The sequence below is a fragment of the Caulobacter sp. AVps18 genome, assembly GCF_058681425.1.
On sequence record NZ_CM178737.1, the window covers coordinates 4,483,901 to 4,539,091 of the forward strand.

54 protein-coding genes and 1 riboswitch (2 of these 55 only partly in view) are annotated in these 55,191 nt (G+C 68.6%); of the genes, 17 read left to right on the forward strand and 37 right to left on the reverse strand.

Going from position 1 to position 55,191, the window contains the following annotated elements; all coding sequences use genetic code 11:
- The 6 genes from ACW179_RS20430 to ACW179_RS20455 all read right to left on the reverse strand — a co-directional run.
- On the reverse strand, positions 1–2,261 hold the 5' portion of the coding sequence (locus ACW179_RS20430) for a hypothetical protein (RefSeq protein WP_492061569.1). It extends 592 nt beyond the left edge of the window; the window shows 2,261 of its 2,853 coding nt (coding positions 1–2,261); its start codon is at positions 2,259–2,261; its stop codon lies off the left edge, out of view.
- A gap of 95 nt (positions 2,262–2,356) precedes the next feature.
- Positions 2,357–3,283 (reverse strand): DnaJ C-terminal domain-containing protein, encoded by a 927-nt coding sequence (locus tag ACW179_RS20435; protein WP_492061570.1) that lies wholly within the window; start codon positions 3,281–3,283, stop codon positions 2,357–2,359.
- A 97-nt stretch (positions 3,284–3,380) separates the two neighbouring features.
- Positions 3,381–7,208 carry a baseplate multidomain protein megatron gene (locus tag ACW179_RS20440; RefSeq protein ID WP_492061572.1) on the reverse strand — a complete coding sequence of 1,276 codons (3,828 nt, stop codon included), beginning with the start codon at positions 7,206–7,208 and terminating at the stop codon, positions 3,381–3,383.
- Positions 7,196–7,636, reverse strand: a complete 441-nt coding sequence (locus ACW179_RS20445) for a C40 family peptidase (RefSeq protein ID WP_492061574.1) — start codon at positions 7,634–7,636, stop codon at positions 7,196–7,198. Before ACW179_RS20445 ends, ACW179_RS20440 begins: the two co-directional genes overlap by 13 nt.
- Positions 7,637–7,788: 152 nt before the next feature.
- A complete protein-coding gene (locus ACW179_RS20450; RefSeq protein ID WP_492061575.1) occupies positions 7,789–8,439 on the reverse strand; it encodes a phage/gene transfer agent baseplate hub protein in 651 nt (216 codons plus the stop codon).
- On the reverse strand, positions 8,439–9,071 hold the full coding sequence (locus tag ACW179_RS20455; RefSeq protein WP_492061577.1) for a phage distal tail protein, Rcc01695 family: 633 nt from the start codon (positions 9,069–9,071) through the stop codon (positions 8,439–8,441). The genes ACW179_RS20450 and ACW179_RS20455 overlap by 1 nt, the downstream gene beginning before the upstream one ends.
- 140 nt (positions 9,072–9,211) lie before the next feature.
- On the opposite strand from ACW179_RS20455, the gene ACW179_RS20460 reads away from it, so the two are divergent.
- Positions 9,212–9,670 (forward strand): DUF805 domain-containing protein, encoded by a 459-nt coding sequence (locus tag ACW179_RS20460; protein WP_492061579.1) that lies wholly within the window; start codon positions 9,212–9,214, stop codon positions 9,668–9,670.
- A 123-nt stretch (positions 9,671–9,793) separates the two neighbouring features.
- On the opposite strand, the gene ACW179_RS20465 is transcribed toward ACW179_RS20460, so the two are convergent.
- The 7 genes from ACW179_RS20465 to ACW179_RS20495 form a co-directional block, all read right to left on the reverse strand.
- On the reverse strand, positions 9,794–10,315 hold the full coding sequence (locus ACW179_RS20465) for a phage tail tape measure protein (protein WP_492061581.1): 522 nt from the start codon (positions 10,313–10,315) through the stop codon (positions 9,794–9,796).
- A complete protein-coding gene (locus ACW179_RS20470) occupies positions 10,312–10,494 on the reverse strand; it encodes a phage tail assembly chaperone (RefSeq protein ID WP_492061583.1) in 183 nt (60 codons plus the stop codon). Before ACW179_RS20470 ends, ACW179_RS20465 begins: the two co-directional genes overlap by 4 nt.
- Positions 10,491–10,775, reverse strand: coding sequence for a GTA-gp10 family protein (locus ACW179_RS20475; RefSeq protein ID WP_492061585.1), 285 nt, complete (start codon positions 10,773–10,775; stop codon positions 10,491–10,493). The genes ACW179_RS20470 and ACW179_RS20475 overlap by 4 nt, the downstream gene beginning before the upstream one ends.
- A gap of 139 nt (positions 10,776–10,914) precedes the next feature.
- Positions 10,915–11,331 (reverse strand): phage major tail protein, TP901-1 family, encoded by a 417-nt coding sequence (locus ACW179_RS20480; protein ID WP_492061587.1) that lies wholly within the window; start codon positions 11,329–11,331, stop codon positions 10,915–10,917.
- Between the two features lie 25 nt (positions 11,332–11,356).
- Positions 11,357–11,752, reverse strand: a complete 396-nt coding sequence (locus ACW179_RS20485) for a DUF3168 domain-containing protein (RefSeq protein WP_492061589.1) — start codon at positions 11,750–11,752, stop codon at positions 11,357–11,359.
- A complete protein-coding gene (locus tag ACW179_RS20490) occupies positions 11,749–12,018 on the reverse strand; it encodes a head-tail connector protein (RefSeq protein ID WP_492061591.1) in 270 nt (89 codons plus the stop codon). Before ACW179_RS20490 ends, ACW179_RS20485 begins: the two co-directional genes overlap by 4 nt.
- A gap of 145 nt (positions 12,019–12,163) precedes the next feature.
- The gene (locus tag ACW179_RS20495; RefSeq protein ID WP_492061593.1) at positions 12,164–13,387 is read right to left on the reverse strand and encodes a phage major capsid protein; all 1,224 of its coding nucleotides are present in this window, start codon (positions 13,385–13,387) and stop codon (positions 12,164–12,166) included.
- A 181-nt stretch (positions 13,388–13,568) separates the two neighbouring features.
- Between ACW179_RS20495 and ACW179_RS20500 the strand changes: the two genes are divergently transcribed.
- On the forward strand, positions 13,569–13,925 hold the full coding sequence (locus ACW179_RS20500) for a bleomycin resistance protein (RefSeq protein ID WP_492061595.1): 357 nt from the start codon (positions 13,569–13,571) through the stop codon (positions 13,923–13,925).
- 528 nt (positions 13,926–14,453) lie between these two features.
- Here ACW179_RS20500 and ACW179_RS20505 read toward each other — a convergent pair.
- From ACW179_RS20505 to ACW179_RS20515, 3 genes are all read right to left on the reverse strand, one after another.
- Complete coding sequence (locus ACW179_RS20505) at positions 14,454–14,864, reverse strand: HK97 family phage prohead protease (RefSeq protein WP_492061597.1); 411 nt, start codon at positions 14,862–14,864, stop codon at positions 14,454–14,456.
- A 143-nt stretch (positions 14,865–15,007) separates the two neighbouring features.
- Entirely contained in the window at positions 15,008–15,247 is a 240-nt protein-coding gene (locus ACW179_RS20510; RefSeq protein ID WP_492061599.1) for a hypothetical protein, read from the reverse strand.
- Positions 15,248–15,393: 146 nt separating this feature from the next.
- Positions 15,394–16,539, reverse strand: coding sequence for a phage portal protein (locus ACW179_RS20515; RefSeq protein WP_492061601.1), 1,146 nt, complete (start codon positions 16,537–16,539; stop codon positions 15,394–15,396).
- 172 nt (positions 16,540–16,711) lie between these two features.
- Here ACW179_RS20515 and ACW179_RS20520 point away from each other — a divergent pair, with 172 nt between their 5' ends.
- On the forward strand, positions 16,712–17,101 hold the full coding sequence (locus tag ACW179_RS20520; protein ID WP_492061603.1) for an endonuclease domain-containing protein: 390 nt from the start codon (positions 16,712–16,714) through the stop codon (positions 17,099–17,101).
- A gap of 80 nt (positions 17,102–17,181) precedes the next feature.
- Here the strand turns inward: ACW179_RS20520 and ACW179_RS20525 are convergent, their stop codons facing one another.
- The 3 genes from ACW179_RS20525 to ACW179_RS20535 form a co-directional block, all read right to left on the reverse strand.
- A complete protein-coding gene (locus ACW179_RS20525; protein ID WP_492061605.1) occupies positions 17,182–18,297 on the reverse strand; it encodes a DNA-packaging protein in 1,116 nt (371 codons plus the stop codon).
- The gene (locus ACW179_RS20530) at positions 18,227–18,718 is read right to left on the reverse strand and encodes a hypothetical protein (protein ID WP_492061606.1); all 492 of its coding nucleotides are present in this window, start codon (positions 18,716–18,718) and stop codon (positions 18,227–18,229) included. The genes ACW179_RS20525 and ACW179_RS20530 overlap by 71 nt, the downstream gene beginning before the upstream one ends.
- A 363-nt stretch (positions 18,719–19,081) precedes the next feature.
- Positions 19,082–19,567, reverse strand: a complete 486-nt coding sequence (locus ACW179_RS20535) for a YcgN family cysteine cluster protein (protein ID WP_492061608.1) — start codon at positions 19,565–19,567, stop codon at positions 19,082–19,084.
- A 55-nt stretch (positions 19,568–19,622) separates the two neighbouring features.
- Between ACW179_RS20535 and pbpC the strand changes: the two genes are divergently transcribed.
- Complete coding sequence (pbpC, locus tag ACW179_RS20540) at positions 19,623–21,749, forward strand: multimodular transpeptidase-transglycosylase PbpC (protein ID WP_492064363.1); 2,127 nt, start codon at positions 19,623–19,625, stop codon at positions 21,747–21,749.
- A 99-nt stretch (positions 21,750–21,848) separates the two neighbouring features.
- On the forward strand, positions 21,849–22,607 hold the full coding sequence (locus ACW179_RS20545; protein WP_492061610.1) for an SDR family NAD(P)-dependent oxidoreductase: 759 nt from the start codon (positions 21,849–21,851) through the stop codon (positions 22,605–22,607).
- A 1-nt stretch (position 22,608) separates the two neighbouring features.
- Here the strand turns inward: ACW179_RS20545 and ACW179_RS20550 are convergent, their stop codons facing one another.
- Positions 22,609–23,013 (reverse strand): globin domain-containing protein, encoded by a 405-nt coding sequence (locus ACW179_RS20550; protein WP_492061612.1) that lies wholly within the window; start codon positions 23,011–23,013, stop codon positions 22,609–22,611.
- A 143-nt stretch (positions 23,014–23,156) separates the two neighbouring features.
- Entirely contained in the window at positions 23,157–24,323 is a 1,167-nt protein-coding gene (carA, locus tag ACW179_RS20555) for a glutamine-hydrolyzing carbamoyl-phosphate synthase small subunit (protein WP_492061614.1), read from the reverse strand.
- A 261-nt stretch (positions 24,324–24,584) separates the two neighbouring features.
- On the opposite strand from carA, the gene ACW179_RS20560 reads away from it, so the two are divergent.
- From ACW179_RS20560 to ACW179_RS20570, 3 genes are all read left to right on the forward strand, one after another.
- Positions 24,585–24,872: a DUF1272 domain-containing protein gene (locus tag ACW179_RS20560; RefSeq protein WP_492061616.1), complete on the forward strand. Its 288-nt coding sequence runs from the start codon at positions 24,585–24,587 to the stop codon at positions 24,870–24,872.
- A gap of 132 nt (positions 24,873–25,004) precedes the next feature.
- Positions 25,005–25,148 (forward strand): hypothetical protein, encoded by a 144-nt coding sequence (locus ACW179_RS20565; RefSeq protein ID WP_492061617.1) that lies wholly within the window; start codon positions 25,005–25,007, stop codon positions 25,146–25,148.
- A 77-nt stretch (positions 25,149–25,225) separates the two neighbouring features.
- Positions 25,226–25,930 (forward strand): HAD family hydrolase, encoded by a 705-nt coding sequence (locus ACW179_RS20570; protein WP_492061619.1) that lies wholly within the window; start codon positions 25,226–25,228, stop codon positions 25,928–25,930.
- Between the two features lie 84 nt (positions 25,931–26,014).
- On the opposite strand, the gene ACW179_RS20575 is transcribed toward ACW179_RS20570, so the two are convergent.
- Positions 26,015–27,118: an acyltransferase family protein gene (locus ACW179_RS20575; protein ID WP_492061621.1), complete on the reverse strand. Its 1,104-nt coding sequence runs from the start codon at positions 27,116–27,118 to the stop codon at positions 26,015–26,017.
- Between the two features lie 315 nt (positions 27,119–27,433).
- On the opposite strand from ACW179_RS20575, the gene ACW179_RS20580 reads away from it, so the two are divergent.
- From ACW179_RS20580 to ACW179_RS20600, 5 genes are all read left to right on the forward strand, one after another.
- Positions 27,434–27,820: a group III truncated hemoglobin gene (locus ACW179_RS20580; RefSeq protein WP_492061623.1), complete on the forward strand. Its 387-nt coding sequence runs from the start codon at positions 27,434–27,436 to the stop codon at positions 27,818–27,820.
- The gene (locus ACW179_RS20585) at positions 27,817–28,560 is read left to right on the forward strand and encodes a 2OG-Fe dioxygenase family protein (RefSeq protein ID WP_492061625.1); all 744 of its coding nucleotides are present in this window, start codon (positions 27,817–27,819) and stop codon (positions 28,558–28,560) included. Before ACW179_RS20580 ends, ACW179_RS20585 begins: the two co-directional genes overlap by 4 nt.
- Positions 28,561–28,700: 140 nt before the next feature.
- A riboswitch (cobalamin riboswitch) is annotated at positions 28,701–28,933 on the forward strand.
- Positions 28,934–29,055: 122 nt separating this feature from the next.
- Positions 29,056–31,416 carry a 5-methyltetrahydropteroyltriglutamate--homocysteine S-methyltransferase gene (metE, locus tag ACW179_RS20590; protein WP_492061627.1) on the forward strand — a complete coding sequence of 787 codons (2,361 nt, stop codon included), beginning with the start codon at positions 29,056–29,058 and terminating at the stop codon, positions 31,414–31,416.
- A 182-nt stretch (positions 31,417–31,598) separates the two neighbouring features.
- Positions 31,599–33,506: a DNA primase gene (gene dnaG / locus ACW179_RS20595; RefSeq protein WP_492061629.1), complete on the forward strand. Its 1,908-nt coding sequence runs from the start codon at positions 31,599–31,601 to the stop codon at positions 33,504–33,506.
- A 3-nt stretch (positions 33,507–33,509) separates the two neighbouring features.
- A complete protein-coding gene (locus ACW179_RS20600) occupies positions 33,510–34,694 on the forward strand; it encodes an acetyl-CoA hydrolase/transferase family protein (protein ID WP_492061631.1) in 1,185 nt (394 codons plus the stop codon).
- A 164-nt stretch (positions 34,695–34,858) separates the two neighbouring features.
- Here ACW179_RS20600 and ACW179_RS20605 read toward each other — a convergent pair whose 3' ends face one another.
- The 6 genes from ACW179_RS20605 to hisC all read right to left on the reverse strand — a co-directional run bounded on the left by ACW179_RS20605 (position 34,859) and on the right by hisC (position 40,331).
- A complete protein-coding gene (locus ACW179_RS20605) occupies positions 34,859–35,236 on the reverse strand; it encodes a VOC family protein (protein ID WP_492061633.1) in 378 nt (125 codons plus the stop codon).
- A gap of 37 nt (positions 35,237–35,273) precedes the next feature.
- Positions 35,274–35,648, reverse strand: coding sequence for a Rieske (2Fe-2S) protein (locus ACW179_RS20610; protein ID WP_492061634.1), 375 nt, complete (start codon positions 35,646–35,648; stop codon positions 35,274–35,276).
- The gene (locus tag ACW179_RS20615; RefSeq protein ID WP_492061636.1) at positions 35,645–36,652 is read right to left on the reverse strand and encodes a fumarylacetoacetate hydrolase family protein; all 1,008 of its coding nucleotides are present in this window, start codon (positions 36,650–36,652) and stop codon (positions 35,645–35,647) included. Before ACW179_RS20615 ends, ACW179_RS20610 begins: the two co-directional genes overlap by 4 nt.
- A gap of 26 nt (positions 36,653–36,678) precedes the next feature.
- A complete protein-coding gene (gene hmgA / locus ACW179_RS20620) occupies positions 36,679–37,962 on the reverse strand; it encodes a homogentisate 1,2-dioxygenase (RefSeq protein ID WP_492061637.1) in 1,284 nt (427 codons plus the stop codon).
- 162 nt (positions 37,963–38,124) lie between these two features.
- A complete protein-coding gene (gene hppD / locus ACW179_RS20625; RefSeq protein WP_492061639.1) occupies positions 38,125–39,192 on the reverse strand; it encodes a 4-hydroxyphenylpyruvate dioxygenase in 1,068 nt (355 codons plus the stop codon).
- A gap of 17 nt (positions 39,193–39,209) precedes the next feature.
- Positions 39,210–40,331: a histidinol-phosphate transaminase gene (hisC, locus tag ACW179_RS20630; protein ID WP_492061642.1), complete on the reverse strand. Its 1,122-nt coding sequence runs from the start codon at positions 40,329–40,331 to the stop codon at positions 39,210–39,212.
- 803 nt (positions 40,332–41,134) lie between these two features.
- Between hisC and ACW179_RS20635 the strand changes: the two genes are divergently transcribed.
- Entirely contained in the window at positions 41,135–41,812 is a 678-nt protein-coding gene (locus ACW179_RS20635) for a hypothetical protein (protein WP_492061644.1), read from the forward strand.
- A gap of 173 nt (positions 41,813–41,985) precedes the next feature.
- On the opposite strand, the gene ACW179_RS20640 is transcribed toward ACW179_RS20635, so the two are convergent.
- The 8 genes from ACW179_RS20640 to murC form a co-directional block, all read right to left on the reverse strand.
- Positions 41,986–42,456 (reverse strand): Lrp/AsnC family transcriptional regulator, encoded by a 471-nt coding sequence (locus ACW179_RS20640; RefSeq protein ID WP_108556507.1) that lies wholly within the window; start codon positions 42,454–42,456, stop codon positions 41,986–41,988.
- A 233-nt stretch (positions 42,457–42,689) separates the two neighbouring features.
- Entirely contained in the window at positions 42,690–44,234 is a 1,545-nt protein-coding gene (gene ftsZ / locus ACW179_RS20645) for a cell division protein FtsZ (protein WP_492061648.1), read from the reverse strand.
- Positions 44,235–44,541: 307 nt separating this feature from the next.
- Positions 44,542–45,867, reverse strand: a complete 1,326-nt coding sequence (gene ftsA, locus ACW179_RS20650; protein WP_492061650.1) for a cell division protein FtsA — start codon at positions 45,865–45,867, stop codon at positions 44,542–44,544.
- A 29-nt stretch (positions 45,868–45,896) separates the two neighbouring features.
- Entirely contained in the window at positions 45,897–46,808 is a 912-nt protein-coding gene (ftsQ, locus tag ACW179_RS20655; RefSeq protein ID WP_492061653.1) for a cell division protein FtsQ, read from the reverse strand.
- Positions 46,777–47,733 carry a D-alanine--D-alanine ligase gene (locus tag ACW179_RS20660; protein WP_492061656.1) on the reverse strand — a complete coding sequence of 319 codons (957 nt, stop codon included), beginning with the start codon at positions 47,731–47,733 and terminating at the stop codon, positions 46,777–46,779. The genes ftsQ and ACW179_RS20660 overlap by 32 nt, the downstream gene beginning before the upstream one ends.
- A gap of 164 nt (positions 47,734–47,897) precedes the next feature.
- On the reverse strand, positions 47,898–49,313 hold the full coding sequence (locus ACW179_RS20665; RefSeq protein WP_492061658.1) for a M20/M25/M40 family metallo-hydrolase: 1,416 nt from the start codon (positions 49,311–49,313) through the stop codon (positions 47,898–47,900).
- Between the two features lie 209 nt (positions 49,314–49,522).
- Entirely contained in the window at positions 49,523–50,431 is a 909-nt protein-coding gene (murB, locus tag ACW179_RS20670; protein WP_492061660.1) for a UDP-N-acetylmuramate dehydrogenase, read from the reverse strand.
- 124 nt (positions 50,432–50,555) lie between these two features.
- Positions 50,556–51,974, reverse strand: a complete 1,419-nt coding sequence (gene murC, locus ACW179_RS20675) for a UDP-N-acetylmuramate--L-alanine ligase (protein WP_492061662.1) — start codon at positions 51,972–51,974, stop codon at positions 50,556–50,558.
- On the opposite strand from murC, the gene ACW179_RS20680 reads away from it, so the two are divergent.
- The 3 genes from ACW179_RS20680 to ACW179_RS20690 all read left to right on the forward strand — a co-directional run bounded on the left by ACW179_RS20680 (position 51,973) and on the right by ACW179_RS20690 (position 54,738).
- Positions 51,973–52,494, forward strand: coding sequence for a hypothetical protein (locus ACW179_RS20680; RefSeq protein WP_492061664.1), 522 nt, complete (start codon positions 51,973–51,975; stop codon positions 52,492–52,494). The two genes, murC and ACW179_RS20680, sit on opposite strands and share 2 nt — an antisense overlap.
- A 515-nt stretch (positions 52,495–53,009) precedes the next feature.
- The gene (locus ACW179_RS20685; protein WP_492061666.1) at positions 53,010–53,777 is read left to right on the forward strand and encodes a bacteriorhodopsin-like; all 768 of its coding nucleotides are present in this window, start codon (positions 53,010–53,012) and stop codon (positions 53,775–53,777) included.
- Between the two features lie 109 nt (positions 53,778–53,886).
- Positions 53,887–54,738: a Brp/Blh family beta-carotene 15,15'-dioxygenase gene (locus ACW179_RS20690; protein ID WP_492061669.1), complete on the forward strand. Its 852-nt coding sequence runs from the start codon at positions 53,887–53,889 to the stop codon at positions 54,736–54,738.
- 146 nt (positions 54,739–54,884) lie between these two features.
- On the opposite strand, the gene ACW179_RS20695 is transcribed toward ACW179_RS20690, so the two are convergent.
- Positions 54,885–55,191, reverse strand: partial view of a hypothetical protein gene (locus tag ACW179_RS20695; RefSeq protein ID WP_492061671.1) — the 3' portion only. The gene runs 35 nt beyond the window's last position; only the last 307 of its 342 coding nucleotides appear in the window; the start codon falls outside the window, past its right edge; its stop codon occupies positions 54,885–54,887.

A 55,191-nucleotide genomic window follows, 5' to 3' on the forward strand; every position in this document is an offset into this window, starting at 1 on the left:
TGCGATGGGTTGCTGAACGACGGCAGTCCGGGCGGAGGATTGCCCAGGCCGCCCAGCTCGAAGAGCGCGCCCTCGGGGGCCGGGACGCCAGCGTCGATCAGAAGGCGCAGGCTCCGCGCGTCGCCCCGCAGGGCGACCGCCGCCACGGGCGAGGGTCTGGGCACATCGGCGACCGCATAGTCATCGCCGGGGCGCCCGCCGGAAAGGTCTGGCTGATGCTTCCCCTGATAATAGTCGGACGCCTCACGACCGCCGATACCGTTATCCGGGTCCGCGCCACGAGAAAGCAAAGCCTCAAGCATCGCCGCGTCGCCATAACGGGCGGCCGCAGACACGAGGGTGGGCTTGGCCTGCTCCCGAACCTCCGCAATCCCCGCAACCCTCGCGGCGAAGCCTGCGGAGTCGCCGGCCCGCAGCGCGGCGGCAAGGCCGGCCCGGCTTTCCGCCGCGACCTCGATACAGGCCTTCAGGCCGGCCTCATCGCCTCTTTTGGCGGCTTCAAGGCAAGCGGGCAGCCTGGCGGGCGACAAGAAGTTCAGGTCCGCACCGTAGTCGATCAGCAGCGCCAGCGCCTCGTCCTTCCGCGCCTTGGCGGCGGCGCGCCAGAGATCCGCCTCGACCGACGATCGCGCCGCCCGGGAACCCCGCCCCTGCACATAGACACGCACCAGATCCTTGCGCCCCTGGCTGTAAAGCAGCTCGAGGATCTTCGCGGCCCCGTCCGGTGTCTTGCCGACATTCGGCAGCAAGCGCGCGATCATGCGACCATCGCGGGCCTTCAGCGCGCCGATCAATACGGCATTCAGCTCTCCCATCCCGTCAAGGCCGCCCGACAGCGTCCCTGTGCGAGGGTCGAGTTGCGGATCAAGCCTGCCCAGCGCCGCCTGCTCATCCAGCTGATCGAACTGCCCCTTGGCAGCGAGCAGACCAGCCCAGCTGCAACCGCGATTGGGCGCGGCCTCTCCGGGCCCATAGACATCCCAAAGCCCAAAGCGGCAAAGCCCCGTGCCGCCTCGCATGGTCGCGCCCTTGTCGAGCATGGCCCTGGCGAGCTTGAAGCGATCGGCGGCGAGGGCCAGGGCCAGGGGGCCGGGCTGGCCCGGGCTGTCGGCATGGAGATCGGGGTCAGCGCCTCGAGCCAGCAGGGCAAGCGCCATCGGCTCGTCGTCGCGCAGCATGGCCCATTCCAGAGCCGTCGCGCCGAAGAGATCCCGGGCGTTGACGTCTGCCGAAGGATCCAGCGCGGCCAGCACGGCGAGATCGCCCGACCGCGCCGCCTCGGCCGCCGTTTGCGGAGCTCGCCTGAACGCCTTGTCGCGACGGACACCCCGCTCCGAACAGATGTCGGGAAACGGAAAGGCCGGATCAGTGACGATGCGGCGGTTATAGGCGGCGATGAAGCCCAGGGCCGCCTGGGCATGTTCCGCGTCTCCGCCACGCACATAGTCCTGGCCGACATGCCAGCGGCTGATCATGGCCCGTGTCCAGCGTTGGCAGGTGACCCCCGGCAGACTCCAGCCCTGCGGAACAGGACCGATGAAATTGGAGCCGCCCAGCCTGAAGTCGCCGCTCGCGGCCGCAGCGGCCGCCTCAGCCACCGGATCGCGCCGGTTCAGGCGCTCGACCCGGGCACTCAGAACGCTGCAACGGCGGTCGTCAGCATCGCAAACCGGAAACGGCCAGGCCCGCCACGGCTGGGCCAGGCTCCAGGACCTGACGAGGAGCGCAAAAAATTCGGTGCCACACGCCGCGCCCGGCGCGCCATCCTCGGAAGCGCCGATCGCCGGTTCGGCCTCATCCAGAAAAGTCTCGTCGGCAGCTTCGAGTGCGGACGGCCCCCCTGCAACGGCGCTTTGTAGCGCCGAAATGCACTCATCGACCTGGCGGGCCAAGCTCGGCCCGAGGCTGGGTTGGGGAACATAGATCATCGACACGCGTCCCGGCGCGCCGTTGAGACCCGCAATATAGGTCGTGATCGGCATTGACGGGCGCGGGGTCATGGCCGCCGCCCGTGACAACCGCGCCGCTTCGGTATCCAGCCGAACCCCGCGAAGCCCGTATTGCTGAAGAATCGACAGAGCGAACTGGGCGTGAAAATCGCCCGAGACCGCCTTGGCCTCCAGTTCTGGAACCTTCGTCGACAGGGCCGTGAACAACGGCGTGACCGCCGGTGTGTAAGACTTTTTGCCTGCGGCCCAGGCCGAGCTGCCGCTGAAAGCCGCCACTGCGGCGATCGTCGCCAAAAGCTGCCCAGGTCTCATATGCCCGCCCCCGCCAGACCAAACGCGAATGGCGCGGCAAGTCTACAAGCTCTGATTGCGCCGCCAAGCAAAAGCAGGCCGGCACAGCCCGGAATCTACTTCCGCTTGGGCGTGTAAGGCTTCTGCTCGCGCCAGGCCTGGGCGAACTTTTCCAGGTCGGGGTCGATGGTGTCGGGCAGGGTCACCACCAGCCGGGCCAGCAGATCGCCGCGCTTGCCCTTGGCGTCGGCCAGGCCCCGGCCCTTCAGGCGCAGGGTGGCGCCGCTGTTGCTGCCCTTGGGCACGCCCAGCATCACCGGACCGTCGGGCGTGGGGGCCTCGATCTTGCCGCCCAGCACCGCGTCGGGCACCGAGACCGGCAGGTCCATGACCAGGGTCTCGCCCTCGCGGCGATAGATGGCGTGGGGCTTGATGGCCAGTTCGATCAGGGCGTCGCCGGCCCCGGCGCGCCCCGGACTGCCCTGCCCCTTCAGGCGCAGGGTCTGGCCTTCCTGGGCACCCGCCGGGATGGTCACGTCGATGGTGCGGCCGTCCGAGAAGGCGACGCGCTTCTTGCCGCCACGGATGGCCTCTTCCAGGTCGATGTCGAGCCTGGCCTTGATGTCGGCGCCGCGCGGCGAGAAGCCGCCGGCCCCGCCGCCGAACCCGCCCTGGCTGCGCGCCCCGCGCCCCAGGATGTCGCCGAACAGGTCATTCAGATCGATCTCGGGCCCATCGCCGCCGCGCGAGGAAAAGCCGCCCCGGCCGCCGCCGAACGGATTGCCGCCGCCCGCCCCGCCGAAGCCGCGCGAGGTCTCGCGCCCGTCAGCGTCAATCTCGCCGGCGTCGAACTTCTTCTTCTTCTCGACGTCGCCCAGGATGTCGAAGGCGGCGCTGACCTGCTTGAAGCGCTCCTCGGCCGGCTTGTCGCCGGGATTGGTGTCGGGGTGAAACTGCTTGGCCAGTTTGCGAAACGCCTTGCGGATCTCATCCGCGCTGGCGGACCGGGAAACACCAAGTTCCAGATAGGGATCGCGCGCCAAGGAACAGCCTCTGGAGAGTTAAGGTCTGGGTCTGAAGGATAGCCCGCCCTCACTTAGGCCGTTCGCAGCGCCGCGCAAGCCAATTGTTGCATTATTATCACAGCAACTGCGTTACGGAGACGCCCCAACCCGCCACATCAGAGCCCTGCGCCACCTCGACGCTCAGGATACCAGCGGTTCCGGCGGCCAGGTCGGCGGCGCGCAGGGCGGCGGTATAGACGAAGCCCGGCGTCGCAAGCTGCGTCTCGCGAACCACGACGGCGCCGTTCAGCACCCTCAGGCGCCAGACCTCGACCGTCTCGCCCAGCGCCACCTCGCCGTCCCAGGCATCACCGCCCAGCCGCGTGCGGCGGATCCAGCTGATCAACCGGTCGCCGCCCGAGACCTTCACCCGCAGATGGGCCGGGGCCAGGGGCCGCAGGGCGCGCCCCGTCCAGCTGACGGCGACCTGGCTCATCGCAGGGCCGGAGGGCGGTCCACCGGCCGGCGCGGCGCGGACGAGCAGGCTTGAGCCCCGCTCGAAGGCCGCGACCTCCAGCCGGGGCAAGGCCTCGTCCAGCAGCACCACCGCTGCGCCGGCCGGGATGGCGGCGGCGGCGGTCATGCCGTCGCGCTGACCGCGCAGCAGGCCGGAAAGCGTCCAGACATCCGGTCCGACCAGGGTGGCGGTCGTAAAACCGATAATCTCCCACTCGCCCGTCGCCGCCTGCACCGCCAGGGCGTTGGCACCCGCCAGGGTCGCGGCCAGGGATCGGGACGACAGGCTCTGGCCCTCAAGGCGCACGGTCAGGGTCCCCGCCCGGTCCAGCCGGTGCGACGAGGCCGGCGGCAGGTCGGCGAGGGTCTGGCCCAGGGTGGCGGGCGCAGCGACGGCGGCGCGCAGGGTCAGGCTGTCCAGATCCCCGCCGGCATGCAGGTCCAGAGGACGCCAGGGCTCGGCGGCGGCCGCGACCAGAGGCCGGGCGTCGTCCTCCGCGCCGGGGGCAGAGGGCAGGTCCAGCACATGCAGCACCGGCGGCCCGGCCGGCTCGCGCGGCGGGGCAGGCGTCCAGTCCACGGTCGGGGCGACGGCCACGGCGGTCAGGGCCGGGGCCAGCGCCGCGCGGGGCTGCTCGTCCAGATCGACGCGCAAAACCCGCCAGGTCCCGCCCTCGAAGGCCAGCCGCTCGCCGGTCTCCAGCCTAAGGGCGGCCAGGGGCGACAGATGCGCCGTCACCTCGCGCCGGGCGGCCGTATCCGCGTCCAGCAGGCGCTGGGCCACGGCAGAGGCCTCGGCCGCCGCCAGCACCAGCGGCGCTTCGGCATCGCCGCTCCCCTCGCCTGCGTCGCGCCGCACGCTGACCGATCCGACCTGATAGTCGCGGGCCGCATCAATGAACCGCAGGCGCAGGGTCTCAATCGGATCGGTCAGGGTGCGGCCGGCGGTGACCGGCGCGGGACGATCCTCGGGCCAGGCCAGATCGGCCTCGATCAGGGTGCCGGTCGCAGGGCCCGAACGCGACACCAGCCGCACCCCGTCGCCCCGTTCCACCGCATCCAGCCCGAAGGCCTCCAGCAGCGGCGAGAGGGCGTCGCGCAGGCGCATGGGCCGGTCGATCACATAGCCCACGGCCACGCCACCCGCCTCGCCCACGTCCAGCGACACCCCCGCCCGCGCCGCCAGGGCGGCGATCAGTTCGGGCAGGGGCGCGATACCCGCCCGGCCGTTCAGCCAGTGGCCCAGCAGCCAGTTTGGCCCATCGGCCCAGACCCCGCTGCGGGCTGGAAAGTCGGGAAACGGCCGCGCATCCCAGCACCAGGCGCTGGCCGCCTCGATCATCGGCCCGCCATAGACCGGCGAGACCGGATTGGCGGCCGGGTCGGCGATCCAGTCCAGCACCGCCTCCAGCAGCCGCCGCTGGGCAAGATCATCGCGCGCGCCGGTCGAATAGGGCGGCAGGCCGCTTTCCATGCTCTTGGCGTCGATAAACAGGTTGGGCGCATTGGCTCCCTTGTCGACGGCGGGACAGCCGAACTCGATCAGACGGATCGGCTTGCTGCGCGCAACCCAGGCCGTGGGCGTGGCAGACCGCACGCCGCCGGGCCGGTCATGGTGGGCGTTGCTCCACCAGCTCTTCAGGTCCTTGGGCCGGAACATCCAGGCCTCGCCATGGGTGCCGTCGGTGATGGCGGTGCGGCTCTGGGCGTCGCGGTCGGCGGAGCTGGCATAGAACCAGTCGAACCCCTCCCCGCCCGTCAGCCCGGCGCGCAGATAGGGAGCCTCGTGAGGGCCGGCAAAACCCGCCGCCGCGTCCAGATGCCCCGCCCCCTCGCGCCAGTCGGTGACGGGGGGATAGAAATCCACGCCCACGAAGTCGATGACCGGATCGCTCCACAGCGGATCGAGGTGGAACACCGCATGGCCGGGGCCGTCGGCGGGGTGGTGGCCGAAATACTCGCTCCAGTCGGCGGCGTAGCCGATCTTCGTCCCCGCCCCGACCATTGAGCGCACATCACCAGCAAGCGTTTTCAGCGCCGCGACAGCCGGATAGGTCCCGCCTGCGCCGCGCACCGTGGTCAGGCCCCGCAACTCCGAGCCGATCAGAAAACCGTCCACCCCGCCCGCCAGTTGGGCCAGCCGGGCATAGTGCAGCACCATCCGCCGAAAGCCCCAGTCGGCCCCGCCGGTAAAGCTGGGCAAGCCGTCGCTAACCCCGAACTGGGCGGGCGTAGCGCTGCCGAAGAAGGCCGAGACCTGGCTGGCCGCGTCGGCGCTGCCATCGGGCGAACCCGGCCGTCCTGGCGCCGGGTGGCAGGTGATCCGCCCCCGCCAGGGATAGGCGCCCTGCTCTACCCCGCCATAGGGATCAGCCAGGCCCGACCCCGCCGGCACGTCCATCAGCACGAACGGATAGAGCGTCACCTTCAAACCGCGCCGCCTGATCTCGGCAATGGCCTGCCGCACCGCCCGGTCGGCGGGCGTGCCGCCATAGGCCAGGGTGCCGTCATCGGTGGAGAGCAGGCGCGCGCCAGACCGGTCCACGCCCCCGGCCCGCCAGTCGAACGGCAGGGTGGCCTTGTCGGCCTGCTCGACGCCCGGCCGGATCTGGCAGGCGCCGCAGCGCAGGTCGGTGCCGAACCACGACACCACCAGGGTCACATGATCGACGGCCGGCAGCTGGGCCTGAAGCTGGTCCAGCGAGACCACCAGATCGGCCCGCCCCTCGCTGTTGTTGACGCTTTCCGCCCGCGTGCGGGTCAGGCCGTCGCGGCGCAGCACCGCGTCGGTGGCATAGACAAATTCTCCGGCACCCGGGATCAGGCACACCCCCGTCAGCCGCTCTTCCAGCCCCGGCGCGGCACCCGGCGCGCGGGGGCGGCGAAAGACCTCGAACGACAACTGCGGCGGCCGGTTGCCGAACGCCTCCAGCGGCAGATCCTCAAACACCACATAGGCCAGGTCGCGATAGGCCGGGGCCGCGCCGTCGATGGCCTGGATCAGCGGATCGGGGGCCTGATCGGCCTCGCCGCGATGCAGGCGCATCGTGACGCCGGTCATGTCCATCACCTTGCCGTCGGCCCAGACCCGGCCGATGCCGTCGATGGGTCCCTCGGCCACGGCGACGGCGAACGACAGGCTGTAAGCGTAGGACGCCGTGCGCGGCCCCTTGCCGCCGCCGACCCGCCCCTCGATCCGCCGCTCGCGAAACCGCGCCGCCCAGATCACCTGACCGCCCACCCGGGCGCGACCCAGCACGCAGGGGATCGCCGCCCCCTCGGCCGCGCCGGTGATGCGCAGTTGCGGGATGCGCGGCCCCACCTTCCGGGCCGGGGTCAGGCTGCTGATTGCGGCGCTGTCGATCACGCCGCCGATCACCGCGCCGATGGTGCCGCCCACAGCCCCGCCGAGCGCAGCGCCCACCGACGACAGGACTAGCTGGGCCATGTCTTGAACTCCTGAGGAAATTGAAAGGCCGCCACCAGGCGCTCGCGCCACCAGCGGCCCAGCCAGCTCTCGACGCAGGCCCGGCCCCAATAGGCGTGGATCATCCGGTCAGGGGCGCTCATCACCGCGCAGTGCTTGGCGGGAACGCCGGGGCTGATGCGGAACACCAGCACGTCGCCGGGCCTGGCGCGGGCGAGGTCCAGCGGCACCAGCCAGCGGCCAAACGCCTCCAGCAGACGCTCTCCGCCGCCCACCTCGGCCCAGTCGGGGCGGTAGGGCGGCAGGCTTTCCGGCTCGTCGCCATAAAGCCCCCGCCAGACCCCGCGCACCAGGCCCAGACAGTCGGCGCCGGCGCCCAGGGTGCTGGCCTGATGGCGGTAGGGCGTGCCCAGCCACTGGCGGGCGTGGGCCAGGGCGGCGGTGTGCACAGCAAGATCCTCCCCCTCTGGGGGAGGTGGCCCAGCGGGCCGGAGGGGGCAGCGCCGGCCTAGCGGAAGAAGCTGGCCGGCCTTCGCCGCGACGGCCCCCTCAGTCCCTCCGGGACAGCTCCCCCAGAGGGGGAGCATCTCTTTCTCCCCCCTCACCGCCGTCCCCCGTCATGGCGTTCGCCTTCGGACGGATACAGCGTCAGGAAGTCCTCGCCCGGCGTCGTGGGAAAGCCCCGGAAATTGACGCCATTGGCGAACACATCCACGCAGCTGCGCCAGCGCCGGTCACAGCGCGCGCCGGGATGGGCCGAAACATCCACGCCGCAGCGGCCATCGCCCAGCGCCGCGTCGCACAGGCGGCCGACCGTGCGGCCGGCCACGCGGTCCAGCGCCGCCAGCGGCCCCTCCAGATCGGCGGTGAAGCCTTCGCCCTCGCGGCGCAGGCGGGCAATGCGGGCGCTCCACAGCCGCACGCGCAGATCCGGCTGCGACCAGTCGACAAGCCAGCAGGCCACGCGGGCGCCGTCATAAAGCCCCGCCTCGATATCGGCGGCGGTGATGGCCTCATCGTCCAGCGCACCCAGGGCGGCGGCCAGGCCGGGCGAGAGACCGGCCGCCGTTTCATGCGCCCCGGCGGTCCAGCCGGTCGCGGCGCGGCAGGTGACGCCCTCGACCGCCAAGTCGGCGTCATGATCGGTAAAGCCCATCGCCGTCCCGTCGGCACGGGTCAGGACGAAGGCGTGGCACAGGCTGGCCGCGCCGCTCGCGATGCGCTCGGCCAGGGCGGTCGGAACGGCACGCATCAGGCCCGCACCTCGACCAGCGGACAGGCGGTGACCCGCGCCGCCGCAAAGCCGTCCATCTGGATGTCCAGCCGGTCCAGATCGAACCTCACGGGGGTGTCGAACTCGAACCCCGCCGTCACCGCTGCGCCGGTGACGGGGGCGACGACCAGGGTGACGAGGCCCGTAGCCGCATCGACGCTGAACGCCGCCGGGGCCTGGACGACGCCCGCCACCGCCAGCTTGACCGTGCCGGCCACCGGCTTGGCGATGGGGCGAACCACTGGCTCGAGGCCGGTTCCATAGGTCTTGACCAGGGCGAAGGTCTTGCGCGCCCCGTCTCCCGTGCCAATCAGCTGGTCGGTCGCAGCCGGCTGCAGGGACGGCGCGCACGACTTGAAGTCGGCCGGATCGCGGAACCGGAAGCCATACAGCCGCCCGCGCCGCGCCTCAAAAAAGGCGACCAGCTCTGCCGCCTCGTCCAGCGGCCGCGAGGCCGTGGCGATCAGATACCGCCGCCGCCCCTGCGCCCACGGGCTGGAGCGCCGCTCGTGCCCCGAGCCCAGGGTGACCACGGCCGTGCGCCGCTCGACACCGCCGGTGCAGCCGAACGCCAGCCGCGCCGGCAGGCGTGTTTCATGGAAGGCGCTCATGGGCGGCTCCTGATGTTTCTGGGGATGGGGGAATGGGCGGCGAAGGACGCCGACCGCCATTAAGTCTGCGTCATGACCCGCTTTTCACTTCGTTTGCGGGGCGCCGGCCACTAGGTTCCGGGTCGAGATTGGAGACCAAGATGGACTGGAAGAACCTGTTCTTTTCGCCCGAGGGCCGCATCGGCCGGCAGGCCTTCTGGATCGGTTGGCTGTGCCTGCTGGGCGCCAATGTGGTGGCCGGCTGGATACCGTTCTTCGGCTGGGCGCTTTCGCTTGTGACGATCTATTGCTCGGTCTGTATCCACAACAAGCGTCTGCACGACATGGGTCAGACCGGCTGGTGGCAGGTGCTGCCCTGGGTCTTCGGCCCGGTGCTGGTGTTCGGCTCCATCGCCTCGGTGGGCATTACCGCGATCATGGCGGGCGTCCGTGGCGGCGAGCCCGAACTGGCGGTGCTGAGCGCCGTGGGCGGCCTGTTCATCGCCTGCTTCATCGCCTTCGCCATCTGGCTGGCCTTCACCCTGTGGGTCGGCTGCAGCCTGGGCGAACCCCGCGAGAACAAGTACGGCCCCGCGCCGCAGACGGCGGTTGTGATCTGAGGTGAGAGGAGATGCTCCCCCTCTGGGGGAGCTGTCACGGAGTGACTGAGGGGGTTTCTTCGGCATAGGCCGAGCTGCCCCCTCCGGCCCTTCGGGCCACCTCCCCCAAAGGGGGAGGATCTTTTAAAGCCCCCGCGCCCCCAAACTCACCGCCCGCGCCAGGGCCTGGGCCAGCTGAGCATCCGACCGCGCCAGGCCTGCCGCGTCGCCACCCTGCACATTGACGACCACCGATACGCCCCCGCCGCCCAGCGGCTCGATACTGCCGGCCCCGCTGGGACGGAACAGCTCGGGGCCGCGCTCGCCGACCAGATAGGCGCCGCCGGGCAGCACCGGACCGCCGTCGGCGCGGGCTCCGGCAAAGGCGCTCGACAGCGCCTGGGCCAGCCCCCCGTCAGACCCGCCGCCCGACATCCCCGCACCGACCGCCGCCACCACCGCCCGGGCCAGTTCGGCCAGCGACACCTCGCCGTCGGCAGCGGCGCGGGCCAGCGACTTGACCAGGCTGGAACCCGCCCGGGCGAAGGCCTCGTCTATCGCCCCGGCGGCCTTTTCAGCTGGAGCTTTCAGGGACTCCAGCGCCGCCGCCGCCTCAGCGGCACGGGCAGGCAGGCTGGAAAGGCCGTCCTCTTCAAAACCGCTCATGCGGACATCTCCTCATCGGGAAAGCGGGCGATCAGGGCGTCGAGCCCGGCGCGGCCCAGCACGGGGGCCGGCGGGGTCGCGGTCAGGGCCCGCCATTCGGCGAGCGACAGCCGCCAAAAGGCCTCGGGGGTGATGCGCAGCGACGCGGCCAGCCGCAGGGCGGCGCTCCAGCCGCTCATGCCGAGGCGGCCAGGGCGGCGGCCACAGCGGCGACGGCCTCGGGCACGGTGACGCCGGCTCCAGCCTCGACAGGCTCGCCGCCGCCGTCCAGCAGGGCCGCCAGCACGGCCATCAGCTCGCGCGCGCTCAAGCGCTCCATCCGGGCCGGCAGCTCGCGCCAGTCGCCCAGGTCCAGCGCCGCCTCGATCCGGGCCAGGGCGCCCAGGGTCAGGCACAGCCGGCGCGGGGCTCCGGCCAGGGTCACGACCACCTCGCCGCGCGCAGGGTTTGGGGGAAGCATGGGGGGTCTCCTGCAAGAAGATGCTCCCCCTCTGGGGGAGCTGTCGCGGAGCGACTGAGGGGGCCTTCACGGTACTCGCCGCGCTGCCCCCTCCGGCCTTTCAGGCCACCTCCCCCAGAGGGGGAGGATCATCGGCCGTCTAAATCGCCGTGAACGTCACCGCCCCGGCTGAGGCCAGGCTGAGCGCAAAGGCCGCTTCGCCGTCGTGCTGGCCGGCATATTCCAGGGCCGCCACCAGGAACGGCCCTTCAAGCTGGCCAAAGTCGGGGATGGTCAGCCGCCAGGTGCGGGCCGACTGGTCAAAGAAGCTCTGGCGGACCTGGGCGTCGGAGGCGGCGTCGCGAAACACCCCTGCCCCCGACACAGCGGCCGATCTCACCCCCGCCCCGGCCAGCAGCTCGCGCCAGCGGCCGGTGCTGTCGCTGTCGGTGGCGTCGATGGTGCGGGCATTGAGGCTGATGGTCCGGGCCCGCAGGCCCGCCACCGTGACGAAGGTCGGGGTGGGCGCCCCGTCACTGATCTTCAGAAGCATGTCCTTGCCGGCTTGTGCGGCCATGATGGGATCTCCGGTTGTCGAGGGTTCAGCCCGCCTCGCTGACCGCCCGCACACGCACGATCCCGAGGGACTGTTCACGGTCGGCGGCGCGGAAGACGTCGGCATAGGTGACGCGCAGGGTCACCAGGCGGCGACCCGTGAGCGTGGGGCGGGCCTCGTGCAGGGCGGCGCGGACGGCGGCGACCACCGCCCTGGCCTCTTCGGGGCCGCCAAAGCGCGAGACGGCGGTCAGGGTCAGCACATGCTCCAGGCCGTCGCCCTCGCCATAGGGGCGGCTCTCGATGCGGGTGAGCGCCAGGCACGGCAGGGTCGGCACGCGCGGCGCTACGGGATGGATGCGCTGGCCGACGATGGCGGTGACTGCGGGGGCGGCCTTGAGCAGGTCGACCAGGGCCTGGGCCAGCAGGGTGTCGGGGTTCACAGGCGCGCCTTTCGGTAAGGGGCCAGCCACGGCTCGACCAGGGCGAACGGCGGCTCGGCGCCGTCCCTGTGCTCGTAGGCGTGGGCGACCAGGGTCAGGACGGCCAGCCGCAGCGGGGCCGGGCTGGTGGGGGTCAGGGTCAGGCCCGTGGCGCCGCCGACGCGGGCCTCGGCGGCGTCGATCAGCAGGCTGACGGTGGCGTCTTCCGAAGCGTCGGCCACGCGCAGAAAGGCGCGCGCCTCGCTCAGGGTGAGGGCGTTGGGCATGGGATGGGGGGCTTTGTTCTGAAAGGAAGGGGAAAGCCCCCTCCGGCCCTCCGGGCCACCTCCCCCAGAGGGGGAGGATCTAAAAAAGCAGATGCTCCCCCTCTGGGGGAGCTGTCCCGGAGGGACTGAGGGGGTCAGCGCGGCGCTAGCTGACCGCGAACTTCAGCAGCTTCACGGCGTCGAAGTTCTGCACGCCGCCGCCGACGCGCTTGGTGGTGTAGAACAGCACGTGGGGCTTGGCCGAATAGGGGTCGCGCAGCACCCGCACGCCGGCGCGGTCGACGATCAGATAGCCCTTCTCGAAGTCGCCGAAGGCGACAGCGAGGGCGTTGGCAGCCACGTCGGGCATGGCCTCGATCTCGGTGACCGGGAAGCCCAGCAACGACGCCGACTGGCCCGGCTGCAGGGCCGCATTCCAGATGTAGTTGCCTTGCGCGTCCTTGAACTTGCGCACCAGGCTGACCGTGCGGCGGTTGAGCACGAACCGGCCGTTCTGGCGGTACTGGCTTTTGGTCGCATAGATCAGGTCGATCAGCTTGTCGGTCGGGTTGGCGGCCGCAAAGCCGCCCGCCACGCCGGTGGCCACATAGCCGACCTGGCCCCAGGTATACGAAGCGTCGGGCGCAGCGGTGTAGGCCAGCAGGCCCTTGGGCTTGTTGACCCCGTCGCCGCTGACGAAGGCGCTGGTCTCCTGGGCGGAAAAGGCGTCCTGCACCTCCTCGGCCAGCCACTCGTCGATGCTGACATAGGCGTCGTCGAGCAGGGCCTGGGTGGCGGCGGGGCTGGCATAGAGCTCACCGGCCGGGAAGTCGATCACGTCCAGGGTCGGGGCCGTGGTCTCGGGCCGCACGGCGGTCTCGGCCACCCAGGCGGCGGCCAGGCCCGTGGGCGAGACCGGCTTGCGGAAGGTGCCGGCGCTGATGGTGCGCACCTGGCAGATCTCGCGCATCGGGCTGGTGGCCGCCAGGCGACGCAGAATGGCCCGCTCCAGCTCGGGCGGCGCCACATAGCCGCCGGCCGTGGCCACGCCTTCCGACAGACCCTTGGCCTCCAGCAGCAGGGCGGGGGCCTCGCCGGTCTTGATATAGCGGTCGAAGGCGGCCTTGCGCTCGTCCACCCGCGCCAGCGGCGCTTCGCCGTTCAGGGACGGCCGGCGGGTGTCGCTCAGGGCGCGGTCCAGGCGCTGCTGGGCGCGGGCGACGGCCTCGTCGATGCGCTCGACCTTCTCCTCCAGCAGCACATCGGCCCGCTTGGTCTCGATGGCCGACAGGCGCTGATCGTTGGCGGCCTTGAAGCTCTCGAACGCCGCCAGCACCTCATGCAGCATGGCGCGCGCCTCGGGCGAGGCCGCGTGTTTGGTCTCTTTCATGGAGTTCTCCGGTTTGTGGAAAGTCCTCCCCCTGAAGGGGGAGGTGTCGCCCCACCGGGGCGACGGAGGGGGAAGTCGGCCGACGGGAGATCCCTTCCCCCTCCGGCCCTTCGGGCCACCTCCCCCTCTGGGGGGAGGATCTCTGTTGCGCGGCCCCGCCTCATCGGGCGAAGCTGCACGAATGACCGACCACGCCACGCCCAACCTGCCGTCGCGCGACTTCGAGAGCACCGCGCGCTTCTATGCGGCGCTGGGGTTTGAGGCCTCGTGGCGCGACGCCGGCTGGATGATCCTGGAGCGCGGGTCGCTGACGCTGGAATTCTTCCCCTATCCAGACCTCGACCCGGCCATCAGCTCGTTCAGCTGCTGCCTGCGGCTGGACGACCTCGACGGCTTCTATGCGGTCTGCAAGGCGACCGGCCTGCCCGAGACCACGCTCGGCTGGCCCCGCCTGCACCCGCCCCGCGACATGGGCCCGATCATCATGGCGGCCCTGATCGACCCGGACGGGACGCTGGTGCGGCTGATCGGGAACTGAGGGGGTGACATTGATGCCTAATGAACCGCATCAATTTTCAAATAATTATAATAACACAACACCCTTGACCTATAGAAACTCTACCCTATCTCGAATGCTCTGAGGAGAATATTCAATGAGCTGGCCACGAGACAAATACACAGGTCCAGATGGGGGCCTGTATAAGGGCCCAGGCGGAGGCTTATACACAGGCCCAGGCGGGGGCGCGTCGACTGGCCCAGGTGGCGGCCTCTACACTGGTCCGGGAGGAGGCCTCTACACAGGTCCCGATGGAGGACTCTACACCGGTCCGGGTGGCGGAATGTATACCGGGCCTGACGGAGGACTTTATACCGGCCCCGGTGGTGGCCTGTATACCGGCCCCGGTGGCGGCTTATACTCGGGTCCCGGCGGCGGACTTTACTCTGGACCGGGTGGTTATCGGCGTAATATCCCGCCAATTGACCGCTTCGTCTTGGAGTTGGAAAAACGCGGTTTTCACCAGCAAGCAGCGTTATTGCGACGACACTGGAAGCTCGCTGCACCGGACTAGGAAACCCGCAACCGCGCGCCCGGCAGCATCGGGAACGTCACCACCGACACCTCCCAAAGCTCCACCCGTTTCAGCACCCGCAAGGCACCGTCCTGGCGGGCCTTGACCTGGCGAAAGCCGATGGAGAGGCCGTCCAGGGCCCCGGCCTCGACCAGGGCCGCGACCAGCCTGCCGCGCGGTGTCGCGCGCAATATCCGTCCCCGGACGAACAGCCCCTTGGCGTCCTCGACGATCTCGTCCCAGACGCCGATGGGTTCGGCGTTGTCGTGCTGGTGCAGCATCTTCACCCCCGCCGCGCCGGTCTCGGCGAGACTGGCGCCGAAGGCCCCGGCGGCGGTGACGTCGTCATTGAGGTCGCGGGTCCAGAACAGCGAGGCGTGGCCTTCGATGGTCAGGGCGTCGGTCATGGGTGGGGTCCTTTGTTGGAGGGCGGCGACGGCCCCCTCAGTCGCTCCGCGACAGCTCCCCCAGAGGGGGAGCATCTGCGCGGCGTAGATCCTCCCCCTCTGGGGGAGGTGGCCCGGAGGGCCGGAGGGGGCCAGCACAGCGCTCAATCCAGCTTGGCCTCAATCCGGGCCAGCGAAGCCCGCGTCGCGACGGCTTGCTCTTCCAGCCGGGCCAGGCGTTCGGCGACGGGGGCCTGGGCGTCGAGGCGGGTGCGCATCTCGTCGATCCGGGCCGAGGCGCGGCCCGCCCACATCAGGACGGCGGCGGCCTGGAGGATCAGGGTCAAGATCAGGGCGACCGAGACCTGACGGTCCAGTCGCCAGCGGGCGGGTGTGGTGGGCATGGGGTGGGGTCCTTTCTCGAGGGCGGTGATGGCCCCCTCAGTCGCTCCGCGACAGCTCCCCCAGAGGGGGAGCATCTGCGCGGCGCTCGTAGATCCTCCCCCTCTGGGGGAGGTGGCCCGGAGGGCCGGAGGGGGCTAGCTCGGCGCTAACCGTCCAACCCCGCCAGCCGTCGCCGCTCTTCCGGCGTCAGGAAGCTGGCGCCGTCGAGCCGCGCCCACAGGGCGTCGCGCTCGACAGACAGGGCCGGCACGGCGTCGAGGTCGGGGGCGATGCGGGCGCCGGGGAATTTCACCGCCAGCCAGCCGGTCAGGGCGCGGGCGGCGCGCTCGGCCAGGGGCACCACGGTGTGGCGCCAGAAGGCGGCATTGGCTTCGCGATAGTTGGCATAGGTGGCGTCTCCCGGAATGCCCAGCAGTTGCGGCGGCACCCCGAAGGCCAGGGCGATCTCGCGGGCGGCGGCGTGCTTGCCGCCGGTGAAGTCCATCTCGGCCGGGGAGAGCGACATCGGCCGCCAGTCGAGGCCGCCTTCCAAGAGCAGTGGTCGCCCGGCATTGGCGGCCCCCGACTGGGCACCCGCCAGCTCGGCCTTCAGCCGGTCGAACTGCTCGTCGGAAAGCCGGTCGCCGGCGTCGCGGTTGGCATAGACCAGGGCGCCGGAGGGCCTCGCCGAATTGTCCAGCAGGGCCTTGTTCCAGGCGCTGGAGGCATTGTGCACGTCGATGGCAAAGGCCGCGACCTCCAGCGGCGAGAGGCCGTAATGGTCGTTGGTGGGATTGAAGAGCTTTAAGTGCAGCACCGGCAGCCAGCCGTCGGCGTCGCGCCCGATCCGCACCATCCGCCCGCCGGCCTGATAGTCATAGGCGGCCGGCCAGCCGCGCGGACCGGGCACCAGGGTCATGCGGTCGGGCCGCAGGGCGTAAAGCTCGCCCGGCTGGTCGCCCTCCCCCGCCGCTTCCAGATAGGCGTTGCCGGCGGTCTGCAGGTTACCGAAAAACGCCTCCATCAGATCCGGCCCGCCCTGCTCGGGATTGGGCGCGTGCAGCAGGCGTTGCAGCGGATGATCGGGCGCACGCTGGCCCTCATGGAACACCACCAGCGGCGTGGCGGCGGCGGCCTCGGCGATCATCCGCACGCAGCGATAGGCCACGGGGTTCTTGGCAAACCCCTCAGACGCCAGGGCGGCATAGTCGCGCGGCGTCCACTGCGGACGGCCGCCGGTGGTCAGGGCGATCAGCCGGGCGGCGCGGGAGTCTTTTTGCTCAGGTGGACGGGGTTTTCGGAACAGGGGCATAGGGGGCTCCGGTTGAGAACGTATGGTGAACATGTTAGTTTAGGTCGGCGATGGCCCCCTCAGTCGCTTCGCGACAGCTCCCCCAAAGGGGGAGCATCTGTCGCGGCGTAGATCCTCCCCCTCTGGGGGAGGTGGCCCGGAGGGCCGGAGGGGGCCAGCGCAGGAGGCTGACGTGGAAGCTCCCCTACGAACCCGGCTGAACGCCCAGCGGATGCGCGGCGAACTCACATTGCCCGAGGTCTTGCTGTGGCTCTGTCTGAAAGGCAGCCGGCTGAACGGCCTGCACTTTCGCAAACAGCATCCGATGGGGCCGTATGTTCTGGATTTCTACTGCGCCGAGCATCGCTTGGCGGTCGAAGTGGATGGCGAACACCACGCTCTGGATGATCACCCCGAGCTTGATGCGATCCGGGACGCCTGGTTTGCGGCGCGCGGTGTTCGTACTCTTCGGATCACCGCCCGCGACGTCTTGGCGTCCCCTGATGCTGCGGCCGCCGGGATCCTTGAATATCTAGGCAAACTAGATGCTCCCCCTCCGGGGGAGCTGTCGCGGAGCGACTGAGGGGGCCTTCGCGACCAATGCCGAGCTGACCCCCTCCGGCCCTCTGGGCCACCTCCCCCAGAGGGGGAGGATCTCCATTCTCAAAGCGTTCGAAGGCGCGGTGCCCCGCGCCCGCCCAGCATCAGGTCGCTGACGGCCCAGACCAGGGCGTCGGCGCGGTCGGGGCTGTGCCCGAGATCCCCCGTGCCCAGGGCCATCAGTTCCTCCTCCAGCGCGGCGAAGTTGCCGCAGTGAATGACCCTCCCCTGCTCGTACAGGGCCGCCACCGGTTCGGCCCTCGCCCGCTTGCCCAGCGAGGCCCGCACCAGCTTGATCGCGCAGGGCGGGTCGGCCTGGGCCAGCACGGCGCGGACCATGTCGCCGCCCTGGTTGGCTTCGGCGACCAGGGCGTGGGCGGCAAACTCGCGCGCTGCCGCCACCGCCGTCTGGGCCCAGCCGTGGGGCGAGAGGCCCCTGGCCGAGCGGTCGGCCAGGATGAAGGCGCGGCCGCCCAGACAGCCGGCCACCACGATGCCGCAGGCGTCGCCGGTGGCGGTGGCCGGCGGGTCGACCGCCACCACCACCCGCTCGAAACGCGGCGGAACCGCGCCCCGGCAGCGGGCCAGGTCCTCGGCGCGGAACAGGCCGCCCTCGTCCTCGACGATGACGCCCTCCAGTTCCTGGGCCGCCAGGCGGGTGCCGCCATAGAGGCTGTGCAAGGTCGAGAGAAAGGCCGGGGCCAGGTTGTCGGCATTGGCCGCCGTCCCGGCCCTTGTCAGCGCCACGCCGGGCTCGGCGATCAGAGTCTTCAGGGCCCGGATCGGCCGGGGCGTGGTGGTGATCACCAGCCGGGGATCCTCGCCCAGCCGCAGCCCAAACCGCAGCATGGCCAGGGTTTCGGCCGGCTTGGGCCAGGCGCAGAACTCGTCGGCCCAGGCGGCGTGGAACTGCGGGCCGCGCAAGCTGTCGGGGTCTTCGGCCGAGAAGGCATAGGCGACGGCGCCGTTTGGCCAGACCAGACGCTTGCGCGAGGTCTGCCACTGGGGCTGGAAGGCTGGGCCGCTCATGGCCCGCAGGCCGGAGGGACCGTCGATCATCACTTCGCGCACATCGTGGAGCGTGGCACCCACCAGGGCCAGATTGGGGTTAGACAGGGCGCTCCAGACCATCCAGCGCGCTCCGGCGAAGGTCTTGCCCGCGCCCCTTCCGCCCAACATCAGCCAGGTGGACCAGTCCAGGTGTTCGGGCTGGTGCTGGTGGGGCAGCGGCTCCGTCAAACAGACGCTGAGCAGGGCTTGTTGCTCCTCGAGACTCAGGGGCGCCAGCGCCTCGATGATGATCGCCTCCCTCTCGGCGCTTGAGTTCGATGAGGTCAGCAACGCGGCCGATCTTGGCGACAAGAGCGGCCTGAAGCTCGGCGGGGTCGTCAGGGATGTTGTCATGCATGGGGGTCTCTTCCACGGGTGCCGCCTTTGCAGGTTTTCGGGCGACGGGCTGTTCCTTGGCGACCATGACCATGATCGCCCGCGTGGTGCGGGCGTGCACGCCATAGGTCTCCGCCTTGCGTTTGGAGAGGACCACGGCGGCGACCTCGGTCGCGGCCTTGGTGGTCTCCCACTCGGCGTCCATTTCCTTCATGAGCCGGTCCTGGTGCGTCTCGCCCCACTCCCGAACTCTCTCGCTTCTCTGGGCCATGGCATAAAGATACGGGACCAGCGGGCGCGTCTGATCCAGACCCGTGAGAAAGTTTCAAGTGATTGAATTTATGCAGGTCTGTCAGCTATCCGCCGGGGATGGAGGGCGCTGTATCCCCGTAGTCGGGGCATTGGGGGGCGCGCATACGGCCGTCTTCCCGGACAAGCCCGGTATGGCCGGGCGCCGATCCGGAATGACAGCAGCTTTGTGAGCGGGTCAGCGGACTGCGGTAAAGCCTCTGAAGGCGTGAGGGGCTGTGGATAACTCCACCCTCTTCCCTCTCCTCTTGCGGGAGAAGGGAAACGCTCAGTCCTCCGGATCGTAAGGCTCATCCCCACGGTCGGCCATCAGGTCGGTGGCCACGAAGTCCATGGCGTCCTCGGCGTCGGTGAAGCTGAGCTCGCTGACGGTCTGGTCCCGCACCGAGATGCCCTGCTTGTGGGTGCTGTCGGGATCGCCGGTGACCAGGGGGTGCCAGTCGGGCAGGGTCTTGCCCTCGTGCAGGCGGCGATAGGCGCAGGAGGGCGGCATCCAGGCCAGGTCTTCGATATTGTGCGGGGTCAGCTTGATGCAGTCGGGCACGGTCTTGCGGCGGTTCGCATAGTCCTTGCAGGTGCAGCGGTGCTCGTCGAACAGCTGGCAATGCACGCGGGTCGGGATCACCTCGCCGGTATCTTCGTCTTCGAAGCGAACAAGGCAGCAAAGCCCGCAGCCATCGCATAGGCTCTCCCATTCGGGGACCGTCATCTGATGGAGGGATTTGGTTTCCCAGAAAGGTTTGCGCGAGGCCATCCGCGCGTCCTAAACCGAATTGCCGCCGCGACCAAACAGGGCTTTGCCGAACACCGTGAACGACTGGACGCTCCCGCCCTACCGTTTCGACGACGACGAGCCCAAGCCCGCGCCCCGTCCGCCGGAGCCCGAAGACCGCTGGGAGCCGGAAAAGCCGCAGGAGCCGGAAGAGCCGTTTCGCGCCGATCTCAACCACCAGAAGGCCAAAAAGAAGGCCCGGCGCCATGGCTGGATCTGGATCACGGTGCTGGTCGGGGTGCTGTTGGGCGTGATCGCGGCGGGCTCGGCGGCCGGCTATGTGTGGTGGAAATATCTGCGCGACACGCCCCAGCTGCCCTCTCGCGAGGCCCTGTTCGCGGTCAATCGCGCGCCGGGCATCCGCTTTGAGGACAAGAACGGCCAGGTGATCGCCAGCCGGGGGCCGCGCTATGGCCAGCGCATCACCCTGGGCCAGGTGCCCAACTATGTGCCGCTGGCCTTCATGGCCGCCGAGGACCGGCGGTTCTACAAGCATGGCCCCATCGACCTCTATGCCATCGGCCGCGCCGCCGTGGTCAACTGGAAGGCCGGCCGCACCGTGCAGGGGGCCTCGACCCTGACCCAGCAGCTGGCCAAGGGCCTGTTTTTGACCCCCGACCGCACGGTCAAGCGCAAGCTGCAGGAAATGGTCATGGCCCGGCGCCTGGAGCAGGTGCTGAGCAAGGACGAGATCCTGGAGCTTTATCTGAACCGGGTGTTCTTCGGAGCCAACACCTTCGGCGTCGACGGGGCCAGCCGCACCTATTTCGGCAAGCCCGCCAGCCAGCTGACCCTGTCGGAATCGGCCCTGCTGGCCTCGCTGCTCAAGGCGCCCTCGCGCCTGGCCCTGAACCGCGACATGGAGGGGGCCCTGGCCCGTTCGCGGCTGGTCCTGGCCAATATGCGCAAGGAGGGCTGGATCACCGCCGAGCAGGAAAGCCGCGCCCTGGACGACACCCCTCGCCTGTCGCCGATGGCCGTCCAGAACGAGGGCGATTACGGCTGGGTGCTGGACTACGCCACCAACGAGGCCGTGCGGATCGCCGGCCAGAACGCGCCCGATCTGGTCGTGCGCCTGACCATCGACCCGGCCCTGCAAAGGCTGGGCGTTGAGACCGTGCGCCAGGCCATCGCCTTTGACGGCGAGGGCGCAGGCGCCAGCCAGGCGGCCCTGCTGTCGCTGTCAGCCGACGGCGCGATCAGGGCCATGGTCGGCGGGACCGACTATATCGAAAGCCCCTTCAACCGGGCCGTCCAGGCGCGTCGCCAGCCGGGTTCGACCTTCAAGCCGTTCGTCTATGCCGCCGCCCTCAACAAGGGCGTCCTGCCCAGCGACATCCGCGTGGATGGCCCGGTGAAGTTCGGCGACTGGGCACCGGAGAACTATAGCGGCGGCTATCGCGGCCCGATGAGCGTGGAACAGGCCCTGGTCAATTCCACCAACACCATCGCCGTGAAACTGGGCCAGGAAGCGGGCGGTCCTGCCATCGGCGAGCTGGTCCGGCGCTTTGGCATCACGACCCTGCCGCCCAACCCCGACCTGTCGGTGGCGCTGGGCTCCTACGAGGTGAACCTGCTGCAGCTGACCTCGGGATTCCAGGTGTTCCAGCTGGGCGGCAACCGCATCGAGCCCTATGTGATCGAGAGCATCTTCACCCAGGGCGGCCAGCCGATCTTCGCCCGCCAGACGCCCGCGCCGCTGAACGTCTATGACGTCGGCCGGGCCTCGATGATGGTCAAGATGATGAAAAAGGTGGTCACCGAGGGCACCGCCAAGCGCGCCGCCTTCGGCCGTCCCACCGCCGGCAAGACCGGGACCAGCCAGAACTGGCGCGACGCCTGGTTCGTGGGCTTCACCCCCGACTATGTGACCGGCGTCTGGGTCGGCAACGACAATGACAGGCCGATGAACAAGGTGGTCGGCGGCGACATCCCGGCCAGCATCTGGCGGCGGTTCATGATCGGGGCCCACGAGACCCTGGCGGTGCGCGACTTCGACTGGCTGCTGGCCGATCCTGCTCCCCTGACCGAGCCCGACCCCCGCAACGGCTACTACGAAACCCTGGCGGCCGAGTTCGCCCGCACGGCGGCCGACCTGGAGGCGGAAATCCAGGCGCCCGTCGCGGAGCCTGCGCAGCCGACCGAGCAGGACCTGCCGTACTGATCAATCTCCCCTTGCGGGAGAAGGGCGACGCAACGGCGCCCTCGACATCCCCATCCTGCCCCGCCACCTTCCCGGCCAACAAAAATGGGGAGCCCAGCCATGTCCGATCAAACCCTCGCCGGCCGCGTCGTGCTGGTCACCGGAGCCTCGTCAGGGATCGGGGCGCAGCTGGCCCGCGCCGCTGCGGCGGCGGGCGCGAAGGTGGCCCTGGCGGCCCGGCGCACCGACCGGCTGGAAGCGCTGGTGACGCAGATCGGCCCGGCCGCCGCCGCCTTCGCCCTGGATGTCGAGGACGAGGCCAGCGTGATCGCCGCCTATGACGCTATTGAGGCTTCGCTGGGGCCCGTTGACAGCGTGATCGCCAATGCCGGGATCAGCATCATGGGCTCGGCGCTCGAGATCGCCATCGAGGACTTCGACAAGATCCTGGCCGTCAACACCCGGGGCATGTTCCTGACCGCCCGAGAAGGTGCCCGGCGGATGATCGCCGCCGGCTCACCCGCCAGCGGCCGGGGCCGGGTGCTGCTGGTGGCCTCGATCGGAGCCCACACGGTGTTGCCGGGCGTCACCGCCTACTGCACCTCGAAAGCCGGCACGGCGATGATGGGCAAGAGCCTGGCCCGCGAATGGGCCCGCAAGGGCATCAACGTCAACGTCCTGTGCCCGGGCTATATCCGCACCGAGCTCAACAGCGACTGGTTCGACCAGGAGGGCGGGCAAAAGCTGGTGGCCGGCTTCCCTCGCAAGCGCCTGATGGCCGAAAGCGACCTGGAAGCCATGGCCCTGCTGCTGTGCTCGGACGCCGGAGCGGCCATCACCGGCGGGGTGTTCACCGTCGATGACGGCCAGTCGCTTTAGGTCAGGCCGCGACCTCTTCGCCCTCGTCTTCGTCTTCGTCGTCCTCGTCCTCCGGGCCCATGGCCAGGGCGGTGTCGCGCAGGGCTTCGGCCTGGTCGGCGATGTCGGCGATCGCCTCGTCGTCCACGCCCAAAGACGCCAGCGCGGCGGCCAGATGGCCGATGACGAGGTCCAGTTCCTCGTCGCCCAACCCCACCTCGGCCAGCCAGGCCAGGGCGGGCTCAAGATCGGGATGGTCGCCGGCGACGCCGGCCTCCAGAGACGCCGTGACAAAGGCGCGGCCGCCGGCGGTGATGACCGGGCCGTAGATGTCGGCCAGCCGGTCGTCAGCCTGGGCGCGCTGGAAGAAGTCGTCGATCGCCGCATGGGCGATGGGCTCGCCGCCGATGTTTTCGTAGGGGGTCATGATGTCCTCGCCAAAGCCCGTATGACCGCGAATGCGGAGCTGGAACCGAACAGGCAAAGGCTATCACGCGCCCCGGCCGGGCGCGTGATGCGGGCGTGACAATTGGGCGTTGTTTTGGTGAACCTCGCCCGGGCTTTTGGGTCTTACTTCGCCGCGTCCATCAGGCCCGCGAAGCGCTCGAACAGGTACAGGCTGTCGGTCGGGCCGGGCGAGGCTTCGGGGTGGTGCTGGACGCTGAACACCGGCTTGCCGGTCAGCTGGATGCCGGCGTTTGTGCCGTCAAACAGCGACACGTGGGTCTCGGTGACCGGACCGGGCAGGCTGGCGCTGTCGACCGTGAAGCCGTGGTTCATCGAGACGATCTCGACCTTGCCGGTGGTCAGGTCCTTGACCGGATGGTTGGCACCATGGTGGCCCTGTTCCATCTTCACCGTCTTGGCGCCCAGGGCCAAAGCCAGCATCTGGTGACCCAGGCAGATGCCGAACACCGGCTTGCCGCTGGCGACCAGCTTCTGGATCTCGGGAACCGCATATTGGCCCGTCGCGGCCGGGTCGCCCGGGCCGTTGGACAGCAGCACGCCGTCAGGATTGCGGGCCAGGATGTCCTGCGCCGAGGTATTGGCCGGCACCACCGTGGCGCGGGCCCCGACATGGGCGAGAGCCCGCAGGATGTTGCGCTTGACGCCGTAGTCGAGGACCACGACCTCGTACTTGGGCGTCTCCAGCTTGGCGTAGCCTTCCGGCCACGACCACAGGCCTTCGTCCCAGGTAAAGGTCTGGGTGGTCGAGGCGTCCTTGGCCAGGTCCAGCCCTTCCAGACCCGACCAGGCCTTGGCCTTGGCGACCAGGGCGTCGAGGTCAAACACGCCGTCGGGGCTGTGGGCGATGACGCCGTGCGGCATGCCCGTTTCGCGGATCTTGCGGGTCAGGGCGCGGGTGTCGACCCCGGCCAGGCCGACCATGCCGCGACGCTTCATCCAGCCGTCGAAATCGCTGTCGGCGCGCCAGTTGGCCTGGACGGTCGGAACCTCGCGGAAGATCGCGCCCCGGGCGGCGGTTTCCGACGCGCCCGACATCTGCTCGAGGTCATCGACATTGGTGCCGACATTGCCCACATGCGGGAAGGTGAAGGCCACGATCTGGGCCATGTAGGAGGGGTCGGTCAGGATTTCCTGATAACCGGTCATGGCGGTGTTGAAGCACACCTCGCCGACCGCATCGCCCACCGCGCCGCAGCCCACGCCTTGCAGGATGGTGCCGTCGGCCAGGGCCAGAACGCCGGTTACGCCGGGGAGAAGGTCTTGGGACATTCTTTAGAGCGCTCCTGGACGCGGTCTGGCCCGAAACGGGCGTTCCGTTTTCGCGAGAAAGCGGGCCGGAGCTGAACCCCGACCGCCGCGCAAACGGCGGCGTGTCTAGGGGGTGTGGGGTGGGGGGTCAACCCCTCCGATCACGAGAGTCCGGGCCGCGTGCCACATTCCCGTGATCGGCGAAAAGGCCCCTCGCCTGCGACAGCCTCAATCCCCTAGGTTTGAAGCCATTCCAGACACAAGAACAAGGGAGGACGGCCCATGCTCGAACTGCGCCCCAATTGCGAGTGCTGCGACCGCGACCTGCCGCCGTCCAGCGATCAGGCCCGCATCTGCACCTTCGAGTGCACCTTCTGCACCGACTGCGCCGAGCACCGATTCTTTGGCAGCTGCCCCAATTGCGGCGGCGATCTGGTGGCGCGCCCGATCCGGCCGGAGAACAAGCTGCACCGCTTCCCGGCCTCGCTGCGACGCGTCGTCAAGGCCCACACCGCCTGCGCCGGCGCCAGGCCGCCGCCAGAACCGGGACCGTCCTGGGCGATGACGTAACCCCCCGTTCGGGGGGCAGACGCGCCGGGTGACCTGCGCGATTGAAACAAAATGTCACGCCCCCGCATCCGAGTCCTTAATCGCTGCGTTAACACCTTGAGGCTCATGGTGGAGCTTCAACGGAGCAAAGCCATGAACAGCCTGGGCATCACCCGCACCACCGTCCTGCCGACCACCAAGGTCAGCTGGTTTGGCCTGGGCGAGATGGCCTTGCGCGGGCTTCTGGTGGCCTGCCTGCCGATTACCGCCGCGATCTTCGCCATCCTCAGCTTCTGAAGCCGCAAGGTCTGGCGCAGCGCCGGCCGGGGCCTTATCCGTAGGCGTCACATCGCGCCGTACGAGACCCTGATCGCATGACCGTCACCACCGTCGGCGTCGACGCCGACGACACCCTCTGGCACTGCGAAAGCCTGTTTCGCCTGACCCACCAGCGGTTTGTCGACCTGCTGGCCGAACATGGCGACGAGGCCCGCATCGAGGCTCAGCTGGCCGCCACCGAGAAGCGTAATCTGCGAATCTATGGCTACGGGGCCAAGGGCTTCACCCTGTCGATGATCGAGACCGCGCTGGAGTTGACCGACGGGGCGGTTTCCACCCGGGTGATCCGCGAGATCCTGGCCGCCGGCCGCGAGATGCTGACCGAGCCGGTCGAGCCCCTGCCCGGCGTCGAGCTGGCCCTGGCGACCCTGTCGGAGCGCTACCGGCTGGTGCTGATCACCAAGGGTGATTTGCTGCACCAGGAACAGAAACTGGCCGCCTCGGGCCTGGGCGACCTGTTCGCCGCCGTCGAGATCGTCTCGGAGAAGGACGCCGACACCTATCGCCGGGTGTTCGAGCGGCATGGCACCGGGGCTGGTCAGGCGGTTATGGCCGGCAACTCCATGCGGTCAGACATCCTGCCCGCCCTGGAGGCCGGGGCCTGGAGCGCGCTGATCCCCTACCCCCTGGTCTGGGCCCACGAAGCGGCGCTCGCGCCGGTAGGGCATGAGCGCTATGTCGAGCTGGCGTCGATCCGTGAGCTGCCGGCCTGGGTGGATAGAATTTCCCTTCTCCCATAGGGAGAAGGAGGGGCCCGCGCCGAAAGGCGTGGGAGGATGAGGGGTTAGGGACGGCTGAGGGTTTAACCCCTCACCCTCCCACCGCTACGCGGCGGGCCCCGCCCTCTCCCTTTGGGAGAGGGAAAGCTTGGCGATCCAATCCCGCGCAGGGCGCTCGAACAGGATCAGCGACAGATAGGCCAGCGGGAACAGGGCCACGACCCAGAACAGCACCCACAGCCGCATCAGATCACCGTTCAGGTTCCACATCCCCAGCCCCACCCAGGCCAGGCCCATCTTCAGGGCGATCGGGTGCAGCATGTAGAGGGTGAAGCTGAGCTGGGCCCAGGGGGCCAGTCGGCGGGTCACGGGTCCCACCGGCCCGGCCGCATCGGCGGCGATGCCGGCCAGACCCACGGCATAGATCACCAGCAGCAGCACATCGCGCGGCACCTTCAGCGGTGAGGCGATCAGGAAGACGGCCAGCAGGCCCCACATGACCCACCGCGCATAGGGCAGCCTGGCCAGCAGCGGCCGGATCTGGAAGCCCAGCATGCCGATCAGGAAGCCCGGCACGGCCCGCAGCACCCCGAAGTCCCAGGTCCACTGATGGAACGGTCGGTCGCCATGCGGGGTCTGCAACAGGATCACCAGGCTGAGGATCGCCAGCCCGCCCGTGACCCAGCGCCCCTTGCCGGTGATCCAGAACAGCAGCGGCAGGGCGATATACATCCCCATCTCGGCGCTGATCGCCCAGCTGACGAAGTTCCAGGTCTGGCTCTTGCACACCCCCCAGGCGTGGATGAAGACGATGTTGGGCACGATGCAGGCGGCGTCATAGCGGCGGGGATCGCGGTCCTGGATCCAGCCGGCCATGCCTGCGACCGCTACGGCGATGAACACCAGCATGGTGGCCCAGTGCAGCGGCCCCAGCCGCGCCACCCGCTTCTTCAGAAAGTCGCCGTACTTGGCCGGAGTGGTCAGGCGGCCGGTATAGATGGCCGCCATCACATAGCCGCTGATCACGAAGAACAGGTCGACGATCAGGCTGAAGGTCTTGATGGTGTCGTCGGCCAGCTGCCAGCGGCCGTCCAGATTGATGAAGCGGTTGAAGTGAAAGACCACGATCATCACCGCCCCGACGATGCGCAGGGCGTCCAGATGCAGCATCTGGTCGGAATCGGGCTTCAGCGGCGGGAACTTGATCATGCCGCAGGAGTGGGCCGGGTCGCGGAAACGGTCAAGTTGGAGACGATCCGTCCAACGGTGAGAGGGCTGTTGCCCACGCTCAAACACGGCTGTCATCCCGGACGAGCGCCCAGCGCGAAGATCCGGGACCGACGCCTGAACTCGGCGCTTCCGGCGGTCCCGGATCGGCGCCCGGCTCACGCCGGACTTGTCCGGGATGACACCTTTTGCGGGGAACATGCCTGGGCGCCGGCCCCACGCTCCGCGCCCGCCCTCACCCCGCTCTTGATACAGATCAGGGTTGGGCCGGCCGCCGCGCCGCACTATGTGACGACCATGTCCGCTGCGCCCCCCTTCACCGACGCCGAGATCGACGCCCTGGTCGAGACCTTCTACGCCAAGGTCCAGCGGCACCACCGCCTGGGACCGATCTTTCAGAAGGCCGTGGGCGATGACGGCTGGCCCGAGCATCTGGCGACGCTGAAGCGGTTCTGGGCGGGCGTGCTGCGCGGCGACGGCGGCTACAAGGGCTCGCCCATGGCCGTGCACCAGCGTGTTGAGGGCCTCACCGAGGGCCTGTTCACCCCCTGGCTGGGCCTGTTCCACCTGACCTGCGCCGAGCTGTTCGATGCGCCCCGCGCGGCCCTGGTCGGTGCCAAGGCCGAGCGGATCGCCCAGACCCTCAAGCGCGGGCTGTCGTTCCAGCCGGGGGCGGCAGCGTGAGCGCCCCAAATCTGCAGCAGACCCTGCGGCAAGCCCTGACGGATCAGGGCTATGCGCGCTCGCCCGCCGACGAGACCCGCGCCCTGCTGGGGCCGGCAGCCGTCGCAGACTGGGCGGGCTTTGCCGACAGCTGGAACGATCTGGGTCTGGACGGCTTCATGGCCGACGGCGGTCGCTATCGAAAGCGCCGGTTTGCCGCCTTTTCCGCCGCGCCCGGCCAGATCGTCCGCAAGCCGCACCAGCCGCACTATCAGAGCCGCGATTACAACGCCCTGAACGGCGGGGTGCAGCGCTGGTTCGAGCCGGTCACGGACGCCATCGCCATCCATCCGATCACCCGGGCGGTCATCGAACAGGGACTTGCGATCTTCCATCCGATCACGCCGCAGCCGCCCGCGTCCTGGCATGTGGAACTGCATCAGTTTCGCGTCGAGGCCCTGGCCGGCCAAGCGGGCCTGCCCACGCCCGAAGGCGCGCACCGCGACGGGGTGGACTGGGTGATCGTCATGCTGGTCGACCGGGTCAATGTGCGCAGCGGCGTCACTGACATCTATGCCCCCGGCGGTCGCAGTCTCGGCAGCTTCACCCTGACGGCGCCGGGCGACATGGTGATGCTGGACGACCTGCGGGTGCTGCACGGCGTCACGCCGATCCGGCCCGACAATCCCGCCGCCCCGGCCCTGCGCGACGTGCTGGTGGTGACGTTCCGGCAGGAGATCGCGACGCTAGCCGGGATCTAAGAAGGGGTGACGTTTCGGCTTCAGGCGGTTGAGCCGATGCAGGCGTGGGACGGCGAACGGCGGCGCGGAAGTCCTGGCGCGCCTCGAAAATCGCATAAGGATATCCTTATATCCCTGTTGACTTGGTGGCCAACCTTGCCCTAACAGCACGCTGTCGTGGTTCTGCGGGCACCTTCTGGGGCCCGGAGCTAAGAGGGAAGTCGGTGCGGGCGTGAAAACCCAAGGCCGGCGCTGCCCCCGCAACTGTGAGCGGCGAGCCGCTGTCCAATACGTGTCACTGACGCGCCGAAGCTGGATCGGTGGCGTGTCGGGAAGGCCAGGACAGGGGTGTTGACCCGTGAGCCAGGAGACCTGCCCCGACAGATAACGTCCTCCGGCGGGGTGCCCGGTCTGGTCGCATGCCAAGGCGTGTCCGGTCCGTGACAGACCGTGCGCGCCCCCTTGCGCGCGTCCCGATCAAGCCTCCGCCCTCACACCGGCAGAGGTTTTTCAAAGATGACCGTCACCGTCGCCACCCTTGGCTTTCCCCGCATCGGCCCCCGGCGCGAACTGAAGTTCGCCCTGGAATCCCATTGGTCCGGCAAGACCGACGCCCAGACCCTGCTGGCCACGGCCGCCGACCTTCGCGCCCAGGCCTGGACCCGCCAGTCCGCCCTGGGCGTGGACCACGTGCCCAGCAACGACTTTTCGCTCTATGACCACGTGCTGGACACCAGCGTGATGGTCGGCGCCATTCCGGCCGACTATGGCTGGACCGGCGGACCGGTCGACACCGCCGCCTATTTCGCCATGGCCCGGGGCGCGCAAGGCGCGGCGGCGCACGAGGCCTGCGCCCAGGGTCACGCTCATCACGACGGTCATGGCGTGCCGGCCATGGAGATGACCAAGTGGTTCGACACCAACTATCACTACCTGGCACCCGAGGTGTCGCGTGGCCAGACCTTCACCCTGACCTCGACCAAGCCCATCGATGAGTTCCTGGAGGCCAAGGCCCAGGGCGTCCACACCCGGCCGGTGCTGCTGGGTCCCGTGACCTTCCTGAAACTGGCCAAGACCAAGGACGAGGGCTTCTCGCCGCTGTCGCTGCTGTACGCCCTGCTGCCGGTCTATGCCGAGGTCCTGGTCCGGCTTGAGCGCGCCGGCGCCGACTGGGTGCAGATCGACGAGCCCTGCCTGGCCCTGGACCTGACCGCGTTCGAGCGGGGCGAACTGCGCCGGGCCTACGGTGCCTTGAGCCACGCCGTGCCAGGCCTGCGCCTGCTGCTGACGAGCTATTTCGGCGGCTATGGCGACAACCTCACCACCGCCGTGAACCTGCCGATCAACGGCCTGCACATCGACCTGGCGCGCGCGCCCCAGGCGCTGGACGAGGTTCTGGCCGCCAGCCGCGAGAGCCTGGTGCTGTCACTGGGCGTCATTGACGGCCGCAATGTCTGGCGGTCGGACCTGCCCGCCCTTCTGGATCGCCTGGAGCCCGTCATCGCCGCGCGCGGCGGCGACCGGATCATCCTGGCCCCCTCCTGCTCGCTGCTGCACACGCCGATCGACCTGGAGCTGGAGGTCGCCCTCGATCCGGAGGTCCGCCCGTGGCTGGCCTTCGCCGTCCAGAAGATCGAGGAACTGGTGATCCTGGCCAGGGCGCTGAACGAAGGCCGGGCCAGCGTGGCCCCGCAGTTGGCCGCCAGCCAGGCCGCGGCCGAGGCCCGCCACACCTCGTCCAGGGTTCACGACGCGGCGGTCGCCGCGCGGCTTGCGGCGACCACCCCGGCCATGGCCGAGCGCCAGTCGCCATTCGCGGCCCGGCAGCTCGCCCAGAAGCCGCGCCTGAACCTGCCGGCCTTTCCGACCACCACCATCGGCTCGTTCCCGCAAACCGAGGATGTCCGCAAGGCGCGCTCGGCCCATGGCAAGGGCGAACTGAGCGACGCCGACTATCTGGCGTTCCTGCGCCAGGAGACCGCCCGCACGGTCGCCTGGCAGGAGGAGGTGGGCCTGGACGTGCTGGTCCACGGCGAGTTCGAACGCAACGACATGGTGCAGTATTTTGGCGAGCAGCTGTCGGGCTTCGTCTTCACCCAGGCCGGCTGGGTGCAGTCCTATGGCTCGCGCTGCGTGCGCCCGCCGATCCTGTTTGGCGATGTCTCACGCCCCCAGGCCATGACGGTCGAGTGGTGGCGCTATGCCCAGAGCCTGACCGACAGGCCGATGAAGGGCATGCTGACCGGCCCGGTGACCATCCTCAACTGGTCGTTCGTACGCGATGACGCGCCGCGCGCGCTGGTTTGCCGGCAGATCGCCCTGGCCATCCGCGACGAGGTCGTCGACCTGGAGGCGGCCGGCGCCAAGGTGATCCAGATCGACGAGGCGGCCCTGCGCGAGGGCCTGCCGCTGCGCCGCAGCGACTGGGCGGCCTATCTGGACTGGGCGGTCTCGAGCTTCCGCCTGGCGGCCTCAGGTGTGGCCGACCACACCCAGATCCACACCCACATGTGCTATTCGGAGTTCAACGACATCATCGCCGCGATCGGGGCGATGGATGCCGACGTCATCTCGATCGAGACCGCCCGCTCGAAGATGGAGCTGCTGGACGCCTTCGAGGCCTATGCCTATCCGGCGCAGATCGGGCCGGGCATCTATGACATCCATTCGCCGCGCGTGCCCGCCGTCGAGGAGATGACCGAGCTCCTGAAGGCCGCCCGGGCCAGGCTGTCGCTGGGCCAGCTGTGGGTCAATCCCGACTGCGGCCTGAAGACCCGCAAGTGGCCCGAGACCCGCGCCGCCCTGGTCAACATGGTCGAAGCCGCCAAGCGCCTTCGCCGGACGACGGCGGAGGCGGAGGCGGAGGCGGCGGCATGAGCCACAGGGGCGCGATGATGCTCGCCGCGCTCACTCCGGTGGGGCTGTAACCGCACACCCGCCCTCCGCCTCCGGTGGCGGGCCAGGCCCTCTCTGTCCCGGAGAGGGCTTCGGCCCGCCCCGCTCTCACGATCCGTTGCTGCAACGCCCCGCGCCATGGCCTATGCTAGACGACACCCGCCATGCGCTTCGACGACCGCTTTCTTGAAGAACTGAAGTCCCGCCTTCGCCCTTCCGACGTGATCGGAAAGTCGGTGAAGCTGCGGCGGCAGGGGCGCGAGTATGCGGGGCTGTCGCCGTTCACCAAGGAGAAGAGCCCCTCGTTTTTCGTCAATGACGACAAGGGCTTCTATCACTGCTTCTCCAGCGGCAAGCATGGCGACATCATCAGTTATCTGCAGGAAACCGAACGCCTGACCTTCAGCGAGGCGGTCGAGCGGCTGGCCTCCGAGGCCGGCATGGTCCTGCCCGAGCCCGATGTCCGCGCCGCCCAGGAAGACCGCAAGCGCCAGGGCCTGGGCGACTGGATGGAGCTGGCCGCCGCCTGGTTCGAGGCCGAGCTGCGCCGCCCGGTGGGCCAGGCCGCGCGGGCCTATCTGGAGCGCCGGGGCCTGCCCGAGAGCGAGTGGAGCCGCTTCCACCTCGGCTTTGCCCCCAATAACCGTACAGGGTTGAAGGACTATCTGATCGCCAAGGGCGCCCAGCCGGGCGATCTGGTCGAGGCCGGGGTGCTGATCGCGCCCGAGGACGGCGGCGCGCCCTATGACCGGTTCCGTGACCGGATCATCTTTCCGATCACCGACACGCGCGGCAAGGTCGTGTCGTTCGGCGGCCGGGCCATGGATCCGCAGGCGCGGGCCAAATATCTGAACGGTCCCGAGACCAGCCTCTTCCACAAGGGCCGGCTGCTGTATGGCCTGTACGAGGCCCGCAAGATCCTGCACGCCGCCCAGGCCGCTGCCCCCAAGGACAACACCCCCCTGGTGGTGGTCGAGGGCTATATGGACGTCATCGCCTGCCATCGCGCCGGGATCTCGGCCGTGGCCGCCATGGGCACGGCCATGACCGAGGAGCAGATGGAGGTGCTGTGGCGCCTGCATCCCGAGCCCACCCTGTGCTTTGACGGCGACAAGGCCGGCCAGCGGGCCGCCAGCCGGGCCATGGACCGCGCCCTGCCCCTGCTGAAGCCCGGCCGGTCGTTCAAGTTCTCGATGGTCACCGGCGGCAAGGACCCCGACGATGTGCTGCGCGAGCAGGGTCCGGCGGCCCTGAAGGCCCAGGTCTCGCAGACCACGCCCTTCGTCGAGCAGCTGTTCACCCGCGAGCGCGACCTGGAGCCGCTGGACACGCCCGAGCGCAAGGCGGGCCTCAAACAGCGCCTGCGCGCCGCCGCCGCAACGATCGCCGACAAGGACCTGGCCCAGGCCTACAAGGACGACCTGCTGGGCAAGCTGGACGCCCTGTTCCCGCGCGCGGCCTTCACGCCGGGCGACGGCGCCGGCTATGGCGGCGGCCGGGGCGACCGGCCCTTTGTTCCGCGCGGCGAGTGGAAGAACGGCAAGCGCCTGCCGCCCGATCCGGGCATCCGGGGCCTGGCTCGCGCCCAGATCGGCGAGCGCATCAACCCCTTCCACGCCGCCATCGCGGTGGCTGCCATCGACCATCCTGGCTGGGCGCGGCCCTATGACGAGGCCATCGAGCGGGTGGGGTTTGGCGATCCGCGCCTGCGGCCCCTGGCGCTGGAGCTGTTCGAGGCCCTGATCGACGACATCCACGACGACGCCCCGTTCCGCGAGATCCTGACCCGCAAGGGCTTTGCCCCGCAGCTGGCCGAGCTGGAACGCGTGGCCAAGGCCCTGGACGGCGCGCCGTTCCTGGATCCGAACATGGAGCAGTATCGCGCCCGGGCCCTGTGGTCGGCCTGCTACGAGGCGGTGATCGAGATCGCCGATTCCGAGCGGGCGCTCGAGGCCCTGCGCCGCGAGGCCGTCACCGCCAGCAGCCTGACGGCCACCCGCGACCTGCGCGCCCGCATCGCCATCCTGCAGCGCCAGATCAGCAATCTGGAATTCTGGCAGGGAGCCAGCTAGCGGGTGAGCGACCGGCCTCGCGTCTTTGTCAGCGCCTCGGCCGCCGAGCCCTTCGCGGCCGCGCTGCTGTCGCGCCAGCTTCAGCCGCTGTTGTCGGCGGCGTTCGAGGGCGGCTTCATTCCGGGGGTCAATGTCTTTGACTGGAGCAGCCTGGGGCCTGACGCCCGCATGGCCGGGCCGTTCATGTCGCCCGCCTGGCGGCCCATTGCGCAGGCTGGCTGCTATCAGCGCCTGCCCCTGACCTATCACGGCTTTGCCCGGCGGGTGGCGGCGGCGTCCTATGCGGCGGGGCTGTTCATGGTCACGCCGCCCGACGCGCAAGGGCGCTGCTCTTTTGGTCCGACCGTGGATTTCGCCCCGACTGCGTTCGAGCGCTGCGCGATCCGCATCGGCGTCATCAATCCCGCCCTGCCCCGCCTGCCTGGCGCGCCGAGCGTGGCGATCGAGGCCTTTGACGAGGTGATCGAGCATGAAAGCCCTCTGGTCGAATATGCTGTGCGGCCGCCGGGTGCGGTGGAGGCGGCGATCGTGCAGCACATCGCCGCCCTGATCCCCGACGGTGCCACGGTGCAGGCCGGTATCGGCCGGCTGGGCGACGCGGTCTGGGCGGCCCTGGCCGGCAAGTCGGACCTGTCGCTGCACAGCGGCATGATCTGCGATCCCGTGGCCGAGCTGATCCGCGCCGGGCTGTTCAAGGCCGTGACGGTGGGCAGCTTGCTGGGTTCGCGCGCCTTTTACAGCGAGGCGGCCGACCTGCCCGGTGTGTCCCTGGCCCCGGCCCTGCACACCCACGACATCGCCGTGATGGCCGCCATCCCCCGCTTTGCCGCCGTCAATTCGGTACTGGAAGTGGACCTGCTGGGCCAGGTCAATGCCGAGTGGCTGGACGGCCAGGCCATTTCCGGCCCCGGCGGCCTGCCCGACTTCATCCGGGGTGCGCACCTGTCGCAAGGCGGCTTGCCGATCATTGCCCTGGGATCTTCAGCCAAGGGCGGATCGATCAGCCGCATCGTTCCGCGCCTGACCGTGCCGCCGACCCTGACCGCCATCGACGCCGGGCTGGTGGTCACCGAGCACGGGGCCGTCGACCTGCGGCCGCTGGATCAGGAGCGCCGCGCCATGGCCCTGATCAGCCTGGCCGCGCCCCAGCACCGGGCCGACCTGCTGAAGGCCTGGCGACGATCCTAGGCCTGCGACAGCCCTTTCACGACCTGGCGAATTAATTTCGATGACAACGTTGTCAAACGCTTTGGGCCGGGCTATATCGGTCTTGTCCTTTTAGGGCGTTTTCCTCCCGAACACTCGCCCGCCTTCTTCTCCTGGAAGGCGGGTGTTCTTTTGTCTGGGGGGCGCTACCGCCCGATCAGGCGCGAGGGCCAGCCGACGCGGACCAGCAGATTGTCCGGCCCGGCGATCCCGACTTCGTACATCCCCCACTCACGATGGCGCAGCACGCCGCCGGGGCGAATGATCAGATCCTCGACCCTCGCAGCAATTGCATCGACCTCGGGCGTTCGAAGAAAGACGCCGAAGGGATTGTGCTCCGGCACCTGCCACGCGCCGGTTCCGGCCTGGGTCAGGTGCAGCTCGCAACCCCAGCCGGTCATGATGACATAGTCGGCGTCGCCGCCCGTTCGCGCCAGGCCAAGCCGCTCCCAGAACGGGATCGCTGCGGACAGGTCGTTGCTGGGGACGATGGCGAAGGCACCGGTGCTGGGCATCTCGGTCATGGACGGCTCCCTGGATGTGATCTCCAGGCTAGACCATTCACGCCGTGAACACCCGCCCGTCGCGCGCGATCACCGGCCAGGGCGACAGGCGCGCGCCCACGCAGGGGCCGCCCACGCAAGCGCCGTCCTCCACCGCGAACACCGCCCCATGCCAGGAGCAGGCGATCAGGGTGCCGTCGGGGGTCAGATACTGGTCCAGGGTCTGGGCCAGGGGCAGGCCGGCATGCGGACAGCGGTCGACATAGCCGAACACCGCCTCGCCCCGCCGCACCACAAAGCCGTGGAAGCGGTCAGCGCCTATCTGCAGCACATAGTTTCGCGCCGCCCCGTCGGCGATCAGGTCCAGCGGACCCAGGCCCACCCCTGCCGGCGTTACAAAGACGCGGCCGGCAGGGACAGTCTGGTCGCTCAAATCCGCTCGACCGTCTGCTCGATGGCCCCGAAGATCGAGTGGCCCTTGGCATCCTTCATCTCGATGCGCACCGTGTCGCCCGGCAGCAGGAACGGGGTTTTCGCCGCGCCATGCACGATCGTCTCGACGGTGCGCAGCTCGGCCAGGCACGAATAGCCCAGACCGCCCTCTTCGACCGGCTTGCCGGGCCCGCCATCGGCGCCGCGATTGGACACCGTGCCCGAGCCGATGATCGTTCCGGCCGACAGGGCGCGGGTCTTGGCGGCGTGGGCCACCAGCGTCCCGAAATCGAAGGTCATGTCGACCCCGGCATCAGCCCGGCCAAAATCCTTGCCGTCCAGCTCCACCAGCAGAGCGCCGTGCAGCTTGCCGTCCTTCCAGGCGTCGCCCAGCAAGGCCGGCGTCACGGCCACGGGCGAGAAGGCGCTGGCGGGCTTGGACTGCACAAAGCCGAAGCCCTTGGCCAGTTCGGCCGGGATCAGGTTGCGCAGGGAGACGTCGTTGCACAGCATCACCAGACGGATGGCCGCCAGGGCCTCCTCGCGGCCGGCGCCCAGGGGCACGTCACCGACGATCACGGCGATCTCGCCTTCCAGGTCGCAGCCCCAGGTCTTGTCGGCCAGGGGGATATCCTCGCGCGGCCCCAGGAAGCCGTCAGAAGCGCCCTGGTACATCAGCGGGTCAGTCCAGAAGGTTTCGGGCATCTCTGCCCCCCGCGCCTGACGCACCAGCTGCACGTGGTTCACGTAAGCCGAGCCGTCCAGCCACTGATAGGCGCGCGGCAGGGGGCTGGCGGCGTCGTGCTCGTGGAAGCGCTCCTTGGGCACCGCGCCGTGTTCAAGGCTCTCGGCCAGGCCCCGCAGCAAGGCCTCGCAGCGTCCCCAGTCGTCCAGCGCCGCCTGCAGGGTCGGGGCGATGGTCGCCGCATCCGTGAACCAGGCCAGGTCGTTGGAGACCACTACCAGCCGGCCGTCACGGCCGCCTTTGAGAGACGCGAGCTTCATGGGCGCTTCCTCTTGTGTCGTTGTTATTAGGGTTGCGGCAGGACGGCCTTGGGAAAACCGGCCCAGCAGGCGTCATAGTCGGCCTGAAGCGCGCAACTCTCCAGCGCAAATCGCGTGGGGCGCAACACCCATCGGCTTTCGAACATGAAGGCCATCGTGTTCTCGATCCTGTGGGGCTTCAGATCGGCCGCCACGGCCCCCTGCCAACTGGCCAGATCGGGGCCGTGATCGCTCATGGCGTTGTGCAAGCTGGCCCCGCCGGGCGAGAAGCCGCCGACCTTGGCGTCATAGGCGCCGTGCACCAGCCCCATGAACTCGCTCATCACGTTGCGGTGGAACCAGGGCGGGCGGAAGGTGTGCTCGGCCACCATCCAGCGCGGCGGGAAGATCACGAAGTCGCAATTGGCCGTGCCGGGCAGTTCGCTGGGCGAGGTCAGAACGGTGAAGATCGACGGGTCGGGATGGTCGAAACTGACCGTATTGATGGTGTTGAACCGGCTCAGATCATAGCGATAGGGCGCGAAATTGCCGTGCCAGGCCACCACGTCCAGCGGGCTGTGATCCCAGGTGGCCGACCAGAGGCCGCCCTGGAACTTCTGGATCACCTGCGTCGGCGCATCCACATCCTCGAAGGCCGCGACGGGGGTCTCGAAGTCACGCGGATTGGCCAGGCCGTTGGCGCCGATGGGTCCAAGGTCGGGCAACTTGAACATCGCGCCATAGTTCTCGCAGACATAGCCGCGCGAGGGCCCATCGACCTCGACCCGGAAGCGCACGCCGCGCGGGATCACCGCGATCTGGCCCGGCGCGACGGTCAGCACGCCCAGCTCGGTGACCAGGGTCAGGACGCCCTGCTGGGGCACGATCAAGAGCTCGCCGTCGGCGTCCTGGAACACCCGGCTTCGCATCGAGACATTGGCCAGATACAGGTGAACGCCGATACCGGCCTGGGTCGCCACTTCGCCATTGCCGGCCAGGGTGGTGAGGCCATCGACGAAGTCGGTCGGCGCGGCGGGGATTTCCAGCGGGTCCCAGCGCAGGCGGTTGGGGGTCACCGGGCCGTCGGCGGGCGCCGCGATCAGCGGCTGGGCATAGGGCTCATAGCGGCCATGCCCGGCGCTGGGCCTCAGGCGATACAGCCAGCTGCGGCGGTTCTCATGGCGCGGCGCGGTGAAGGCGCTGCCCGACAGCTGCTCGGCATAGAGCCCGAACGGCACATGCTGCGGCGAGTTCTGGCCCACCGGCAGGGCCCCGGCCACGGCTTCCGTGGCGAAGTGGTTGCCGAAGCCGGATTGGTAGTGGAGGTCCATGGTTGGTCCCGAGGCCTTTCAACTAACCTTGTCATCCCGGAAACGGCGCAGCCGTTATCCGGGACCCAGGGGCGGTTGCACCGCCTTCGCCCAGCCCCCCTGGGTCCCGGCTCTACGCTACGCTTGGGCCGGGATGACAAGGAAGGGGAATTCGGAAGCGGCCTACGCCCCCACCGTGATCACGCCCCGGCGGATCTGGTCCAGCTCGATGCTCTCGAACAGGGCCTGGAAGTTGCCGTTGCCAAAGCCCTCATTGCCCTTGCGCTGGATGATCTCGAAGAAGATCGGGCCAAACAGGTTTTCGGTGAAGATCTGCAGCAGCAGGCCCTCCTCGCCGACATTGCCGTCCAGCAGGATGCGGTTCTTGCGCAGGCGCTCAAGATCCTCGCCATGGCCGGGCACGCGCTTGTCGACCAGCTCGTAATAGGTCTCGATGGTGTCCTGCAGCTTGACGCCCCGGGCGCGCAGCTTCTCGACGGTGTCGTAGATGTCGGGCGTGGTCAGGGCCAGGTGCTGGATGCCCTCGCCGTTGTACTGGCGGATGAATTCCTCGATCTGGCTCTGGTCGTCCTGGCTCTCGTTCAGCGGGATGCGGATGGCCTTGTCGGGCGCGATCATCGCCTGGCTGAACAGGCCGGTGGCCTGGCCCTTGATGTCGAAATACTTCTGCTCCTCAAAGCCGAAGACATCGCGATAGAAGGTCGACCAGGTGCGCATCTGGCCGCGCTTGACGTTGTGGGTCAGGTGGTCGAGCAGATCCAGGCCGACATTATTCGCGGCTTCCGCCTCGGCGGCGCCGGGGACCTGGGTCCACCCGTCATAGATCGTGCCGTTGCCGCCCGCCTGGACCAGATAGAGCATCGAGCCGCCGATGCCTTCCAGCACCCGCGCACCCTCGCCCAGCACGGTCTTGGACGCGTCTGCCGCGACGGCCCCGCGCTTCAGGGCTTCCGCATAGGCCGCCTCGACGTCCTCGACGCGGAAGGCCATGCCGTTGGCCGAGGGGCCGTGGGCGGCGCGGAATTCGGCGACCTGACCGGTGGTCTCTTCATTGACCAGCAGGTTGATGCGGCCCTGCTTGTAGCGGGTCACGGCCTTGGTCGGATGGGTGCTGGCGGGCACGAAGCCCAGGGCCTCGAACAGCGCCTTCATGGCGGCGGGATCGGGGCTGGTGAACTCGACAAACTCGAAGCCGTCGAGACCCAGCGGGTTTTGGGCGGTCATGGGCATGGTGAAGCTCCCGAAGCTCAGCGGGCCAGAGCCGCCGGCAGGGCGGCGATCAGGCGGTCATTGTCGGCCGGACGGCCAATGGTGATGCGAACCCAGCCGCCGGCCACCGGGGTGGGGCGGATGATCAGGCCGTCCTGCAGCAAGCGCGCGGTCGTGGCCTCCGGCCCGGCCGGCGTCTTCAGGAACACGAAATTGGCCCGGCTGTCGGTGCGCTCGACACCCAGGGCGTCCAGCGCCGCCTCGACCCGGCCGCGCTCGGCCACGGTCAGGGCCACAGTCGCTTGCAGGTGCTCCACATCGGCCAGGGCGGCCAGGGCGGCGGCCTGCGACACGGCGGTGACGTTGAAGGGCGGACGCAGGCGATCCAGATAGCCGACCAGCTCCGCCGACGAGGCTACGCCATAGCCCACCCGCATCCCGGCCAAGCCATAGGCCTTGGAGAAGGTGCGCGCCGAAACCCACGGGCCGCCCCAGGCCTCCAGCAGGGCAAAGGTGTCGAACACCTCGTGATATTCGCGATAGGCCTCGTCGACGAACACCATGGTCGAACGCGGGGTAACGGCCAGGATCTGGCTGATATCGGCGCTGGTCAGGGCGTTGCCGGTGGGGTTGTTGGGGGTGCACAGCACCAGCAGCTTGGGGCCCTTGGCCGCCTCGACCTTGAAGGCCTCGACGTCGAGATCGAAATCGGCCAGGCGCGGCACGTCGATGATCGTGGCCTCGGCGCAGCGGGCGAAAATCTCATAGGCCGGGAAGGTCGGGGTCGACATCAGGATCGTCTCGCCCGGCGCGATCACCGCGCGGAACAGATAGTCGATCAGGGCCTCAGACCCCGGCGACACTACGATGCGGGCCGGATCGACGGCCAGACGGGTGCCAAGGGCGTCGCGCAGGGTCTCGCAATAGGGGTCGGGATAGATTTCCGGATGGGCCATGGCGGCCATCACGGCCCCGGCCACCTGCGGGCTGGCGCCCAGCAGGTTCTCGTTGCTGGCCAGCTTGGAGAAATCGCTGCGCCCGGCCCGGCGTCCGGCTTCGGCCAGCGTCATGCCCGAGCGATAGGCCTGCACAGTCTCCAGCGCGGCTCGCATCGGCGACGGCACGGCATTGGCCAGCGGCTTTTGATCGACAACCAGCATGAGGTCCGTTCCTCCCGAGAGCGGTGGTCAGGATAGGGCCGAGTGCGGGGTGGTGTGTGGCGATTTGGGGCGCTTGTCGGGCCCTATCGGTCACCTAAGGCAGCATTTAGGCATAGTTTCGGCATATTATAGCGCGAAAATTTCAGCAGTCCTTTCGCCTGTGCGCTGGCCCCAAAACGCTGTCTTCCCGGACAAGCCCGGCGAACGCCGGGCGCCGATCCGGGACCGCCGGAAACGCCGCGCTCACGCGACGGTCCCGGATCTTCGCGCTGCGCGCTCGTCCGGGATGACAGGGCTTGAGATGGCGCTGCGGGTTGAAGGGCCAAGAGGTCGCCTCACCAACAGCCGATGAACCCCAAATCCCCGTCTTCCCGGGCCTTATGCCCGGGATCCATAGCGTCCGGCACAGCTGAGATAGCGTTGGGAACGAGCCCTTCGGCCGCGACGCCCCTCAGGCTCAGAGCCTGCCGCCGGCCATGGATCCTGGGCACAAGGCCCAGGAAGACAGGGGGTGTTGGCCTCGCCAGCCCCTCACCCCGCCCTCCACGGCGAGGCCGCGCCTTGAAACCTTGCAGGCGAGCTTGCTCTGGCGTCTGGCCGTGTCAAGGACTGGCCTGCGGCCAGCCGCGCCGCGGCGGCGCCCCGCGCCGTCCTTGACACGGCCAGACGCCAGAGCTCCGATCCTCCAAGGATTTAAGGCGGGAGCCGCATCCGGGGCGGATGCGGGCGAGGCGACGAGCGGACCTTGGGAACGTCCGAGAAGGGTGGATATCGGGCCGTCGCCGTTCGGGTTAAGAGAGATTATGGCCGACCTCAAAGATACTTCTTTGGACTTGCAGTCATGCGAAGGCGTCGCAGATAGGCCCCCGCAGCCGGGGGCTTCAGGGATGCGCGGCAAGCGCATTGCCGCCGCTTTCCGCCGATCGAGCCGGACGATGTTCGCCGTCGCCACACTCGGGGGGGTGTTGGGCGGTTGCAGCTCCCATGACTTCGGCCAAGAGGAGCGCGCTTACAGCGTCTCGACCGACAGTGTCGCCGAAAATTGCGAAACCTTCGAAGCAGTAGTCGCACTCGATAACGTCGCCACAAGAGAGACGTTGGCTATCTCGGGGTGGAAAGTCGACACCTTCGAGCTTTTCGAGGAAATCCTGCCCGGTGGTCCAATTTACGCAGAGAGTGTAAAGGGCGTAGGCGAACACGATGACGTCACCCGAGAACTCGCGCACGCACCAATGCGCCACTACTATATTTCGAGGATCAAACGGTCACAGGGCAACGGCATAGGCGAAAGTTCCGAACTACTTAGGTCGTCGCTCAACCAGACTTCCTATAAAGAATTGAGACAGAGCGGAACGTTCTCGCTGGGTGCTAGCCCGATATCCGGAGGCTACTTGCCAGCCGTTTGCCGAATGCAGGTCCTTTGCCAGACCAAGAAGGCTGATCGGCATGTGTTGACGCCCCTCTGCAAGGCGGATTGGTGACCAATGCCTGAAACGATGGGGAGTCTGGTGGCCCGACAGCCCGCGAGAGATTCCCATCTGACAGCTCTTGGGGCCCATTAACTCTCGCGAGGCCAATGGGCGAACGTCCAACTAGGGCCGGAACGGACATTGACGCCCGCGCTTGACGCCGACCCTGAGCGTCACAGCCCCCCCTACTCCACATAGTCCAGCGGCAGCGCCGTATCGTCCTTGATCGTCTCCAGCACGAAGCTGGAGCGGATGTCCTTGACCGCCGGCATCTTCAGCAGGCGCTTCATGGTGAACTCGGCATAGGCGTCGAGATTGGGGGCCACCACCCGCAGCAGGTAGTCGTAGCCGCCGGTCATGGCGTGGCAGCCCACCACCATCGGCTCGCGGCGCACGGCTTCGGCGAAGGCGTCGGCGGCGGTTTCGCTGTGGCGGTCGACCTGGACCTCGACATAGGCCAGCAGGTCCAGCCGCGCCTTGCGGCGATCCAGCAGGGCCACATAGCCGGCGATCAGGCCGCTGGCCTCCAGCTGCTTGACCCGGCGCAGGCACGGACTGGGCGACAGGCCCACCCGCTCGGCCAGCTCGACATTGGTGACCGAGCTGTCCTGCTGGAGGATCTCGAGAATCTTGCGATCGGCGCGGGTGAGCTTCATCGTGACCGGGTCTGGCGGTGAGGTTGGCAGATTGTGCCAAGCTTTAGCAGATGCTCCCCCTCTGGGGGAGCTGTCCCGGAGGGACTGAGGGGGCTATCTGGGCGGATGCCGCGCTGCCCCCTCCGGCCCTTTGGGCCACCTCCCCCAGAGGGGGAGGATCTTCGGCCCCACAAACAAAAACGCCCGGGGCTTTCACCCCGGGCGCTTGTTCAGGACTTGTCAGACCGAGCTGTTCAGTTGGCCAGGCGGCGCAGGAACGACGGGATCTCCAGATCCTCGCCTTCGTCCGCGTGGGGCGCGTCCAGGGGCTGGACGGCCGGGCGGGCGCTGGTGGTCGAGCGGGCCTGGGGCGCCGGAGCCGGTTGCTGGTCGTAGCGCTGACGGCCACCGCCGAACAGGCTCATCCAGCCGCCCGACTTCTGCGGCCGACGGTCGTCATACTGCTGCCCGGTATAGAGCGGCGGCTCTTCCATCTCCTCGACCATCGGGTCGACGATCCGGGTCACCGGACGCGGCGCGGGGGCCGTGATGCGGGGCTCGATCTGAGCTTCGGCGGCCTGCTCTTCGTAATAGAGGTCGGCCTGAGGCTCGGGCGCCGTCATCTCGGGCTCGGGGGCCTGATAGGCGGTCTCTTGCGCATAGGAAGCCGGCTGCGCAGCCGGACGCTCAAAAGGGCGGGCCTCGTAGCGCGACGGTGTGCGAGCAACCTCGGCTTGGGGCTGCGGCGCGGGAGCCGGACGGGCCGTCTCGACGATCAGCGGCGCGGCCGAGGTGTTGCGAGCGACGGGCTTGGGCTCGATCTGGGCGATGGAGGCGCCGTCCATGCCGGTGGCGACCACCGACACGCGGATGACGCCGTCCAGCGACGGATCGAAGGCCGCGCCGAAGATGATGTTGGCTTCCGGATCGACCTGATCCGAGATCGCGTTGGCCGCTTCGTCGACTTCCAGCAGCGTCATGTCCATGCCGCCGGTCACGTTGACCAGAACGGCCTTGGCACCCTTCAGCGAGACTTCGTCCAGCAGCGGATTGGCGATGGCGTTCTGGGCGGCCATCAGGGCGCGGTCTTCGCCCGTGCCCTCGCCGGTGCCCATCATCGCCTTGCCCATTTCGGTCATGACCGTGCGGACGTCGGCGAAGTCGAGGTTGATCAGGCCCGGCAGGACCATCAGGTCGGTGATCGAACGAACGCCCGAGTGCAGCACCTGGTCGGCCATGCCGAAGGCTTCGGCGAAGGTCGTGCGCTCGTTGGCGACGCGGAACAGGTTCTGGTTGGGAATGACGATCAGGGTGTCGACATAGCGTTGCAGCTCGCCGATGCCGGCATCGGCCAGACGCATGCGGTGACGGCCTTCGAAGTGGAAGGGCTTGGTCACGACGCCGACGGTCAGGATGCCGCGCTCGCGAGCGCACTTGGCGATGATCGGGGCTGCGCCGGTGCCGGTGCCGCCGCCCATGCCGGCGGTGATGAACACCATGTGCGCGCCGTCCAGGTGCTCGCCGATCTCGGGGAAGCTTTCCTCGGCCGCGCTCATGCCCACCTCGGGATGCGCGCCGGCGCCCAGGCCCTGCGTGACCTGCACGCCCAGCTGGATGCGACGGTCGGTCTTGGCGAACTGGAGCTGCTGCGCGTCGGTATTGGCGACGACGAACTCAACACCTTCGAGGCCCGCCTCGATCATGTTGTTGACGGCGTTGCCGCCTGCGCCACCAACGCCGAACACCACGATACGCGGCTTCAGTTCAGTGGTCTGCGGCGCGGAAAGAGAAATAGCCATTGGACCCTCGCGACCTATCGCCGACTTCGTCAAAACAAGACCCCGTCGACCTAATCGCCGGGAACGCCTCGACGATTGGGTTAACAGAACAACCACCATCGTTAATCGGCGGTTAACTGCATAATCTGAGTCGGGGACAGGTCGAGCGCCGCCGGAGCATAAATTGCGCTCTATCAACAGAATCCCTTGGGACTCCAAGGGTTGCGGGCGGGTTCGATACTTGATGCGACCGAACGCCGCTGAGGGTGTTTTTGGCACCGGGCCAAGCTTTGCCGCAAGGTCAAAGCTTGGCTGTTAAGGATGTTCGTTAAAGATTGTCGCGCAGCCAGGCGGCCGCCTTGGCCATGGGCGAGGCGTTGGGATCGACCGGGCGCTTGCGCAGGGCAGCGGTGGCCAGGGCCTTGGGCGAGACCACTTCGCGCGGTCCGAAGGCCGAGCGGTGCAGCACGCCGGCAGCGGCGCAGAAGGCCGGGCCCGAGGCGGCGTCGGCCAGGTGCGGCACCCGGCGCGGACGGCCCAGGCGGACAGGACGGTCGAACACCCGCACGGCCACTTCGCGCACGCCGGCCAGCTGGCTGGCGCCGCCGGTCAGGACGATGCCGGCGCCCGGCTCGACCGGGGCACCCGAGGCCTTCAGCCGCTCGCGCAGCAGTTCCAGGGTCTCTTCGACGCGGGGCTGGATGATGCCCTTGAGCAGGCTGCGAGGCGCGATCACCGGCCCGGCACCGGGGTCGTCGCCACGCGGCGGGGCCTCGATCATCTCGCGGTCCTCGTTGGCCGAGGCGATGGCCGATCCGTGCAGGGTCTTGATGCGCTCGGCGCCGGCGACCGAGGTCTGCAGACCTCGCGCGATATCCTGCGTCACATGCCCGCCGCCGACGGCCAGGCTGTCGACGTGGCACAGGGCGCCGTTGTTGAACACCGCCACCGAGGTCGAGCCGCCGCCCATGTCGATACAGACGGCGCCCAGGTCCATCTCGTCCTCTTCCAGGGCCGCCAGGGCCGAGGCGAAGGGCGCGGCGACCACGCCCTCGAAGCTGAGGTGAGCGCGCTCCACGCAGTGGGCCAGGGTGTGGAAGATGTTCTCGTTGATCGAGACGACCAGCAGTTCCAGCCCCAGGGCGCGTCCAAACATGGCGCGCGGGTCCCGGATGCCCTTCTGGCCGTCCACCGACCAGGCGATGGGCAAGAGGTGGATGGGCTTGCGGCCCGGCAGGCGCACCTGGGCCAGGGCCGAGGCAATGGCCCGCGACAGGTCGCCGTCGGCGATCGGACGGGCTCCGAGCGAGACCTGGGTGTGGACGCGGTGGCTGGCCAGCTGGCCGCCGGCCGTGCAGACGCTGACGCCCTGGACGTTGACGCCGGCCACGGTCTCGGCCCGCTCCACGGCCTGGGCGATGGCCTGGGCGGCCTCGTCCAGATTGATGATCGCCCCGCCCCGCACGCCGCGCGACTGCACATAGCCGACGCCGGCCGTGGTCAGGGTGCGGTTGTCCCGATGAATGCCGTCGGGCTTCATGATGAAGCAGGTGACCTTGGATGCGCCCAGATCGACAGCCGCGACCGCAGGCTGACGAACAAGCGTCGCCTTAAGGCCGTCGCGGGCCTGTTTCCGATCCTCAAGTCGCGACATCGCTATCGTCACCTCAATACCACATCACGCTACGCCCCACCGGCCACGGTCTGCCCAGGCAGAGCCGCGTCGCGAGGTCTTACAGCCACCATCTCGGGATCGCGCAGATCAATGCGCGCAAACCCCAGATCCAGGATTCGTTGGCGTTGGTCCAACTGATCCAGTTGAATCAACGCAGATTCTTCGTCGATCGCCGGTAGCTGGATCAGCGAGCCGTCTTTCAGGCGCAGATCCCAGCGGCGGTCATCGACCCGCACCAGGGCTTCCAGCCGGTCGCGCAGGCGCGGACGGGCCGCCACGGCCGGCAGGATGGCACCGGCGGCCTGATCGGCGCCCTGCCCCACCACCAGCGGCAGCTGGGGGAAACGCGAGGCGTCGGCCTCGGAGATCACCCGGCCTTCGCCGTCGATCACCCGCATGCGGCCGTGGTTTTGCCAGACGGCCAGGGCCGGGCGTTCCTCAACGGCAATCAGCACGGTGTCGGGCAGCAGGCGCACGACCTTGGCCTGCTTGACCCAGCCCACAGCCTCGACGCGCTGGCGGATCTCGGCCAGGTCCAGGCCCAGCGTCGGCTGGTCCTGATACAGGCCCGAGGCGCGGCGGATGTCGGCTTCAGCCTGGGGCGAGGCCCCCTGGACGTGCAGCTTGGTCAGCTTGAAACCGGCCGTGGCGAACTGGCCGTCCACGCCCTGGCGCGCAGCCATGACGAGGCGCTCGGCCCGATGGCCGGTCGCAAGCATCACCACAAGCCCAAGACCCAATGCCGCGCCAGCAATGCCAAGTGCCAGGGCGGGGGAAAGACCCACGCCCCTGGCGGCATGCAGCTTCGCGGCCGGCTGCGCGCTGTTGCGCGACGCCGAACGGCCCTTGTTCGGACTTGCGGGCGCTTCGGCCCGAGGGCGCCTAGGCTTAGGCGATCCCCCCCGCACTACAGCGGGCATAAGCGTCCTCCACGATCCAGAGTACCAGTTGATCAAACGCGATCCCGACGTGGGCGGCCTGCTCGGGGGCGAGCGAGGTCGGTGTCATGCCGGGCTGCGTGTTGACCTCTAGAAGGACCAGAAGGTCGTTAATGTCGTCATAACGAAAGTCAGATCGGGTAACACCCTGGCAACCAAGGGCTGTGTGGCCAAGCTCGGCCATCCGCATGGCCCGATCCCTTACGCCATCAGGGATTTGGGCCGGTACGACGTGGATCGACCCCCCTTCGGAGTACTTGGCTTCGTAGTCATAGAAACCTGTGGACGAGCGAATATCGGTTACTGCGAGCGCCCTGGGACCATTTGACTCACCCATCACCGCGACGGCCAGCTCCAGTCCGCGCACATAGGGCTCGACCATCACCTCCTCGCCATAGGTCCAGGTGGGTGACGACAGTTCCACCGGCGGGCGGTTGGCGCCCTCCAGGACGATGAACACCCCGACCGACGAGCCCTCGGCATTGGGCTTGACCACATAGGGCGGCGGCAGGACGTGGTCGGCCGCCACAGCGTGGCGGCTATAGAGCCCGCCGCCGGGCACGATCACGCCGGCTGCGGCCAGCACGGCCTTGGCCTTGGCCTTGTCCATCGCCAGGGCCGAGGCCAGCACACCCGAATGGGTGTAGGGCAGTTTCAGCGTCTCCAGCACGCCCTGCACGCAGCCGTCCTCGCCCCACTCGCCGTGCAGGGCGTTGAAGACCAGGTCCGGTGCGACCTTGGTCAGCACCTGGGCCACGTCCTTGCCCGGATCAACGCGGCTGACTTTTGCGCCCAGCCGCTCCAGCGCGTCGGCGCATTCCCGTCCCGAGACGAGGCTGACCTCGCGCTCTGAAGACGGTCCGCCCAGCAGGACAGCGATGTGGCGGCCGGAGAGAGGCTGGGTCATGGGCTAGCTCTGTAAGCCCTCCCCCTCGATGGGGGGAGGGTTGGGTGGGGGTGCTGCGGCGTTGGACGGCGCACTTGGCGTTGAGCCACTCCTAGTCAGCTGGAGAAGCCCTGCCAACACCCCCATCCCCGACCCTTCCCCCATCGAGGGGGAAGGGAGACCGTCTAGTGGCTCGCCGCCGCCGTCGCCGGCTTCAGCGCCCGGAAGTCGATGTCGCTGTCGGCCACCAGATAGAGGAAGCTGGCCCAGGCCGCGACGTTCTGGGCCAGTTCGTCGGGACGCACCTTGTTGAGCGTGTCGTCGGCCGTGTGATGGTAGTCGAAATAGCGGCTGGCATCCTGGTTGAGGTTGATCACCGGCACACCGGCCTCCTCGATGCCGCCGATGTCGGCGCCGCCGTGGGCGGCCGGGGCGCGGTCCAGATAGATCTTCAGCGGCATCAGCACGCGGGTCGCGGTCTTGATCACCGGATGCTCCAGCGCGCCGGCCGGAACCTGCAGGCTGTAGATGCGGTCGGCGCCGCTGTCGCTCTCGCCGGCCAGCACGATCTTGGACAGCCCATCCTTGTTGGCAGCCAGATAGGCCTCGGACGAGCCGCCGCTTTCTTCCGAACCCCACATCACGACCCGGATGGTGCGCTTGGGGTGCTTGGGCAGGTCGCCGATCAGCTTGGCGGCGGCCGTGGTGATGGCGATGCCGGTGGCGTCGTCCAGCGCGCCGGTGCCGACGTCCCAACTGTCCAGATGGCCGCCGATGACGATCACCTCGTCGGGCTTTTCCGAGCCCTTGATGTCGCCCGAGATGTTCCAGGCCACGTCCTTGGGATCAAAGCTGGATTGCAGGTTCAGCTTGATGCGCAGCGGACCCTTGGCGGCCAGGCGCTCCAGTTGCTCGGCCTCGGGCACACCGATCGCGGCGGCCGGGATGGTCACCACGCCCTCGCCATTGGCGGTGCTGCCGGTGTGCGGCACCGACGAATCCGAAGTCGAGATCGAGCGGATCAGCATGGCCACCGCGCCGCGCTTGGCCGCCTCCACCGGTCCGGCCCGGCGCGAGATGCCGGCCACGCCATAGCCGGCCCCGTCCTGGGCGCGGACCATGGGCTGGGTGACCACGACGATCTTGCCCTTCAGCGCGCCTTCGGGCGCGGCGATCATCTCGGCATAGGTCTTGAACAGCGCAACCTCGGCCTCGACGCCGCCGGGCGGGGTCGAGACGGTGCGGCCCAGGCCCAGCACATTGAGGTTCATGGCATAGGGGGCCATCAGCCAGCCGCTCTCCTCGCCGCGCGTCCAGGACGGCTTGGCGAACTCGTCGACCTTGATGTTGGTGAAGCCCAGGGCCTTGAACTTGGCCACGGCCCAGTCCTTGGCCTTCTCCATGTTCGGCGAGCCCACGACGCGGGGGCCGATATTGGTGGTCAGGTCCTCGGTGATGTCCCAGGCCAGATAGTCGCGCAGGGCCCTGTCACGCAGCGCCTCGGCGGTGGCCGCGTCCTGGGCCCAAGCCGAAGCAGGGAGGGCAGACCCGGCCAGCAGGGCGGACACGGCGACAGCGGCGGTCAGAAATTTGCGGAACATGCGCGAAGATTCTCCGGGGTTTGTTCCGTCATAGCATCGCGGCAGGACGGGAGAAGTCAGCAATGCGCTGACGTGTGGCGGTGCTTGAGGATGCTCCCCCTCTGGGGGAGCTGTCGCGGAGCGACTGAGGGGGCCATCTGGGCGAACGCCGCGCTGCCCCCTCCGGCCCTCCGGGCCACCTCCCCCAAAGGGGGAGGATCCTTAGCATCCTATCCCGCCCGCCCGATGCGCTTGATTTCCCAGTCCAGCTGGATCCCCGTCTTGGCCAGCACGTCAGCGCGCACCGCGTCGCCCAGGCCTTCCAGATCGGCCGCCGTGGCCTCGCCGGTATTGATCAGGAAGTTGCTGTGCAGGGGGCTGAACATCGCCCCGCCAAACGGCTTGCCGCGCCAGCCGGCCTCGTCGACCAGCTTCCACGACGAGTGGCCCGGCGGGTTCTTGAAGGTGGAGCCGCCGGTCTTTTCGCGGATCGGCTGGGTGGTCTCGCGGCGGGCGGTGATTTCAGCCATGCGGTCGCGCACATCGGCCGGGTCGTCAGGCGTGCCCCGGAACATGGCCTGCACCCAGAACATGCTGTTGGGGGGAACCTCGGTATGACGATAGGTGAAGCCGAAATCCTCATTGTCCCAGACCCGGATCTCGCCGGTGCGGTCATAGCCCCAGGCGCTGACCAGGATGTCCTTGGTCTCGCGGCCATAGCAGCCGGCGTTCATGGTCAGGGCCCCGCCCACCGTGCCGGGAATGCCGACATAGAACTCCAGCCCGCCCAGCCCTGCCTTGGCCGCTGCCCGGGCCACCGAGGCGTCCAGCGCCGCCGGCCCGGCGATGATCAGGTTCTCCTCGAGATCAACCGTGACCTCGCCAAAGGCCCGGCCCGCGCAGCGGATCACCACGCCCTCGACCCCGCCGTCGCGGATGATGACGTTGGAGCCCACGCCCAGGGCCTGGACCGGCACCTGCGGCGGCAGGGCCATCAGGAAGTCGCGCAGGTCGTCGGCGTCAGCCGGCAGGAACAGCACCTCGGCCGGCCCGCCGACCCGGAACCAGGTGAACGGCCCCAGCGGCTCGTCAAACAGCAGCTTGCCGCGAACGGCGGGGAGTTGGGTTTTCCAGGTCATCGGATGCGGTTAGCCCCCTCCGGCCCTCCGGGCCACCTCCCCCAGAGGGGGAGGATCTCATTGTCAGATGCTCCCCCTCTGGGGGAGCTGTCGCGGAGCGACTGAGGGGGTCAGCCTCAGCCGCCTATTTACCCAGCGCTTCCAGCTGCCCCGGCAGGGCGTAGGACCAGGTGGTGATGTCGCCGGCCCCCAGCAGCACCACGAGGTCGCCGCTGGTCGCCTCGGCGGCGATCAGGCGCGGCAGGGCGGTGGGGTTTTCCAGCGGCAGGGCCCGGCGGTGGCCAAACTTCTTGAGGCCCTCGACCAGGTGGTCCTTGTCGACGCCCTCGATGGGCTGCTCGCCGGCCGTATAGACGTCGGCGACGATCACCGTGTCGGCGTCGTTGAAGCAGCTGGAGAACTCGGTCATCAGGTCGCGCAGACGGGTGAAGCGGTGGGGCTGGACCACGGCGATCACCTTGCCGGTCGAGACCGCGCGGGCGGCCTTGAGCACGGCGGCGATCTCGACCGGGTGGTGGCCATAGTCGTCGACCACGCGGATGCCGCCCGCCACACCCGTCGTCGTAAAGCGGCGCTTGACCCCGCCGAAGCTGGCCAGACCGGCGCGGATGGCGTCGGCGTCGACGCCCAGCTCGCGGGCCACAGCCACGGCGGCGGTGGCGTTGAGCACATTGTGGTGCCCGGCCATCGGCATCTTCAGCCCGTCATAGCGCACCTGTTCGCCCACGACCGGCGAGACGATGATGTCGAACTTGGAGCCATCGGGCCCCATCTCGATATTGGAAACCCGCACCTCGGCCTGAGGGTTGGTGCCGTAGGTCACCAGGCGGCGGTTCTCGATCCGCGCCGTCAGGGCCTGAACCTCCGGATGGTCGGTGCAGACCGCCGCGAAGCCATAGAAGGGGATGTTCTCGATAAAGGCCTGGAAGCCCTTTTTCACCGCATCGAACGTGCCCCAGTGGTCCAGGTGTTCGGCGTCGATATTGGTGACGATGGCCACGGTGGACTTCAGTTTCAGGAAGCTGCCGTCGCTCTCGTCGGCCTCGACGACGATCCAGTCGCCCTCGCCTACTTTCGCATTGGTGCCATAGGCGTTGATGATGCCGCCATTGACCACGGTGGGATCCAGCGCCCCGGCGTCGAGCAGCGCCGCGACCATCGAGGTCGTGGTGGTCTTGCCGTGGGTGCCGCCCACGGCGATCGAGAACTGCAGGCGCATCAGCTCGGCCAGCATCTCGGCGCGCCTGACGAGGGGCAGACGCTTGTCGCGGCCGGCGACCATTTCAGGGTTATCGGCCTTGACCGCCGTCGAATAGACGATGGCCGATGCGCCCGCGACATGGGCCGCGTCGTGGCCGATGAAGATCCGCGCGCCCAGCTTTTCCAGCCGCTCGGTATTGGCCGACGCCTTGGCGTCGCTGCCCTGAACGGTGTAGCCGATACGCAGCATGATCTCGGCAATGCCGCTCATGCCGATGCCACCGATGCCGATGAAATGCACGGGGCCAAGTTCGAAGGGTACGGGGCGTCGACGCTGGATCATGAAGAGCCGATTAGACCATTTGAAGACGACGCGAAACGCCCTCCTGACGCTGTTTTTGTGGACCGCCCCGGCTGCGGCCCAGGTGCCGACGCCCGCAGCGCCCCCTGCCCCGCTTGAGCTGCGCCTGGCCGATGTGGGCCGCTTTGCGGTGTTCGTCGATCTGACCAGCGTTCAGTGGACCGGCCGCACGGCCAGGCTGCGGGTGCTGCAAGTGACCGAAGGCGGCTTCAAGGCCGGCGCCGACGAATACTGGGGCGGCTGGCGGCATGAAGTGATCGACTGCAACGCCCGCACCATCGCCCATGCCGGCTTTGGCAGCATCCGGGCCGGCGGCCGTGAAGGCCCTGTCACCGGCGACCAGCGCCCGGCCATGGCCATCCCGGCCGGCGGGGCCGATGACGCGGCGGCGCGGGTGGTCTGCGACGGCTGGAAGCCGTTTGCCGCCGTGCCCGTCGCGATCAGCGTCGAGCAGGCGGTAGGCCTGGCGCGGCCGCTGATCGAGACGGGGGCGGAGCCTTAAGGCCGCCTCCTCCCGCTCATCCTCGCATAGGCGGGGCCCTAAGCTGAGCGGGCAGAAGGCCAGCGACCCTCCCGGTCCGCGCGGGCGATTTCAGCCCGCGCCGGCAGCGCCCTCATGACGGTTCTGCGCCGCCAGACCCCACCGGACTTTTGAACAGGCAGGTCGCCGCGCAACCCGATCTGACCGAGAAGACGGCCCGTTGCCGCGCGCCATCCCGATAGATCGGTTGGGCCTGCCTCGCCGTCGAGGCCGGCCTCCAGATCAGCGCTGAAGACCGGCGCTGATTTAAATATGGCCGAGGCCCCGTTTCGCGGGGAACGAAATCCCAGCCAGTCACCTTGAGTGTCACAGCGCACCTGACGCCGTCCGCCCAAGGCCCGGCGCTGTTCAGGTCTTCCACTATCGCTGCGACCACAGTTCGGGGGCCCGAAGATCGTCTCAACATGAGCGTGTGACCTGTCTGAACATCCATGCTCGGCGCATTCGCGCTGTGGGCACCCGAGACGGAGACTTCGATGGATACCGTTACACCCTTCCAGTTCTCACTGGTCTATAATGCCTTTTCGTTCACCTTCGCGGCCATGGGGGCGGGCACGATCTTCCTGTGGCTTAGCCGCTCGCAAGTCGCGCCGGCCTACCGCACCGCCCTGACGATCTCTGGCGTGGTCACCGCGATCGCCGCCTACCACTATTTCCGGATCTTCGAGAGCTGGAACGCCTCCTACATGTTCAAGGACGGCGTCGTCGTGGCGACCGGCTTCGCCTTCAACCATGCCTATCGCTATGTCGACTGGCTTCTGACGGTGCCGTTGCTGTTGATCGAACTGATCCTCGTGATGCGGTTGTCGCGTGCGGAAACCACCTCGAAAACCATCACCCTGGGTCTGGCCGCCGCTCTGATGATCATCCTGGGCTATCCGGGTGAGATCACCACGGATCTGCCGACCCGCGCCTTGTGGGGCGCACTGTCGATGATCCCGTTCATCTATATCGTCTGGCAACTGTTCGTCGGGCTGGGCGCCTCGATCAAGCAGCAGCCCCTTGAGGCTCAGGGACTGGTGCGCATGGCACGTCTGGTGACCTTCCTGTCCTGGGGCTTCTACCCGATCGTCTTCATGGCCCCCTTCGTCGGCCTGACGGGCGGCGCGGTGGAGACGGTCATTCAGGTCGGCTACTCCATCGCCGATATCGTCGCCAAGGTCGGCCTCGGCATCCTGATCTTCCTGATTTCGTCCAGGAAGTCGGAAGTCGAACGTGACGGCGTCAAGACCTACTCGGTCTGAGGTCGTGCAAGCGTTCGGGCCTGCCCGACCTGTGTCTGGTTGCCGCGCTCCCTCGGGGCGCGGCAATCGGGTGCCGGCCATTTTCTGGCCCATAGCCGCAGCGCTGCTTGTGGCGGTCGCGCTGAAAGCGCCGCTGGATCACCCGGCGGTGGTCATGGCCACCACGGCGCTGTTTCTGGCCGGCGGCCTGCCGCACGGTGCCTATGACATCGCCCTGCTGCGGCGCGCCATCGCGCCCGAACGGCGGATCCTGGCGCTGGTGGTCGGCGGCTATGTGGCGATCGCCATCGCAATGGCGCTCCTGTGGACGGTGCAGCCGCTGATCGCGCTGGTGCTTTTCCTGGTGATTTCCGCCGTGCATTTCGGCGAAGACTGGCAAGTTCTTGAGGAGCCGCTGCTGCGCTTTGCGGCGGGCGCTGCGGTGATCGCCGCCGCCACGATCGGCCATCCCACCGAAGTGATGATGCTGTTCATCGCGATGAGCGACGCGCGCGGCGCGCTTGTGGCTCGCTTCGTGATGGCCGCCGCCCCCGTCGTCTTGCTGCTCGCGAGTGTGGGCCTTGTGGTCGCCTGGCGCGATGGGAGCCGGGCCTGGGCCGCAGCCATGACGCTCTGCCTCGCCGTTCTGGTGGCCGCGCCGCCCGTCATCGGGTTCGCGCTGTTCTTTGTCTTTCTGCACTCCCCCCTCCACCTTGGCCTGGCGCGCGCGGCGCTGAACGACATGTCGCCCTCGCGCTGGATCGCGACTGGCGCCCTGCTGTCGGCCGCGACGGTCCTGGGGTGGCTGGCACTGCGGTTTCAGTCGCCGTTGGCCATCGACGCGACCTTCACCGCCCAGGCCTTTCAGTTGCTGGCGGCGGTTGCGGTTCCGCATCTGATCCTGTCGCATTGGCTGGAACGAAGGCTGGCCACCCCGCCCGACCCGATCACCCGCGACCATCCCGCCAAGCGGCACCGATGACGTAGCCCCCTGCGGCGGGGCGTGACGGCTGGAAGCCGTTTGCCGGTGTGCTGGTGACGATCAGCGTCGAGCAGGCGGTGGGCCTGGCGCGGCCGCTGATTTAGGCGGGGGCGGAGCCTTAGGGGCTCCGCCGCTCAAAGCTGGATCTAGCAGTCGAAGACGTTCATCGGACTGACGACGGGTTCGGGCCGATAGTCAAATAGAGTAATACCGCGCCGCTGCGCCGCTGCAATGAGCCACAAACCAGCCCTATCCATTAGAAAGTATACAAGCTGAATATCGTCAGCCCCCTCGGCCGTAAAACGGTGGATCTTACCGTCAAAATCCACATCGGCCCATCCAGTCTTCCACTCCAAGCGATCACCATCCTCAAAATCTTGGAATTTTGACTCCCCGAACTTTATTGTAATTTTTCCCGTTCCGCTTACATCATCAGCTGTTACATAAGGAATG

Excerpts from the sequence above, each read along its gene's own strand:
- ftsQ (WP_492061653.1), bottom strand. The coding sequence starts at position 46,808 with ATGCCCGCTGTAGTGCGGGGGGGATCGCCTAAGCCTAGGCGCCCTCGG.
- ACW179_RS20575 (WP_492061621.1), bottom strand. The coding sequence starts at position 27,118 with ATGATCAAGTTCCCGCCGCTGAAGCCCGATTCCGACCAGATGCTGCAT.
- ACW179_RS20455 (WP_492061577.1), bottom strand. The coding sequence starts at position 9,071 with ATGAGCGCCTTCCATGAAACACGCCTGCCGGCGCGGCTGGCGTTCGGC.
- ACW179_RS20580 (WP_492061623.1), top strand. The coding sequence starts at position 27,434 with ATGTCCGCTGCGCCCCCCTTCACCGACGCCGAGATCGACGCCCTGGTC.
- hisC (WP_492061642.1), bottom strand. The coding sequence starts at position 40,331 with ATGCTGGTTGTCGATCAAAAGCCGCTGGCCAATGCCGTGCCGTCGCCG.
- ACW179_RS20490 (WP_492061591.1), bottom strand. The coding sequence starts at position 12,018 with ATGCCCAACGCCCTCACCCTGAGCGAGGCGCGCGCCTTTCTGCGCGTG.
- ACW179_RS20450 (WP_492061575.1), bottom strand. The coding sequence starts at position 8,439 with ATGCGTGCCGTTCCGACCGCCCTGGCCGAGCGCATCGCGAGCGGCGCG.
- ACW179_RS20615 (WP_492061636.1), bottom strand. The coding sequence starts at position 36,652 with ATGAAGCTCGCGTCTCTCAAAGGCGGCCGTGACGGCCGGCTGGTAGTG.
- ACW179_RS20505 (WP_492061597.1), bottom strand. The coding sequence starts at position 14,864 with ATGACCGACGCCCTGACCATCGAAGGCCACGCCTCGCTGTTCTGGACC.
- ACW179_RS20665 (WP_492061658.1), bottom strand. The coding sequence starts at position 49,313 with ATGTTCCGCAAATTTCTGACCGCCGCTGTCGCCGTGTCCGCCCTGCTG.
- ftsA (WP_492061650.1), bottom strand. The coding sequence starts at position 45,867 with ATGTCGCGACTTGAGGATCGGAAACAGGCCCGCGACGGCCTTAAGGCG.
- ACW179_RS20660 (WP_492061656.1), bottom strand. The coding sequence starts at position 47,733 with ATGACCCAGCCTCTCTCCGGCCGCCACATCGCTGTCCTGCTGGGCGGA.
- murC (WP_492061662.1), bottom strand. The coding sequence starts at position 51,974 with ATGATCCAGCGTCGACGCCCCGTACCCTTCGAACTTGGCCCCGTGCAT.
- ACW179_RS20560 (WP_492061616.1), top strand. The coding sequence starts at position 24,585 with ATGCTCGAACTGCGCCCCAATTGCGAGTGCTGCGACCGCGACCTGCCG.
- hmgA (WP_492061637.1), bottom strand. The coding sequence starts at position 37,962 with ATGGACCTCCACTACCAATCCGGCTTCGGCAACCACTTCGCCACGGAA.
- ACW179_RS20500 (WP_492061595.1), top strand. The coding sequence starts at position 13,569 with ATGACCGACCACGCCACGCCCAACCTGCCGTCGCGCGACTTCGAGAGC.
- ACW179_RS20480 (WP_492061587.1), bottom strand. The coding sequence starts at position 11,331 with ATGGCCGCACAAGCCGGCAAGGACATGCTTCTGAAGATCAGTGACGGG.
- ACW179_RS20510 (WP_492061599.1), bottom strand. The coding sequence starts at position 15,247 with ATGCCCACCACACCCGCCCGCTGGCGACTGGACCGTCAGGTCTCGGTC.
- ACW179_RS20535 (WP_492061608.1), bottom strand. The coding sequence starts at position 19,567 with ATGGCCTCGCGCAAACCTTTCTGGGAAACCAAATCCCTCCATCAGATG.
- ACW179_RS20465 (WP_492061581.1), bottom strand. The coding sequence starts at position 10,315 with ATGAGCGGTTTTGAAGAGGACGGCCTTTCCAGCCTGCCTGCCCGTGCC.
- ACW179_RS20640 (WP_108556507.1), bottom strand. The coding sequence starts at position 42,456 with ATGAAGCTCACCCGCGCCGATCGCAAGATTCTCGAGATCCTCCAGCAG.
- ACW179_RS20440 (WP_492061572.1), bottom strand. The coding sequence starts at position 7,208 with ATGGCCCAGCTAGTCCTGTCGTCGGTGGGCGCTGCGCTCGGCGGGGCT.
- ACW179_RS20475 (WP_492061585.1), bottom strand. The coding sequence starts at position 10,775 with ATGCTTCCCCCAAACCCTGCGCGCGGCGAGGTGGTCGTGACCCTGGCC.
- ACW179_RS20680 (WP_492061664.1), top strand. The coding sequence starts at position 51,973 with ATGAAGAGCCGATTAGACCATTTGAAGACGACGCGAAACGCCCTCCTG.
- carA (WP_492061614.1), bottom strand. The coding sequence starts at position 24,323 with ATGTCCCAAGACCTTCTCCCCGGCGTAACCGGCGTTCTGGCCCTGGCC.
- ACW179_RS20605 (WP_492061633.1), bottom strand. The coding sequence starts at position 35,236 with ATGACCGAGATGCCCAGCACCGGTGCCTTCGCCATCGTCCCCAGCAAC.
- ACW179_RS20550 (WP_492061612.1), bottom strand. The coding sequence starts at position 23,013 with ATGACCCCCTACGAAAACATCGGCGGCGAGCCCATCGCCCATGCGGCG.
- ACW179_RS20565 (WP_492061617.1), top strand. The coding sequence starts at position 25,005 with ATGAACAGCCTGGGCATCACCCGCACCACCGTCCTGCCGACCACCAAG.
- metE (WP_492061627.1), top strand. The coding sequence starts at position 29,056 with ATGACCGTCACCGTCGCCACCCTTGGCTTTCCCCGCATCGGCCCCCGG.
- ACW179_RS20515 (WP_492061601.1), bottom strand. The coding sequence starts at position 16,539 with ATGCCCCTGTTCCGAAAACCCCGTCCACCTGAGCAAAAAGACTCCCGC.
- ACW179_RS20470 (WP_492061583.1), bottom strand. The coding sequence starts at position 10,494 with ATGAGCGGCTGGAGCGCCGCCCTGCGGCTGGCCGCGTCGCTGCGCATC.
- dnaG (WP_492061629.1), top strand. The coding sequence starts at position 31,599 with ATGCGCTTCGACGACCGCTTTCTTGAAGAACTGAAGTCCCGCCTTCGC.
- ACW179_RS20460 (WP_492061579.1), top strand. The coding sequence starts at position 9,212 with ATGGACTGGAAGAACCTGTTCTTTTCGCCCGAGGGCCGCATCGGCCGG.
- hppD (WP_492061639.1), bottom strand. The coding sequence starts at position 39,192 with ATGCCCATGACCGCCCAAAACCCGCTGGGTCTCGACGGCTTCGAGTTT.
- ACW179_RS20525 (WP_492061605.1), bottom strand. The coding sequence starts at position 18,297 with ATGTTGGGCGGAAGGGGCGCGGGCAAGACCTTCGCCGGAGCGCGCTGG.
- ACW179_RS20495 (WP_492061593.1), bottom strand. The coding sequence starts at position 13,387 with ATGAAAGAGACCAAACACGCGGCCTCGCCCGAGGCGCGCGCCATGCTG.
- ACW179_RS20530 (WP_492061606.1), bottom strand. The coding sequence starts at position 18,718 with ATGAAGGAAATGGACGCCGAGTGGGAGACCACCAAGGCCGCGACCGAG.
- murB (WP_492061660.1), bottom strand. The coding sequence starts at position 50,431 with ATGACCTGGAAAACCCAACTCCCCGCCGTTCGCGGCAAGCTGCTGTTT.
- ACW179_RS20635 (WP_492061644.1), top strand. The coding sequence starts at position 41,135 with ATGGCCGACCTCAAAGATACTTCTTTGGACTTGCAGTCATGCGAAGGC.
- ACW179_RS20570 (WP_492061619.1), top strand. The coding sequence starts at position 25,226 with ATGACCGTCACCACCGTCGGCGTCGACGCCGACGACACCCTCTGGCAC.
- ACW179_RS20545 (WP_492061610.1), top strand. The coding sequence starts at position 21,849 with ATGTCCGATCAAACCCTCGCCGGCCGCGTCGTGCTGGTCACCGGAGCC.
- ftsZ (WP_492061648.1), bottom strand. The coding sequence starts at position 44,234 with ATGGCTATTTCTCTTTCCGCGCCGCAGACCACTGAACTGAAGCCGCGT.
- ACW179_RS20685 (WP_492061666.1), top strand. The coding sequence starts at position 53,010 with ATGGATACCGTTACACCCTTCCAGTTCTCACTGGTCTATAATGCCTTT.